Origin of the sequence: Achromobacter deleyi (assembly GCF_016127315.1) — a bacterium.
Lineage (GTDB): Bacteria > Pseudomonadota > Gammaproteobacteria > Burkholderiales > Burkholderiaceae_B > Achromobacter > Achromobacter insuavis_A.
The window spans coordinates 1591579-1646807 of sequence record NZ_CP065997.1; the positions used below are offsets into that span (position 1 = coordinate 1591579).

At 67.9% G+C, this 55229-nt stretch carries 53 protein-coding genes (2 of these 53 only partly in view); 13 read left to right on the plus strand and 40 right to left on the minus strand.

What is annotated here, in order from left to right:
• From I6I07_RS07090 to I6I07_RS07135, 10 genes are all read right to left on the minus strand, one after another.
• Positions 1–531: the start of a ShlB/FhaC/HecB family hemolysin secretion/activation protein gene (locus I6I07_RS07090; RefSeq protein WP_232625938.1), read on the minus strand. Its footprint begins 1128 nt before the window's first position; the window shows 531 of its 1659 coding nt (coding positions 1–531); the start codon lies at positions 529–531; the stop codon falls past the left edge of the window.
• A 383-nt stretch (positions 532–914) separates the two neighbouring features.
• On the minus strand, positions 915–1301 hold the full coding sequence (locus I6I07_RS07095) for a RidA family protein (RefSeq protein WP_198486136.1): 387 nt from the start codon (positions 1299–1301) through the stop codon (positions 915–917).
• Positions 1298–2461, minus strand: coding sequence for an NAD(P)/FAD-dependent oxidoreductase (locus tag I6I07_RS07100; protein ID WP_198486137.1), 1164 nt, complete (start codon positions 2459–2461; stop codon positions 1298–1300). The genes I6I07_RS07095 and I6I07_RS07100 overlap by 4 nt, the downstream gene beginning before the upstream one ends.
• 9 nt (positions 2462–2470) lie before the next feature.
• Positions 2471–3916 (minus strand): NAD(P)/FAD-dependent oxidoreductase, encoded by a 1446-nt coding sequence (locus tag I6I07_RS07105; RefSeq protein ID WP_198486138.1) that lies wholly within the window; start codon positions 3914–3916, stop codon positions 2471–2473.
• Positions 3913–4221, minus strand: a complete 309-nt coding sequence (locus tag I6I07_RS07110; protein WP_198486139.1) for a (2Fe-2S)-binding protein — start codon at positions 4219–4221, stop codon at positions 3913–3915. Before I6I07_RS07110 ends, I6I07_RS07105 begins: the two co-directional genes overlap by 4 nt.
• On the minus strand, positions 4205–5362 hold the full coding sequence (locus I6I07_RS07115; RefSeq protein WP_198486140.1) for an NAD(P)/FAD-dependent oxidoreductase: 1158 nt from the start codon (positions 5360–5362) through the stop codon (positions 4205–4207). The genes I6I07_RS07110 and I6I07_RS07115 overlap by 17 nt, the downstream gene beginning before the upstream one ends.
• Positions 5362–6162 carry an ABC transporter permease gene (locus I6I07_RS07120; RefSeq protein ID WP_006392172.1) on the minus strand — a complete coding sequence of 267 codons (801 nt, stop codon included), beginning with the start codon at positions 6160–6162 and terminating at the stop codon, positions 5362–5364. The genes I6I07_RS07115 and I6I07_RS07120 overlap by 1 nt, the downstream gene beginning before the upstream one ends.
• Before the next feature lies 1 nt (position 6163).
• Complete coding sequence (locus I6I07_RS07125; RefSeq protein ID WP_198486141.1) at positions 6164–7030, minus strand: ABC transporter permease; 867 nt, start codon at positions 7028–7030, stop codon at positions 6164–6166.
• Entirely contained in the window at positions 7027–8082 is a 1056-nt protein-coding gene (locus I6I07_RS07130) for an ABC transporter ATP-binding protein (RefSeq protein WP_198486142.1), read from the minus strand. The genes I6I07_RS07125 and I6I07_RS07130 overlap by 4 nt, the downstream gene beginning before the upstream one ends.
• 55 nt (positions 8083–8137) lie before the next feature.
• The gene (locus tag I6I07_RS07135) at positions 8138–9169 is read right to left on the minus strand and encodes an ABC transporter substrate-binding protein (RefSeq protein ID WP_006389500.1); all 1032 of its coding nucleotides are present in this window, start codon (positions 9167–9169) and stop codon (positions 8138–8140) included.
• A 232-nt stretch (positions 9170–9401) separates the two neighbouring features.
• Here I6I07_RS07135 and I6I07_RS07140 point away from each other — a divergent pair, with 232 nt between their 5' ends.
• Positions 9402–10199 (plus strand): GntR family transcriptional regulator, encoded by a 798-nt coding sequence (locus I6I07_RS07140; RefSeq protein WP_198486143.1) that lies wholly within the window; start codon positions 9402–9404, stop codon positions 10197–10199.
• Here I6I07_RS07140 and I6I07_RS07145 read toward each other — a convergent pair.
• The 3 genes from I6I07_RS07145 to I6I07_RS07155 are packed head-to-tail and all read right to left on the minus strand — an operon-like array spanning position 10186 to position 14993.
• The gene (locus I6I07_RS07145; RefSeq protein ID WP_198486144.1) at positions 10186–11922 is read right to left on the minus strand and encodes a hydantoinase B/oxoprolinase family protein; all 1737 of its coding nucleotides are present in this window, start codon (positions 11920–11922) and stop codon (positions 10186–10188) included. The genes I6I07_RS07140 and I6I07_RS07145 overlap by 14 nt on opposite strands.
• The gene (locus tag I6I07_RS07150) at positions 11915–13972 is read right to left on the minus strand and encodes a hydantoinase/oxoprolinase family protein (protein ID WP_198486145.1); all 2058 of its coding nucleotides are present in this window, start codon (positions 13970–13972) and stop codon (positions 11915–11917) included. The genes I6I07_RS07145 and I6I07_RS07150 overlap by 8 nt, the downstream gene beginning before the upstream one ends.
• Positions 13973–14012: 40 nt before the next feature.
• On the minus strand, positions 14013–14993 hold the full coding sequence (locus tag I6I07_RS07155) for a Bug family tripartite tricarboxylate transporter substrate binding protein (RefSeq protein ID WP_035359812.1): 981 nt from the start codon (positions 14991–14993) through the stop codon (positions 14013–14015).
• A gap of 169 nt (positions 14994–15162) precedes the next feature.
• Between I6I07_RS07155 and I6I07_RS07160 the strand changes: the two genes are divergently transcribed.
• Positions 15163–16059 carry a LysR family transcriptional regulator gene (locus tag I6I07_RS07160; protein ID WP_225856519.1) on the plus strand — a complete coding sequence of 299 codons (897 nt, stop codon included), beginning with the start codon at positions 15163–15165 and terminating at the stop codon, positions 16057–16059.
• A gap of 83 nt (positions 16060–16142) precedes the next feature.
• Here I6I07_RS07160 and I6I07_RS07165 read toward each other — a convergent pair whose 3' ends face one another.
• The 9 genes from I6I07_RS07165 to I6I07_RS07205 all read right to left on the minus strand — a co-directional run bounded on the left by I6I07_RS07165 (position 16143) and on the right by I6I07_RS07205 (position 25134).
• Complete coding sequence (locus I6I07_RS07165; protein WP_198486146.1) at positions 16143–16976, minus strand: AraC family transcriptional regulator; 834 nt, start codon at positions 16974–16976, stop codon at positions 16143–16145.
• A gap of 373 nt (positions 16977–17349) precedes the next feature.
• On the minus strand, positions 17350–18288 hold the full coding sequence (locus I6I07_RS07170) for a 2-hydroxyacid dehydrogenase (protein WP_198486147.1): 939 nt from the start codon (positions 18286–18288) through the stop codon (positions 17350–17352).
• A gap of 97 nt (positions 18289–18385) precedes the next feature.
• A complete protein-coding gene (locus I6I07_RS07175) occupies positions 18386–19453 on the minus strand; it encodes an ABC transporter substrate-binding protein (RefSeq protein ID WP_198486148.1) in 1068 nt (355 codons plus the stop codon).
• Positions 19450–20622, minus strand: coding sequence for an NAD(P)/FAD-dependent oxidoreductase (locus I6I07_RS07180; RefSeq protein ID WP_198486149.1), 1173 nt, complete (start codon positions 20620–20622; stop codon positions 19450–19452). The genes I6I07_RS07175 and I6I07_RS07180 overlap by 4 nt, the downstream gene beginning before the upstream one ends.
• Positions 20619–22004 carry an NAD(P)/FAD-dependent oxidoreductase gene (locus I6I07_RS07185; RefSeq protein WP_198486150.1) on the minus strand — a complete coding sequence of 462 codons (1386 nt, stop codon included), beginning with the start codon at positions 22002–22004 and terminating at the stop codon, positions 20619–20621. Before I6I07_RS07185 ends, I6I07_RS07180 begins: the two co-directional genes overlap by 4 nt.
• The gene (locus I6I07_RS07190; protein ID WP_054431058.1) at positions 22001–22330 is read right to left on the minus strand and encodes a (2Fe-2S)-binding protein; all 330 of its coding nucleotides are present in this window, start codon (positions 22328–22330) and stop codon (positions 22001–22003) included. Before I6I07_RS07190 ends, I6I07_RS07185 begins: the two co-directional genes overlap by 4 nt.
• 37 nt (positions 22331–22367) lie before the next feature.
• Complete coding sequence (locus I6I07_RS07195; protein ID WP_054491023.1) at positions 22368–23162, minus strand: ABC transporter permease; 795 nt, start codon at positions 23160–23162, stop codon at positions 22368–22370.
• A 15-nt stretch (positions 23163–23177) separates the two neighbouring features.
• Positions 23178–24065: an ABC transporter permease gene (locus I6I07_RS07200; RefSeq protein ID WP_198486151.1), complete on the minus strand. Its 888-nt coding sequence runs from the start codon at positions 24063–24065 to the stop codon at positions 23178–23180.
• Position 24066: 1 nt separating this feature from the next.
• Complete coding sequence (locus I6I07_RS07205; RefSeq protein ID WP_198486152.1) at positions 24067–25134, minus strand: ABC transporter ATP-binding protein; 1068 nt, start codon at positions 25132–25134, stop codon at positions 24067–24069.
• A gap of 199 nt (positions 25135–25333) precedes the next feature.
• Here I6I07_RS07205 and I6I07_RS07210 point away from each other — a divergent pair, with 199 nt between their 5' ends.
• Positions 25334–26176, plus strand: coding sequence for an IclR family transcriptional regulator (locus I6I07_RS07210; RefSeq protein ID WP_006392154.1), 843 nt, complete (start codon positions 25334–25336; stop codon positions 26174–26176).
• A 137-nt stretch (positions 26177–26313) separates the two neighbouring features.
• Here the strand turns inward: I6I07_RS07210 and I6I07_RS07215 are convergent, their stop codons facing one another.
• Both I6I07_RS07215 and I6I07_RS07220 read right to left on the minus strand, forming a co-directional pair.
• Positions 26314–27477 (minus strand): alpha-hydroxy acid oxidase, encoded by a 1164-nt coding sequence (locus I6I07_RS07215; RefSeq protein ID WP_198486153.1) that lies wholly within the window; start codon positions 27475–27477, stop codon positions 26314–26316.
• A 220-nt stretch (positions 27478–27697) separates the two neighbouring features.
• Entirely contained in the window at positions 27698–28594 is an 897-nt protein-coding gene (locus I6I07_RS07220; protein WP_198486154.1) for a phytanoyl-CoA dioxygenase family protein, read from the minus strand.
• A gap of 161 nt (positions 28595–28755) precedes the next feature.
• Between I6I07_RS07220 and I6I07_RS07225 the strand changes: the two genes are divergently transcribed.
• Positions 28756–29040, plus strand: coding sequence for an acylphosphatase (locus I6I07_RS07225; RefSeq protein ID WP_006392151.1), 285 nt, complete (start codon positions 28756–28758; stop codon positions 29038–29040).
• Positions 29041–29108: 68 nt separating this feature from the next.
• Here the strand turns inward: I6I07_RS07225 and I6I07_RS07230 are convergent, their stop codons facing one another.
• From I6I07_RS07230 to I6I07_RS07255, 6 genes are all read right to left on the minus strand, one after another.
• Positions 29109–30017 (minus strand): EamA family transporter, encoded by a 909-nt coding sequence (locus I6I07_RS07230; protein WP_198486155.1) that lies wholly within the window; start codon positions 30015–30017, stop codon positions 29109–29111.
• A 39-nt stretch (positions 30018–30056) separates the two neighbouring features.
• Positions 30057–31115 carry a threonine aldolase family protein gene (locus tag I6I07_RS07235; protein WP_006392149.1) on the minus strand — a complete coding sequence of 353 codons (1059 nt, stop codon included), beginning with the start codon at positions 31113–31115 and terminating at the stop codon, positions 30057–30059.
• 5 nt (positions 31116–31120) lie between these two features.
• Positions 31121–31855 carry an amino acid ABC transporter ATP-binding protein gene (locus tag I6I07_RS07240; RefSeq protein ID WP_061072866.1) on the minus strand — a complete coding sequence of 245 codons (735 nt, stop codon included), beginning with the start codon at positions 31853–31855 and terminating at the stop codon, positions 31121–31123.
• A gap of 51 nt (positions 31856–31906) precedes the next feature.
• Positions 31907–32596, minus strand: a complete 690-nt coding sequence (locus I6I07_RS07245) for an amino acid ABC transporter permease (RefSeq protein ID WP_006392147.1) — start codon at positions 32594–32596, stop codon at positions 31907–31909.
• An 8-nt stretch (positions 32597–32604) separates the two neighbouring features.
• Positions 32605–33357 (minus strand): amino acid ABC transporter permease, encoded by a 753-nt coding sequence (locus I6I07_RS07250; protein ID WP_198486156.1) that lies wholly within the window; start codon positions 33355–33357, stop codon positions 32605–32607.
• A 103-nt stretch (positions 33358–33460) separates the two neighbouring features.
• Complete coding sequence (locus tag I6I07_RS07255; RefSeq protein ID WP_006392145.1) at positions 33461–34369, minus strand: amino acid ABC transporter substrate-binding protein; 909 nt, start codon at positions 34367–34369, stop codon at positions 33461–33463.
• Between the two features lie 171 nt (positions 34370–34540).
• On the opposite strand from I6I07_RS07255, the gene I6I07_RS07260 reads away from it, so the two are divergent.
• Positions 34541–35473: a LysR substrate-binding domain-containing protein gene (locus I6I07_RS07260; protein ID WP_006389526.1), complete on the plus strand. Its 933-nt coding sequence runs from the start codon at positions 34541–34543 to the stop codon at positions 35471–35473.
• A gap of 75 nt (positions 35474–35548) precedes the next feature.
• Here I6I07_RS07260 and I6I07_RS07265 read toward each other — a convergent pair whose 3' ends face one another.
• The 6 genes from I6I07_RS07265 to I6I07_RS07290 form a co-directional block, all read right to left on the minus strand.
• Positions 35549–36004, minus strand: a complete 456-nt coding sequence (locus tag I6I07_RS07265) for a DoxX family protein (RefSeq protein WP_198486157.1) — start codon at positions 36002–36004, stop codon at positions 35549–35551.
• 11 nt (positions 36005–36015) lie between these two features.
• Positions 36016–37902, minus strand: coding sequence for an amidohydrolase (locus tag I6I07_RS07270; protein WP_198486158.1), 1887 nt, complete (start codon positions 37900–37902; stop codon positions 36016–36018).
• 128 nt (positions 37903–38030) lie between these two features.
• Positions 38031–38291: a XapX domain-containing protein gene (locus tag I6I07_RS07275; RefSeq protein WP_198486159.1), complete on the minus strand. Its 261-nt coding sequence runs from the start codon at positions 38289–38291 to the stop codon at positions 38031–38033.
• 20 nt (positions 38292–38311) lie between these two features.
• Positions 38312–39016 (minus strand): pirin family protein, encoded by a 705-nt coding sequence (locus I6I07_RS07280; RefSeq protein WP_198486160.1) that lies wholly within the window; start codon positions 39014–39016, stop codon positions 38312–38314.
• Between the two features lie 48 nt (positions 39017–39064).
• Positions 39065–40657 carry an MFS transporter gene (locus tag I6I07_RS07285; RefSeq protein ID WP_198486161.1) on the minus strand — a complete coding sequence of 531 codons (1593 nt, stop codon included), beginning with the start codon at positions 40655–40657 and terminating at the stop codon, positions 39065–39067.
• A gap of 104 nt (positions 40658–40761) precedes the next feature.
• Positions 40762–41448: a hydrolase gene (locus tag I6I07_RS07290; RefSeq protein WP_198486162.1), complete on the minus strand. Its 687-nt coding sequence runs from the start codon at positions 41446–41448 to the stop codon at positions 40762–40764.
• A gap of 315 nt (positions 41449–41763) precedes the next feature.
• Between I6I07_RS07290 and I6I07_RS07295 the strand changes: the two genes are divergently transcribed.
• Positions 41764–42687, plus strand: a complete 924-nt coding sequence (locus I6I07_RS07295; RefSeq protein WP_198486163.1) for a LysR family transcriptional regulator — start codon at positions 41764–41766, stop codon at positions 42685–42687.
• Positions 42688–42829: 142 nt separating this feature from the next.
• Entirely contained in the window at positions 42830–43300 is a 471-nt protein-coding gene (locus tag I6I07_RS07300) for a hypothetical protein (protein ID WP_198486164.1), read from the plus strand.
• Between the two features lie 109 nt (positions 43301–43409).
• Here I6I07_RS07300 and gyrB read toward each other — a convergent pair whose 3' ends face one another.
• The 3 genes from gyrB to dnaA all read right to left on the minus strand — a co-directional run bounded on the left by gyrB (position 43410) and on the right by dnaA (position 48525).
• Entirely contained in the window at positions 43410–45857 is a 2448-nt protein-coding gene (gene gyrB / locus I6I07_RS07305) for a DNA topoisomerase (ATP-hydrolyzing) subunit B (protein WP_198486165.1), read from the minus strand.
• Between the two features lie 95 nt (positions 45858–45952).
• A complete protein-coding gene (gene dnaN, locus I6I07_RS07310; RefSeq protein WP_198486166.1) occupies positions 45953–47062 on the minus strand; it encodes a DNA polymerase III subunit beta in 1110 nt (369 codons plus the stop codon).
• Positions 47063–47064: 2 nt separating this feature from the next.
• Positions 47065–48525 (minus strand): chromosomal replication initiator protein DnaA, encoded by a 1461-nt coding sequence (dnaA, locus tag I6I07_RS07315; protein WP_198486167.1) that lies wholly within the window; start codon positions 48523–48525, stop codon positions 47065–47067.
• Positions 48526–48940: 415 nt separating this feature from the next.
• Here dnaA and rpmH point away from each other — a divergent pair, with 415 nt between their 5' ends.
• The 5 genes from rpmH (at position 48941) to I6I07_RS07340 (ending at position 53265) form a co-directional block, all read left to right on the plus strand.
• Entirely contained in the window at positions 48941–49075 is a 135-nt protein-coding gene (gene rpmH, locus I6I07_RS07320; RefSeq protein ID WP_003816025.1) for a 50S ribosomal protein L34, read from the plus strand.
• A 45-nt stretch (positions 49076–49120) separates the two neighbouring features.
• Positions 49121–49492: a ribonuclease P protein component gene (locus I6I07_RS07325; RefSeq protein ID WP_006392133.1), complete on the plus strand. Its 372-nt coding sequence runs from the start codon at positions 49121–49123 to the stop codon at positions 49490–49492.
• The gene (gene yidD, locus I6I07_RS07330) at positions 49489–49812 is read left to right on the plus strand and encodes a membrane protein insertion efficiency factor YidD (RefSeq protein WP_081105109.1); all 324 of its coding nucleotides are present in this window, start codon (positions 49489–49491) and stop codon (positions 49810–49812) included. The genes I6I07_RS07325 and yidD overlap by 4 nt, the downstream gene beginning before the upstream one ends.
• A 48-nt stretch (positions 49813–49860) precedes the next feature.
• Positions 49861–51552, plus strand: a complete 1692-nt coding sequence (yidC, locus tag I6I07_RS07335) for a membrane protein insertase YidC (protein ID WP_198486168.1) — start codon at positions 49861–49863, stop codon at positions 51550–51552.
• Positions 51553–51819: 267 nt separating this feature from the next.
• Entirely contained in the window at positions 51820–53265 is a 1446-nt protein-coding gene (locus tag I6I07_RS07340; protein ID WP_198486169.1) for a catalase, read from the plus strand.
• Positions 53266–53554: 289 nt separating this feature from the next.
• On the opposite strand, the gene I6I07_RS07345 is transcribed toward I6I07_RS07340, so the two are convergent.
• A complete protein-coding gene (locus I6I07_RS07345) occupies positions 53555–54481 on the minus strand; it encodes a PLP-dependent cysteine synthase family protein (RefSeq protein WP_198486170.1) in 927 nt (308 codons plus the stop codon).
• 212 nt (positions 54482–54693) lie between these two features.
• Between I6I07_RS07345 and I6I07_RS07350 the strand changes: the two genes are divergently transcribed.
• Positions 54694–55229, plus strand: the 5' portion of a protein-coding gene (locus I6I07_RS07350) for a sigma-70 family RNA polymerase sigma factor (RefSeq protein WP_198486171.1). 19 nt of this gene lie beyond the right edge of the window; only the first 536 of its 555 coding nucleotides appear in the window; the start codon lies at positions 54694–54696; the stop codon falls past the right edge of the window.

Genomic DNA, 55229 nt, shown 5'->3' on the forward strand with positions numbered 1-55229 from the left:
GGCCTGGCCGGCCAGCCGGCGGATGTTCTCCAGCGCCTGATCCAGGTCGCGCTGGTTGACGTCGCCGCCGGGCCAGGTGGGCAGCGCGGTGCGCCACCAGCCGGGCGCGCCCTCGCTCTTGACGCCGGAGATACGTCCCGGCACATAACGCAGGGTCAGCGTGCCGGCGGCCAGCGATTGCTCCGGCACCAATACGCGGGCGGTGATCAGGCCACGGTCGATCAGGCGCGCCATCAGGTGCTCTTGCAGGACGCGCAGCCCTTGGCCGCCCACGCATTGGCCCAGCGCCGCCTCGCTGTCGCGGCGCAGCGCGACGGGTGGCGGTGAGCTGTCCCAGACCACCTTGTGCAGCGTGAAGCAGGGGGACTCGACCGGAAACACCAGCGGCCCTGCGCCCGCGGCGGGCGCCGACAGTACGTCCGGCCGCTCGGCGGCGCGAGCGCGCTGGGCGTCCAGCTCCTGCTCCTGACGGCGTTGGATGTCGTTGGCGCGCGTGGCGGCCTCCGCGGGCAGGGCTTGCGCGGCCAGCAATGGCGGGAAAGCCAACGCGGCGGTGACCCCAAGACACAGCGTCAGGCGGGCGCCGTTGCGCGCGGCGGCCCGCCTGCCACGCCGCCATCCGCGCCGCGAACCATGAGGGTCGCGGCAAGAGGCCTCGACATTGCGGATGAAAACCTGACCAGCTGGCACGCTACGAATTCCCGGAGGCCGTACTCGCCGGCCAATCCAAAACACTTCCTTGTCAACGCGCCGATTATCAACAGCGAGGAAGCGTAAAACCGGGAAAATGCATCGCGGGATAACGAAATAAGGCGTGTCCGAGGCGCGACGCCGCCTTCACCCGCCGCTGTCCGGGCAGCGACGGGGTGCCACTGCAAGGATCCGGCATCACGCCGCCGGATCGTCCGGGCCGATCAGGCTTCCGAGGTCGGCCCGCCAACGTATCCCGGCCGTTTCGCGGCCGTGACGATGATCTCCACCAGCAGATCGGGCGAGGCCAGCCTGGCCTCGCACGTCGCGCGCGTCGGCAGCGCGTTGGCCGGGGCCCACTCGGCCCATACCGCGTTCATGCCGGCGAAATCTCGTTCGATGTCCTTGAGCCAGATCTGCACCGACAGCAGGCGCGTCTTGTCAGTGTCGGCCTGCTTCAGGTAGCCGTCGATCTTGGCCAGCACGTCGCGCGTCTGCGCGGTGATGCCGCCCTCGGCCGACGAGGTCACGCCCGCCACGTACACGGTGTGGCCGTGCATCACGATGCGGCTGAGGCGCTCGTTGGAATCCTTGCGCACGATATCAGTCATGGGTGCTGCTCCTTGGTGGTGGAGGCCGGCGCGCCCGCGGCGCCGGTGAAACGATCAATGGCGAACGGCGCGATCGGCAGATCGGTCGCGCCGGTGGTGATCAGATCGGCCATGATACGGCCGACGATCGGGCCCAGTTCGAAGCCGTGGGCCGAGAAGCCGAAGGCATGGAAGGCGCTGTCGTAGCGCTGGCTGCGGCCGATCACCGGGATCTCGTCGGGCATGGCGGCCTCGATGCCGGCCCAGCCGCGATTCACGATCGCCTGCCGCATGTGTGGAAACAGGTCGCAGACGGTGCGCGCGCCCTCGGCCAGCGAATGGAAGTCCAGTTCGGTCCATTCCGCGTCGCGGTCGACCCAGGCGCGGCGGCCGCCGCCGATCAGTACGGTGCCGTTGGCGCGCTGCTTGAACGACAGCGGCCGGCCGGTGCCTAGCACCACCGCATCCAGGAAATGGTCCATGCGCAGCGTCACCAGCATCATCGGGCTGATGGCGGTCAGCGGCACCGGCTCGCCCCATTCCGCGGCGATGCGGTCGGCCCACGCGCCGGCGCAGTTGAGCACCTGTGGCGCGGTGTAGGCGCCGGCGTCGGTCTCGATCCGCCACTGTCCCTGCTCATGCGCGGTGCGCAGCACCCGCACGCCTTCCAGGAAGCGCGCGCCCAGGCTGGCGGCCTTGCGGCGGAACGCCAGCGTGGTGCGGTAGGGGTCGGCGGCCGCGTCCTCGCGCGCGATCAGGCCGCCCTGCACCGTGGGCGCCAGCGCGGGAATCATCGCCAGCAACGCATCGCGGTCGATCCATTGCTCATGCGTGTAGCCATGCTGTTGCATGGTGGCCAGGCGCGCGCGCAATGTCGCCACGTCGGCCTCGTTCTCGGCCACGCGCACCTGCCCGTGCTGCTCGAAGCCGCAGTCGTCATCGACCAGTTCGCCGATGCGATACCAGAGCTCGCGCGAGGCCAGCGCCAGCGGCACTTCGGCCAGGTGCCGCGCCAGCGTGCGCACGCCGCCGGCGTTCACGCCCGAGGCATGGCGGCCGACGTAGTTCTTCTCGATCACCAGCGCCGGCACGCCGGCGCGCGCCAGGTGCAGCGCCGCCGAACTGCCGTGCAGGCCGCCGCCGATGATGATGACGGCGGCCGAGCGGGAAGCGTCCGTCATGGCGGCCTCCTATTTCTTCAGGCGCACCACCGCCTGGCGCGACTCATCGGTCTGCGGCAGCGACGCCAGCTCGCCCAGCGTCAGCGGCTTGGTCGGGAAGCGCAGGCGGTAATAGCCCACCTCCGGCACCGGCACGCCGCGTTCCTCGGCGATGATCTCCGAGACCGTCAGGCCACAGAAGCGGCCCTGGCACGGCCCCATGCCGCAGCGCAGGAAGGCCTTCATCTGGTTCGGGCCGCTGCAACCGAGCTTGACGGTGTCACGCACCTGCGCGGCGGTCACTTCCTCGCAGCGGCAGACGATGGTGTCGCCGGTGGGGCGGCGGAAGTTCTCGGGCGCCTTGTACAGGACATCGAAGAACTCGCGTCCGCGCACCGCCCGCGCCAGCGCGGCGCGCGGCGCGGCGGCTTCGCTGTCGCGCCGCGCCGCGTCGATGCGGCCCAGCAGGTGCGCCGCCTGCAGCGCCGCCAGCCGGCCGCGCTGTTCGGCCGCCAGCGCGCCGGCGATGCCGGCGCCGTCGCCCGCCATGCCAACGCCGTCCACCGAAGTCAGGCCCCAGTCGTCCACATCCGGCTCCCAGCAATCCAGCGCCGCATTCCAGCGATGCTCGGCGCCGATGGCGCGCGACAGGTTGACGTTGGGCACCACGCCCTGGTGCAGCATCAGCTGCTGCGCCGGCAGGGTCCTGGTGTCTCCCGCCGCGGTGGTGTAGCGCACGCTTTCGAGCTTGTCCTGGCCCAATGCCTCCAGCGCCGTCACGCCCTTGACGATGGGTATCGCCGCCTTGACCGCGCGCAGCAGCGACAGCCCCTTGCCCAGATAGGGCGAGCGCAGGAAGTCCCAGACCTTGGGCAGGGCCTGGCGCAGGCGGTCGGGCGGGGTGGTTTCGAGCAGCGCGTCGATCTTGACGCCGGCATTCAGGTACTGCCAGGCCACCAGGTACAGCAGCGGGCCGCAGCCCGCCAGCACCGTGCGGTCGGCCGGCACCATGCCGGCGGATTTCAGCAGGATCTGCGCGGCGCCGGCGGTGATCACGCCGGGCAGGGTCCAGCCGGGAATCGGGAATGGCCGCTCCTGCGCGCCGGTGGCCAGCAGCAGGCGCCGCGCATGCAGGATGCGCGCTTCGCCGCCGACCGAATACGCCACCTCGAAGCCGCGCTGCGGCTCGGGCGCGGTGCGCTCGGCCACCGCCCATACGGTCGCGCCCGGCACATACAGCGCGCCCGATTGCCTGAACGGCTCGACCAGCGAGGCGCCGTGCCAATAGTCCGGCCCCAGCACGGCGCGGTCGATGACCGGCGTGGTGGTGATGGCGCGGTAGATCTGTCCGCCCGGCGCGGCCTGCTCATCCAGCAGCACCGTGTCCACGCCCAGGCGCGCGGCCGTGGTGGCCGCGGCCAGCCCGGCGGGACCCGCGCCCACCACCAGCAAATCGCATTGCGTCGTCTCGATCATGCCTGCACCTTGCGCGCGCCCAGCTGGCGCTCGATCTTCATGCCATCGCGCACGGCCGTCATGCAGCCCTGCTGGTTGGCCTGGCCGTCGATCGTGACCAGGCAGTCGTAGCACACGCCCATCATGCAATAGGGCCCGCGCGGCACCTCGCCCACCGCGGTATCGCGACAGGCCTGCATGCCACCGGCGAACAGCGCCGCAGCCACGCTGTCTCCGGCGCGGCACTGCAGCTCGGCGCCGTTCACCCTCACCCGCACCGGCGCGCCCTGCGCCTGGCGCTGCGCCTCGTCAAGCCTCTTGAACATGGAACCTCCGGGTCGAGAAGGGCGCCATGTCGCCGGCCAACTGGCCGGCGGCGATCATGGGCGCCAGTTTGAGCGCGTGCGCAGCGGCCAGGGTGACGCCACTGTGACAGGTGGCGACGAAGGCGCCGGGGCACGTCTCGGATTGTTGATAGATGGGGAAACCGTCCTTGGACATCACGCGCAGCGCCGCCCAACTGCGCACCACCCGCACCTCGCGCAAGGCGGGCAGGGTGCGCACGGCGCGGTCGGCCAGCGTGCCCAGGATCGGCAGGCCCACCTGGTTGTCCACATAGCCGGCCTCTTCCTGCGAGTCGCCGATCAGCCAGGTGCCTTCGTCGGTCTGGCGCAGCGTCGACAGCGGCGTTTCCAGCAGGCGGCGAGTGCGTTCCAGCACCACGATCTGGCCGCGCTGCGGCCGCACCGGCACCGCCAGGCCGACCTGTTCGCCCAGCGCCTTGTTCGACAGCCCGCCGGCCAGCACCAGCTTGCGCGCCCGCACCGTGCCGTCGGGCGTGGTGACCTCGAACACGCCGTCGCGCTGCCGGATCTGCTGCGCCGGACAGCGCGGCAGGTAATCCACCGCCCGCTGTGCAAAACTCATGTGCAGCGCCCGCAGCAACTTGAGCGGATTGGCGATGCCGTCCACCGGCGTCCAGGTGGCGCCGCGCACTTCCGGGCCGATGCCCGGCACCATGTCGGCCACCTCGTGGCGATCCAGCATTTTCCAGTCGTACTGCGCCATGCCGGGCTGCGCCAGCAGCGTGCGCATGAAGGTGGCGCGCGCTTCCATTTCCTCGTCGCTCAGGAGCGCGTGCAGGCCGCCGCGCTGCTCCAGGTGCACGTCCACACCGGTCTGTTCCAGCAGCTCGGCCGCCAGTTGCGGCCAGGCGCCGGCCGAAGTCATGGTCCACACGCCATAGCGCGGCAGGCCCATGCCCTTGCTCTGCACCCAGACCAGGCCGAAGTTGCCGCGCGAGGCGCGATAGGCCACGTCGCCTTCGTCCAGTACCGCGACGTGCTCCAGCTCGCGCCGCAGCCCGTAGGCCACGGCCGAGCCAACCAGGCCGCCGCCGATCACCACGGCGTCGTGGATGCCGCGATGCCTCGACACGCGCGGCGCCCCTTGTGTTTCGTCCGTCATTAGCGTCCCTTTCCGACAAACAGCTTTTCCAGGCCGACCAGGCGGTCCAGGATGAAGATGGCGATGATGGTCACGTAGATCAGCACGGCCGACACGGCCGTCACCAGCGGATCGATGGTGTCTTCGATGTGCAGGAAGATGCGCACCGGCAGCGTGGTGGTGGACGGCGAGGCGATGAAGATCGACATGGTCAGTTCGTCGAAGCTGGTGATGAAGGCGATCACCCAGCCGCTGACCACGCCCGGCAGCAGCAGCGGCAGCACCACGCGCCGGAACGCGGTCCAGTTGGACGCGCCCAGCGACTGCGCCGCGCGCTCCAGCGCCGGGTCGATGCCGGTGGCCGATGCCAGCACCAGCCGCAGCGCATACGGCATCACCAGGATCACGTGCGCCACCACCAACCCCACGTAAGTGCCGGCCAGGTCCACCGTGGTGAAGAACTTCAGGAACGCCAGCCCCAGCACCACGTGCGGAATCATCAGCGGCGACAGGAAGAACGCCACCAACGCCTCGCGGCCGCGAAAACGGTTGCGCGCCAGCGCCAGCGCGCTCGGCACCGCCAGCCCGATCGCCAGCGTCGCCGACAGCGTGCCCAGCCCCAGGCTGAACCAGAACGCCTCGATGAAGCGCGGGTTGTCCAGGATGGCGCGGAACCAGCGCAGCGACAGGCCGCCGCTGGGCAGCGAGATGAAGCCTTCCGAGGTGAACGCCACCGCGCACACCATGACGATGGGCGCCAGGATGAACAGGATGAAGAGCGTGTGGAACAGCAGGCCGATGGGGCCGTTGCGGAAGTTCATGTCAGGCCCCCGACGGATTGAAGACCGCGCCATAGCGGCGCTCGATCAACCGGTTGGCCGACAGCAGCACCACCACCGTCGCCAGCAGCAGCACCACCGCCAGCGCCGCGCCCAACGGCCAGTTCAGCGTGTTGAGGAACTCGTCGTAGGCGGCGGTGGCCACGTTCTTCAGGCGCCGGCCGCCGATGATGGCGGGCGTGGCGAAGGAACTGGCGGCCATCGCGAACACCATGATCGAGCCCGACAGGATGCCCGGCATGACCTGCGGCACGATCACGCGCCGGATCACGGTGAACTGGCTGGCGCCCAGCGACAGCGCGGCGGCCTCGGTCGACGGATTGATCCGCTGCAGCGACGCCCACACCGAGATCACCATGAACGGCACCAGCACGTGCGTCAACGCGATTCCCACGCCCAGGTTGCTGTACATCAGGTCGATCGACGAGGACACCAGGCCGATGCCCATCAGCACCTTGTTGATGAGGCCGGTGGACCCGAACAGCAGCGCCCAGCCCAGCGTGCGCACCACCACCGAGATCAGCAGCGGCCCCAGCACCACCATCAGGAACAGGCCCTTCCACGGATTGGCCATGCGCGACAGCACGTAGGCCTCGGCCGTGCCCAGCACCAGGCAGGCCAGCGTCACCAGCGCCGCCACGCCGAAGGTGCGGGCGTAGATCTCGTAGTAATAGCCGTCGCCCAGGATCTCGAGGTAGTTCTTCCAGGTGAAGGTGGCCTGCATGCCGCCGTAGAACTGGAAGTCGAAGAAACTGATCAGCAGCACCAGCGCCATCGGCACCACCAGGAAGGTGGCGTAGACGGCCAGCGCCGGCGCGCTCAGCAGCCAGGGGTTGGCGCGCGCGCTCATTTGCCCGGCTCCTGGCCGGCCACCGCGCACATGTCCTGCGCGCGCCAGCGCAGGTGCACCGTGGCGCCCTCGGCGGGCACCGGCACGCCGTCGTTCTGGCGGATCACCATGACTTCGCCGACCGAGGTCTCGACCTGGCACAGCCAGTGGTTGCCCTGGAACACGCGCGTCTTCATACGGCCGGGCAGGGCACAGGCGCCGGCCTCGGCGAACAGGATCTTTTCGGGCCGCACGATCACCGCGCCTTGCGGCACCGGCTGGCCGTCCATCGGGATATGCGCCTCGCCGACGCATGCGCGCACCTCGCCCGCATACGGCTGCGGCGTAGGCGTGAACACATTGGCCTTGCCCAGGAAGCCGCCAACGAAGCGGTTGGACGGCCCCTCATACGCGGCGAACGGCTCGGCCACCTGCTCGACCCGCCCCTGGTTCATCACCACGATGCGATCGGACAGCGCCAGCGCCTCGGACTGGTCGTGCGTCACCAGGATGGTGGTGGTGCCGACGGTGCGCTGGATGCTGCGCAGTTCCAGCTGCATTTCCTCGCGCAGCTTGGCGTCCAGGTTCGACAGCGGTTCGTCCAGCAGCAGCACGCTGGGGCGGATGACCAGCGCCCGCGCCAGCGCCACGCGCTGCTGCTGGCCGCCCGACATGCGCGCCGGGTGGCGGTCGGCCAGGTGCGACAGGCCCACCAGCTTGAGCGCATCGGCCACCCGCGCCTGCCGTTCCTCCTTGCCGACCCGCTGCATCTCCAGGCCGAACGACACGTTCTCGGCCGCGGTCATGTGCGGGAACAACGCGTAGTTCTGGAACACCATGCCCAGCCCGCGTTTGTTGGCGGGCGTGCGGCTGACGTCCCTGCCGTCCAGCACGATGCTGCCGCCGCTGGGCTCGACGAAGCCGGCGATCATCTGCAGCGTGGTGGTCTTGCCGCAGCCCGACGGCCCCAGCAGCGAAATGAACTCGCCGCGTTCGACCGACAGGCTCAGGTCCTCGACCGCCGTCAGGTCGCCGTAGCGCTTGGACAAGCGGTTCAGTACGAGATAACTCATGGATGCTCCCGCTGGCGGCGCGCCCGCGCCGCCGTTGCGTGCTGGTGTACGAACCTCAGCGCTCGATTTCACGCGTCCAGCGCTTGTTCCAGTCGTCCCGGTTCTGGTTGACGGTGTCCCAGTCGATCACGATCAGGTCGGCGGCGCGCTTGCCGATCGGCAGCGGCACGCGCGGATCGTCGGCCACCTTGGCCTGCTTGTTGACCGGGCCGTAGCCATAGGCGGTGGCCAGCTGCTCCTGCACCTTGGGGCTGACCAGGTAGTTGACGAAGGCCTGCGCCAGCGGATTGGCGTTGGCCTTGGCCACCGGACACACCGACGACAGCAGCGCGTAGGCGCCCTCCTGCGGATAGACGAAACCCACCGGGAAGCCGGTGTCGGCGAAGGCCTTGACGCGGCCGCTGCCCCACACCGCGATGGTGGCCTGGCCGCTGGAGAACAGTTCGGTCATCTTGCCGGGCGACGGCTCGTAGACCAGCACGTTGGGGCCGACCTCGTCCTTGAAGGTCTTGAAGCCGGCGTCGATCTTCTTCTCGCCGCCGCCGCCCTCGCGGGCGTACTCGACCAGCGCGTGCAGGCCGTAGGTGTTGTTCAGCGGCGGCACCACCAGCTGCTTCTTGTACTTGGGATCCTTCAGGTCCTTCCAGGAGGTGGGCGCGGCCCACTTGCGCTCGTCGAAGACCTTCTTGTTGTACATGATGCCGGTGGCGACGATGCCGATGGCCACCGCCTTGTCGTCCTTGTAGCGCGCGGTGCCGTAGATGTCGTCGGCCGGCAGGCCCTGGATCGGCGCGCAGAAACCCAGCGCGATGGCCTGGTACATCGGGCCGTCGTCGATGATGGCGACGTCGATCTGCTGATTGCTTTTCTGCGCCTGCAACCGCGCCACCGTGTTGGTGGAGTTGCCGGCCACGTAATCCAGCTCGACGCCGTGCTGCTTGGCGAAGGGCGGGAAGATGTCCTTGCGCATGATGTCTTCGAACGAGCCGCCGTAGCCGGCCACCACCAATTTCTGCTGCGCCTGCGCCGTGGCGCACACACCGACGGCCACTGTGGCCGCCGCCAGGACTGCGAGTACCTTGCCCATGAAAACCCCCGTTTATTGGAAGAGAACTGCAAGAACTGCCGGTGCTGCCTGAATCCGGGGGTGGACCCGCCGCTGCGAAAAAAACACGGCCCCGCTTGCCCCGCGACCTCATGTCCGCCGTACAATTTGTCCGTACATGAATGTCCGGACAAATAATGGCGCTGCGAAGACGGCCTTGTCAATCGGTTATTGTCCGTACAAACCCCGATAGAACGAGAAAAGGAGCCACCCCATGACCCGATCCTCCGAACGCGCGCCCGACCCGGCCGCCGCGCGCGAGGCCCGCGGCCAGGCCACGGGGCCGGACGACGAGGCCGGCGGCCCGCGCTACAAAAGCATCTACCAGCAGCTGGCGCGGGACATCGGCGCCGGCCGCTATCCGGTCATGACCTTGCTGCCGACCGAGCACGCGCTGTGCGACCAGTTCGGCGCCAGCCGCCACACCATCCGCGAAGCCATCCGCATGCTGACGGTGGCCGGCATGGTGTCGCGCCGCCCGGGGGTGGGCACGCGCGTCGAAACCGCCCACGCCAGCACGCGCTTCACGCAACGCATCTCGCAGTTTCCGGACCTGCTGCAGTACGCGCGCAATGCCGCGCTGCTGGTACAGGACGTGCGCACGGTCAAGCTCACCAGGCGGCTGGCCGAGACCCTGGGCGCCGAGCCCGGCCAGCCGTGGCTGCACATCAACTCCATCAAGACGCTGGGCGACCAGGACACGCCGGTGGCGTGCACGCTGATCTACGCCGATCCGGCGCATTCCGACCTGCGCGCCGACATCCAGCCGCGCATCTCGCTGCTGCGGCTGATCGAGGACCACTTCGGCAACCGCATCCACGAGGTCAACCAGGAGTTCTCGGCCACGCCCATCGCGGCCGCCATCGCCAGGCAGCTCCAGGTCGAGCCGCAGACGGCGGGCTTTGTCATCACCCGCCGCTACTACGGCGGCGGCGGGGTGCTGCTGCTGGCCACCATCACCACCTTCCCGCACGACAAGATGAAGTACTCGATGTCGCTCAACGTGGCGTAGCGGCCTCGTAGCCGTAGGCGGCGCGCGCCGCCGCGGCGCTGATCTTGCCGTCGGCCAGGTCGCGCTCGATGCGGGCGCGCGAACGCTCGGCCGGCGCGCCATAGCCGCCGGCGCCCGGGGTTTCGATGCGCACGCTCTCGCCCGGCGCCAGCGCGATGTTGGCAGTCTTGGAGAACAGCTCTTCCTCGGCCGGGGTGCCGAAGTTGCGCACCAGCCGCGCGCGCCGGCCATCGGCGCCGCCATCGACGCCGGCGGCCACGCCCACGGTGTGGCTGTCCGAGCGCGCCGAGAACACGATGCCCGGTCCGACCGCGCGGATCTGCTTGGCGATGCCCATGCCGCCGCGGGTGCGGCCGGCGCCGCCGGAGTCCTGGATCATGGCGTACTCGTCCATCAGCAGCGGGTACTCGTTCTCCAGCGCTTCCACCGGCAGGTTGGAGGTATTGGTCATGTGCACGTGCACCGCGTCCATGCCGTCGCTGTCATGGCGCGCGCCGGCGCCGCCGCCCAGCGTTTCCAGGTAGACGAAGTGGCCGGCGCGCTCGCGCCAGCGGCCCGAGAACACGATGGCCGGGCAGCAGTCGTTGCTGGACGCCATGGTCTTTTCCGCCGGCAGCAGGCCGCGGAACGCGCCGAAGATGGCGCCCGCCACTTTCTGCGCGGTGATCGAGCGCGCGCCCACCGCCGCCGGATGTTCGGGGTTGGTGATGGTGCCCACCGGCGCCGATACACTGATCGGGTCGAACAGGCCGGCGTTGGGCGCCAGGTCCGGATCCAGCAGCGCCTTGACCGCGTAGTACACGCAGGCCCGCAGTGCGTTGAACGGCAGGTTCATGGCTCCGCGCGCCTGCTTGCCGGAGCCCTCGAAATCGAAATGCAGCCGGTCGCGGCTGACCGTCAGCGTCACCTGGATCGGCACCGGATCACCGCCCATGCCGTCATCGTCCAGATCGCTGCGGAAGGTGTAGCTGCCCTGCGCCAGTTCGCCGATGCGGTTGAGCAGGCGGCGGCGGGTATAGGTGATGACGTCGTCCGCCGAGCGCAGCACCGCGGCCAGGCCCATCTGCCGGATCAGGCCCTGCACCGCGGCCGCGCCGCGGCGGTTGGTGGCCATCTGCACGCGCAGGTCCAGCACCCGTTCCTCCGGGTCGCGGGTGTTGGCGCAGATCAGGCGCAGCATGTCCTCGTCCACTTCGCCGGCGCGCGCGATGCGGCAGGCGGGGATGCGGATGCCTTCCTCGAAGATCGACTTCAGGCCGCCGGCGATCGAGCCGGGCACCGCGCCGCCCACATCCGAATGGTGGGCGATGTTGGCGGCGAAGAAACGCAACGTGCCTTCCCAGAACACCGGCGTGACGATGTTGATGTCGGGCAGGTGGCTGCCGTCGGCCAGGTAGGGGTCATTGCAGATGAACACGTCGCCGTCGCGGATCTCGTCGGCCGCGAACGTGCGCAGGATCGCGCCCATGGCGCCGTCCAGCGAGCCCAGGTGCAGCGGAATCTGCGTGCCCTGCGCCACCAGCCGGCCGGCGGCGTCGAACAGCGCCACCGAGCAGTCCTTGCGTTCCTTGATGTTGGTGGAGAACGAGGCCCGCACCAGCGTGTTGTTCATGTCTTCGGTGATCGACAGCAGGCGGTTGCAGAACACCTCCATGCCGACCGGGTCGGCCAGCGCCACGCCGGTGTCTTGCTGGGCTTGACGGGATTGTTGGGCTTCACGCATGGGAGCCTCCTTGCAAACGGATGATCAGGTTGCCGTACGCGTCGACCTCGACGTCCTGGCCCGCGCCGACCACGGTGGTCGAGCTCATTTCCTCCAGCAGCGCCGGGCCCCTGAAGCGCACGCCGGTGGGCACGCGGTCACGGTCATAGACCGGCGTGTCGAGCCAGCCGTGGCGCTCGCCGAAATAGGCGCGGCGCTCGCCGATGCGGGCGCCGTCCAGCGTGCCATCGACCTGGCGCGGCGCCAGCGGCGCCTTCACCACCTGGCCCACGGCCTGCGTGCGGCAGTTGATGATCTGCACCTTGCGGTCGTCGACGGTGTAGCCGTATTCGCGCTCGTGCGCCTCGGCGAAACGGCGCGCGAATTCGGCGTAGCCGGTCGCGCCGGTGTCGTCCAGCGCCACCTGCACCTCGAAGTTCTGGCCTTCGTAGCGCGCGTCGATGGCGCTGCGGTACAGGCGCAGCGTCGGCTCGACCCGTTCCTCTTCCAGCCAGCGTTCGGCCTGCTCGCGCAGGCTCTCGAAGATGCGCGACACACCGCTCCAGGTGTCGGCGCCGGCCAGCGAAATCTCGCTGCGCACGAAGTCGAACGAGATGTCGCTGAGCAGGATGCCGCGCGCGCACATGGTGCCCGGCTCCTGCGGCACGATCACCGTGGGGATGCCACATTCCTCGGCCACCTCGACCGCGTGCAGCGGCCCCGCGCCGCCGTAGGCATACAGGGCGAACTGCGACAGGTCGTAGCCGCGCTCGGTCGACACGGCGCGGATGGCGCGGCTCATGTTGGCCGCCGCGATGCGCAGGATGCCCTCGGCCGCCGCCTCGCGCGTCAGGCCCAGCGGCCGCGCCACGCGTTCATCGATCACCTGGCGCGCGGCCTCGGCGTGCACCGGCATGCGGCCGTTGAGCAGCGCCACTGGATTCAGGCGCTGCAACGCGATCTCGGCATCGGTGATGGTCGGCTCGGTGCCGCCGCGGCCATAGCCCACCGGCCCCGGCACCGCGCCGGCGCTGTGCGGCCCGACCTTCAGCGCGCCCGCGTCATCGAGCCAGGCGATGCTGCCGCCGCCCGCGCCGATCACGTGGATGTCCACCATCGGCGTCTTCACCGGATAGCCCGCCACCTGGCGATGCGAGGTGAACAGCGGCCGGCCATCGCAGATCAGCGACACGTCGGTGCTGGTGCCGCCGACGTCGAACGTCACCAGGTTCAGGCTGCCGATGGCGCGGCCCACCGCGGCCGCGCCCACCACGCCGGCGGCCGGCCCGGACAGGCAGGTGCGCACCGGATACTGGCGCACGGTGGCGATCGACATCAGGCCGCCGTTGGAATGGATGGTGTGCGGTTCGTGGCCGATATCCAGTTCGCGCACGCGCTGCAGGAAACGTTCCAGGTAGCGCGCCATCTTCGGGCCCACCGCCGCGTTCAGCACGGTGGTCGACAGGCGCTCGTATTCGCGGAATTCCGGCAGCACCTCCGACGACAGGCTGATGTAGGCGTCCGGCATTTCCTCGGCCACGATGCGCGCGGCCTGCTGCTCGTGCGCCGGGTTGCGGTAGGCATGCAGGAAGCAGACCGTGACCGCGTCGATGCCGGCCGCGGCAAAGCGCCGCGCCGCCGCGCGCACCGCGTCCGCATCCAGCGGTGTCAGCACCTCGCCCTGCGCATTGACGCGCTCGCCCACCTCGGCGCGGAACTCGCGCGGCACCGCCACCGGCGGCTTGCCGACGCTGTAGTCGTACAGGTGCGGCCGCGTCTGCCGGCCGATCTCCAGCACGTCGCGAAAGCCCTGCGTGGTGATCAGGCCGACGCGCGCGCCCTTGCGCTCGATGATGAGGTTGGTCGCCACCGTGGTGCCATGGCCCACGTGCGACACCTGCGACGGCGACACGCCATGGTCCCTGAGCATCTGCCCGATGCCGGTGGCGATGGCCTCCGATGGATCCGACGGTGTCGACGGCACCTTGTGAAAATGCACGATGCCTTGATCTTCGTCGATCATCGTGAAGTCGGTAAACGTGCCTCCGACGTCTATCCCTATGCGATACATGCTTGTGCTTCCCTGAAAGAAAAGAAGGGCGCGGCCGCGCTCAGTCCAGCTTGATGCCGGCCTGCTTGACCACGCCGCACCATTTGTCGATTTCGCTCTTGATCATGGTGCCGAAGGCCGGGCCGGCCACGTCCGAGACCTGCGCGCCCTGTTGCTCCAGATAGGTCTTCATGGCGGGCGCGTGCAGCGTCTGCACCAGCGCGTCGGTGAGCTTGGCGCGCAGCGGCTCGGGCAGCTTGGCGGGCGCCAGCATGCCGAACCACACCATGGCCTCGTAGCCCGGATAGCCGGACTCGGCCACCGTCGGCACGTCGGGCAGCATCGGCGAGCGCTGCGGCGAGGTCACCGCCAGCGCCTTGATCTTGCCGTCCTTGATGTAGGGATAGGACGTCATCACCACGTCCATCATCATGTTGATCTGGCCGCCCACCAGGTCAATCAGCGCCGGGCCCGAGCCGCGGTAGGGCACGTGCACCATGGACACGCCGGCCGTGCTCTTGAACAGCTCGGCGGCCAGGTGGTTGGAGGTGCCCTGGCCGTTGGAAGCGAACGAATATTTCTCGGGCTCCTTCTTGAGCAGCGCCACGAACTCCTGCAGGTTGTTGGCCGGCACCGACTTGTTCACCGACATGACGTTGGGAATGGTGGCGACCACGGTCAGCGGCGTGAAATCCTTGAGCGCGTCATAGGGCAGCTTGGTGTATACACAGGGCGCGCTGCCGTGCGTGCTGACCGAGCCCATCAGGATGGTGTAGCCGTCGGCCGGCTGGCGCGCCACGTACTCGGTGCCGACGGTGCCGCCCGCGCCGGGGCGGTTCTCGACGATGACGTTGGCCGACAGGCGCTGGCCCAGGCCCTCGGCGATCTTGCGCGCGATCAGGTCGGTCGAGCCGCCCGCCGCGAACGGCACCACGATGCGAATCACTTTATCCGGCCACTCGGCGCGGGCCGGTAGCGCGGCGGCGGCCAGCGCGGCCGCCCCGAATGCAAGACAGCAACTGCGAATGAACGCTGCGTTCATGACTTCCCCTTGTTGATAGAACTTCCTTGCGGCCCGATCATGGATGTCGGACCTGAGAGGCTTTGCCTCGGGTTCACTGCAACAACGGGAACATCCTAGGCCCGGCGGGCGCGCGCCAGCAGTCCTGGCGGTTTATATTGGTATAGATGCCATTTATAGGTGGGCGGCGGTGAAGAATCCGGACCTGAATCTGCTTCTGCATTTCGACGCGCTGATGGGCTGCCGCAACGTGTCGCGCGCGGCCGAACAGCTGGGCATCAGCCAGCCCGCCATGAGCGCCGCGATGAACCGCCTGCGGCAACTGTTCGGCGATCCGCTGCTGGTGCGCGAGGGCGGCGCGTGGCAGCCGACGCAGCGCGCGCACGAGCTGCACCAGGGCTTTCTGCCGCTGCTGGAAAGCTGGCGCCGCGCCACCCGCACGCGCGAGGTGTTCGACCCGGCGCACTCGGCCCGCAGCCTGTCGTTCTACGCCACCGACTACGTGCAGTACACGCTGCTGCCCAAGCTGATCCCGCGCCTGGCGGTGGACGCGCCGCACTTCCAGCTGCTGATCGTGCCGGCGCGGCCGCAGCACGGCCTGAGCATGCTGGACACCAATCATGTGGAACTGATCGCCGGCTACTTCCCGGACCCGGCGCCGGACCTGCGCACGCGTTTCCTGTACCAGGAACCGGCGGTGTGCATCGTGCGCGAAGGACATCCCTGTCTGCGCAAGCGCTGGAACCTGGATGCCTACCTGAGCTACGGGCACCTGGACCTGGCGGCCCACACGCGCTATTTCAGCAAGGCCATCGACCGCATCCTGATGGGGCAGAACCGCAGCCGCCGCATCGTCGCGACGCTGTCGAGCTACATGGTCTGTCCGTTCATTGTGGAAGCCTCGGACCTGATCGCGACGATGCCCGTTAGCATCGCCAAGGCCATGTCGGGCAGCGCGCGCATCGTGACGCTGAAGGCGCCGCTGAGCCTGCCGGCGATCACGGTGTCGCTGTACTGGCACGAGCGCTACCAGGACGACCCGGCGCACGCGTGGCTGCGACAATACCTGGCGGGCGTGCTGGGGTAGCGGCGGCCCTCGATACCAGGGCCGCCGCGCTCATGCCGCGCACGACGGCGCCGCATTGCGGGCCGTCGCGCGGCATCCGACGCTTATTTCAATGGCATGCAGATGCGCGTCAGCAATTGCGCCGGCGGCGTGGTGCGCGGGTCATTGAGGTACTGCTCGAACATGGGGAAGTCGGCGGGCACCATGCCGCTGCCGGGCAACCATTCCGAGAACATCCAGTTGTAGGGCTTGTCCATCTCGTTGTACGGGCCGGTGTAGGTCAGGATGGCGCAGCGGATGGCGGGAATCTCGAAGCGTTCCAGGTCGTCGCCCAGCTCGGCGTCGGGCGCGACCGACATGCCGGCCATCGAGCGCAGCTGGGCCGGCGCCACCTGCTCGGGATCGTCGAAGTAGACGCCGAAGCCGATGGCCTCGGGACGCGCCAGGCCGCGGCTGGCGGCGAGCATGAAGGCGCGGGTGAAGACCGGGCCGATTTCCTGGTAGCTGCCGTGATGCGGCAGGGCGGCCAGCACGGCGCCGGGAAAGGTTTCGATGGTGATGGGATACATGCCTAGCTCCTTGGGGTCGAAGGGTCGGGAGCGGGTCGCGCGGTAGCGCCCCGGCGAAATGCCGAAGGTCGCGCCGAACGCGCGGTTGAAGGCAGCGTCCGACTCATAGCCGGCGCGCTGCGCGACCTCACGCAAGGAATCCCCGGTGCTGCCCAGCGAAACGGCCGCGCGGTGCATGCGGATGCGTTGCACGGTGGCGTTCACGGTTTCGCCCATCACGGCGCGGTAGACGCGGTGGAAGTGATAGGGCGAGAGGCAAGCCAGGTCGGCCAACCGGTACAGGTCGGGGTCGGCGTCGGGGTGGCTTGCCAGCCAGCGCAGGACGGGGTCCAGGCGCTGGGCGTAGGTGGTGCGCGTTTGGGGTTTCAAGTGCGTGGCTCCTTGGGGAGCAATGTAGGCGGAGGGGGTTTGCAGATTTTGCGGTTTTTTGAGTTGGACCGTTTGATGTTTTGCTGGTGGGGAGTGGGGTTCTTTAGACGCCCGGCACGCCGGGGCGAGGGGATGCGGGGCTACGATTGCGGTCCGGAGCGTCCGCTCCGGACTGCCCCATCCTCATCCTCGTCCGCCTGCGGCTCCCTACGGATTCCGTCGGGCGCATCTACACGCCCCGCATCCCCTCGCCCCGGCGTGCCGGGCTCTTGTTGATTTCACTTCAAGGGCGCTGGCGGGGAAAGCGAGTTTTCCACAGCCCTTGGTTTTTCTGCGCAACGCGCGGGCTGTGGATAAGTACTTTGCTTGGTGCTCAGTAGCCGCGGGCGGGGTCGTAGATGTTGGGCAGCGCCTCGCCGCGTTCGTTGGCGGTGATGAGCCAGGCGGTGTGGCGGGCGCGTTCCTGGCGGTCGGGGATGGCGGCGCAGTGGGGGGTGATGATGATTTGGGGGTGGGTCCAGAGGGGGGACTCGGGGGGCAGGGGCTCGGGGTCGAAGACGTCCAGCAAGGCCTGGTGCAGGTGGCCGCTGTCGAGGGCGTCGAGGACGTCCTGGGTGACCATGTGGGTGCCGCGGCCGGCGTTGATGAGGCTGGCGCCGCGGGGGAGGCGGGCGAAGGTGTCGCGGTTGAGGATGCCGCGGGTGGCTTCGGTGGCGGGGAGCAGGCAGACCAGCAGGTCGGTCCGGGACAGGAATGAGGGGAACTGGTCGGGGCCGGCGTAGGAGGGCAGGCCGTCGGGGAGGGTGCTGGCGCCGCGTGACCAGCCGCTGACGGGGAAGCCGACCTTGGCCAGCAGGCGGGCGGCGGCGATGCCGAGGTGGCCCAGGCCCATGATGCCGACGCGCACGTCGGCGGCCACGCGCAGCGAGTCGTACAGCTCCCAGTGGCGGCGGGCCTGCTGGTCGATGGCGCGCTTGAGGTCGCGGGTCAGCATCAGCGCGCTGGTCAGCACGAACTCGGCCATCTCGGTCTCGGTGCGCGGCGTGACCATGCGGGCGATGCGCAGGTGGCGCGGCCAGGCGGGGTCCGAGACGATGTGGTCGACGCCAGCGCCGGCGCTGATGATCAGTTTCAGGTTGGAGAAGGTGGCCAGGCGGCCGGGGTCGGGCGCCCACACCAGGGCGTAGTCGATCGAGGCGGGGTCGACGTCGTCGTACCAGCTCACGATCTCCAGATCGGGCGCGTGGATTTTGAAGTGGTCGCGCCATTCCTGCATGGCCGATGCGCCGCCAGACCTGATGATGAGCCGCATGCCTCGTTTCCTGCGTTGCGGGCGCGCGCGCCCTGGTGGGATCGGCGCCGCGCCGTCCGCGACGTGTCAGGTCGCGGACGGCGCGGCGCGCCTGTCGTCAGCGTTCGACCGTGCGGTTCCAGCGCGCGTTGAAGGCGGGACGGGTGGCGTTGATCTGGTCCCAGTCCAGGATCTTGGCGTTGGCCATGTAGCCCTGGAAGCGCTTGAGCGCCTCTTCGCTGCCGGCCGGCGGTTGAACGTTCTTATTGGACGGGAAATGGCCGCCCATTTCCAGTGCCTTGGCCTGTGCCTGCGGCGACAGCAGGTATAGCGCCAGCTTCTGCGCCAGTTCCGGCTCGCTGTTCTTGGCGATGACGCACTCGGCCACCATCAGGATCACCGAGCCTTCCTTGGGCTGGGCGTATTCCACCGGAATGTCGCGCTTCTTCAGGCGGGCGATGGCGGTGGGGGTCAGCGGGAAGATGGCGGCTTCGTTGGACTGGATCATCTCGGCCAGCTTGGCCGAGTTGGGGATGTATTCCAGCACGTTGGGGCCGATGGTCGACGGCCATTGCTTGAAGCCGGGCTCGGTGTTCTGGTCGTTGCCGCCCTGGATGCGGTTGAACATCAGGAAGCCGTGCAGGCCGAAGGTGCTGCCCGAGGCCGACTGGAACACCACCTTGCCCTTGAACTTGGGATCGGCCAGGTCCATCCACGAGGTCGGCGGCGCCCAGCCCTTGTCCTTGAACAGGCGGGTGTTGTAGCCCAGGCCGGTCATGCCGATGTCGATGCCGGCGGCCATGCGATCCTTCATGACGGCGGTGGGGTACAGGTCCTTGAGCACCGGATCGTCGTTGAGCGGCTCGCACAGGCCCATGGAGATGGCCCGCGCCATGATGCCGTCGTCCAGGAACATGACGTGCATCTGCGGCTTGTCCTTGAACGCCTGGGCCTTGGCCAGCACGTCGGTGGAGGTGCCCGGCACCACCACGACCTTGACGTTGTTGGCCTTCTCGAAATCCGGGAACACGTACTGCGTGAAGGCGCGTTCCATGTCGCCGCCGTTCATGCCGACGTACAGCGTCTTCTGCTGCGCCATGGCGCCCGCCGACAGCGCGGCCAGCGCCAGGCCCAGCAGCCACTTCCCCTTGGACGGGCGGCGAACGCCCTGTTTGTTGTGCTTCATGGTGACTCCAGCGTTTGCTCACGAACAGGCCCCAACCGAGCCACGGCGCCGTGAGCGGCCCCCGTGTATCGTCCGATGCCGAAGGCGTCGATGGGAATGGAAGACCGGCCGTTCACGACCAGTTCGGAAAGCACTTCGCCCACGGCGGGGCCGATCTGGAAGCCCGCGCCCGACAGGCCGAAGGCATGGAACAGGCCCGGCACGGTGGCGCTGGGGCCCAGCACGGGATTGTGGTCGGGCATGTTGCCCTCCACCCCGGTCCAGAAACGGATGACCTGCGCGCCGCGCAGCGGCGGCAGCAGGCGTTCGGCGTTGGCCATCAACGTGCCCAGCGCCTCGCGGCCGGGCCGGGCATAGTCGGGGCCGGACGACACGGCGCGGCCGCCGCCGATGACGCAGTTGCCGCGCGCCACCTGGCGCGCGTAGATGCCGCCGCCCTGCATGCCCAGGCTGACGTCCATGAACAACGGCAGCGGCTCGGTCACCATCATCAGCGGATGGATCGAGGTCTCGGGCACCACTTCGCCGAACCCCGCGGCGAAGCGGCCAGCCCAGGCGCCGGCGCAATTGAGCAGGAAGCGCGCGCGCACTTCGAGCGCGTCGCCGGCGCGCAGCACGAAGCGCTCGCCGTCGTGGATGGCCTGCGTGACGGTAGTGCCTTCGCGCACGTCGGCGCCCAGCGCGCGCGCCGCGCGGCCGAAGGCGGGCGACACCAGGCGCGGGTTGGCGTGGCCGTCCTCGGGACAGAACGAGCCTCCCACCACCTGCGCGCCGAGCCAGCCGAAACGCCGCGCCAGCGCGGCCCGGTCCAGCATTTCCAGGTTCATGCCGAAGCCGCGGGTCTGCGCGCGATACGCATGCAGGGCCTGCAGATCCGCGTCGGAACACGCCAGCTTCAGGTGGCCCGAACGCACGTACTCGCCGTCGATGCCGATCAGCTGCGGCAGCTGGCCCCACAGTTCGTGCGCGCGGCGCGCCAGCGGCATCTGCTCCAGGCCGCGGCCCTGGCGGCGCACGCCGCCGTAGTTGACGCCGCTGGCGCGGGCGCCGCACAGCGCGGCTTCCAGCAGCACCACCGGCACGCCCTGGCGCCGCAGGAACAGCGCGGCGCTGCCGCCGACGATGCCGCCGCCGAGAATGGCGACTTCGGTTTCGATGCGTTCGGTCATGGCGCGGGCGTTCCGGAACGGTCCAGGCAGACGATATCCACGGGGATGGGCTTGACCGGCGGCTGGCCGCGCAGGCGGCCGACCGCGTCGGGTCCGGCGCCGCATGCATGTGCCAGCACCTCGGCCGCGCCCGCGCCGCACATGCGGCCCTGGCAGCGGCCCATGCCGACGCGCGTCAACGCCTTCAGGCGGTTCAGTTCGTGCGCGCCGGTGCCGTGGACCACGGTGCGCAGCGTGCCCGCGGTGACTTCCTCGCACCGGCACACCACGGTATCGTCGGCGATGTCGGCGGCCCAATCCTGGGGAAACGGAAAGGCGCGCTCCAGCGCGTCGCGCACCCGGCCGTTGGCGGCCAGGCGCGATTCGAGTTCGCGCGCCCGCGCCGCCGGCACGGCATGCCCTGCATCCTCCAGCAAGGCCAGCGCGGCGCGCTCGCCGGCCAGCTCGGCCGCGTCCGCGCCCCCGATGCCGGCGCCATCGCCCGCCACGTACACGCCGGCCACGCTGCTGCGTCCGGCCGCATCCAGGCGCGGCGTCCAGCCACGGTCGCGGACATTGAAGGCGAACTGGCAGCCCACCAGGCTGGCCAGCTGCGTTTCGGAACGCAGCGACAGGCCGTAGCCCAACGCATCGCAATCCACCCGCCGCTGCCGCGATCCCTGGCGGTAGAGCAGCCCGGTGACGCGCGCTTCGCCCTCGACCCGCACCGGCCGCACGCCGCTGGCCATGGGCACGCCATGCGCGCGCAGCCAGGCCATGTAGTACAGCCCCTTGGCCAGCAGGCCCGGCGCGCGCAGCATGCCGGGCAACGCCGCCAGGCGGTCGGCGAAGCGCGAGGTATCCAGCACCGCCACAACGCGGGCGCCGGCCTTGGCGTACTGGTAGGCGACCAGATAGAGCAGGGGACCAGTGCCCATGAACGCGACGCGCTCGCCGATGGCGCAGCCCTGGTGCTTCAACGCCACCTGCGAACCGCCCAGGGTGTACACGCCCGGCGTCAGCCAGCCCGGGAACGGCAGCACGCGGTCGGTGGCGCCGGTGGCCAGGATCAGGTGGGTGTAGGGCACGGGCGCGCTCTTGCCGTCGCGCAGCACGTCCAGCGTCTTGCCCTCGGCGTTCCACACCAGGCTGCCGGGACGGTAGTCCAGCCTCGGCGCCAGTTCATCCATCTTGCGGTGCAGCGCGTCGGCCTTGCGATGCTCGAAGCCGTACAGCGCCGCCTTGGTCCGCGCGAAGCCGGGCGGCGGCTGGCGGTAGATCTGGCCGCCAGCGCGCGGCGCCTCGTCCAGCACCACCGGCCGCAGGCCCTGGGCCGCCAGCGTCTGCGCGGCGCGAATGCCGGCGGGGCCGGCGCCCACGATCACGGGCAGGATCAGGTTCATGATGCGTCGCCCTCCGCCGCCAGCGTGCCCGGCACCTGCTCGGCGCGCAGCGGCGCGCTGCGCAGGCGCATGCCCGCTTCGATGTAGGTGGAACAGGCGCGCAGACGCGTGCCATCCTCGCGCTGCATCCAGCAGTCCTGGCAGGCGCCCATCATGCAGAAGCCGGCGCGCGGCCCGCCGCCGAATTCCGACAGGCGCAGGCGCTCGGCCTGCGTCAGCACCGCCGTCAGCACGGTATCGCCGGCCAGCGCGGTGCACGGCTTGCCGTCGAGCGTGAAGGCGACGGCGGGCCGGGCCGTTTCGGCCAGGCGTTTCAGTATTGCCATGATGGCGGGGTCTCCCGTTGCGTACCCGGCTTGCGCTTCATTTCTGTCCCACCAGCACGCGGTCCAGCCCGTAGACGCGATCCAGCAGCAGCATGGTCGCCGCGGTCAGGCCGATCACCAGCGCCGACACGGCGGCCATCATCGGGTCGATCGACTCGGTGGCGTACATGTACATGCGCACCGGCAGCGTGATGGTCGACGGCGCGGTGATGAACACCGACATGGTCAGCTCGTCGAAACTGTTGATGAAGGCCAGCAGCCAGCCGCCCGACACGCCCGGAATGATGAGCGGCAGCGTCACCTGGAAGAACACCGTGGCGCGGCTCGCGCCCAGCGACAGCGCGGCATGCTCGACCGAGCGGTCAAAGCCCACCAGCGCGCCGATCACCAGCCGCATCACGTAGGGCGTGATCACCACCACGTGGCTGAACACCAGCCAGCCGAAGCTGCCGGTGGTGCCCATCAGCGCGAAAAAGCGCAGCAGCGCCACGCCCAGCACCAGGTGCGGAATCATCAGCGGCGACAGGAACAGGCCGTTGAGCGCATCGCGCCCGGGGAAGCGGTAGCGGGTGATGGCGATGGCCGCCGGCACCGCCAGGCACACGGCGATGCTGGCCGACAGGAACGCCAACCACAGGCTGTTCTTGAACGCCTGCATGAAGTTGGGATGCTCGAACACCGCGTGGAACCAGCGCAGCGAGAACTGCGTGGTCGGCACCGTCAGCGTCGACTCGGGCGTGAAAGCCACCAGGCACACGATGGCCAGCGGCGCCAGCACGAACATCACCACCAGGGCATTGAAGGCCAGGGCGAAGGGACCGTTTTTCTGCATGATCGCTGTCCTCGCTCAACCCAGGCTGCGCCGGTAGGAACGTTCCACCACGCGGTTGTAGGCCATCATGATGACGACATTGACCACCAGCAGCACGATGGCGATGGCCGCGCCCAGCGGCCAGTTCAGTTCGGTCAGGAACTCGTCGTAGACCACCGTGGCCACCATCTTCAGGCGCCGTCCGCCCAGCAGCGCGGGAATCGCGAACGAGCTGGCCGACAGCCCGAACACGATCAGACTGCCCGACAGGATGCCCGGCATGGCCTGCGGCAGCACGATGCGCAGCAGCGTCTGGAAACGCGAGGCGTTGAGCGACAGCGCGGCGTGCTCCACCGTCGGATCCAGCTTCTGCAGCGAGGTCCACACCGGAATCACCATGAACGGCAGCATCACGTGCACCAGGCCGATGATGACCGCGGTGGGCGTGTACAGCAGCGGCCCCAGGCCCAGCGCCGCGGCCGCGCGGCCGATGGCGCCGCCCGGCCCCAGCAGCATGCTCCAGCCGAAGGCGCGCACCACCAGCGAGATCAGCAGCGGCGACAGCACCACCAGCAGGAAGATCGAGCGCCACGGCTTGCCCATGCGCGACAGGATGTAGGCCTCGGGCGCGCCGATCAGCACGCAGATCAGCGTGGTCACGCCCGCGATCCAGAACGTGCGCCAGAAGATCTCCAGGAAATAGCCGTCGGTCACCACCGCCAGGTAGTGTTCGAAGGTGTGCCCCGGCAGGATGCCGGCGCTGTAATCGAACGGCCGGAACGACAGCACCAGCGTCAATGCCAGCGGCGTCAGCACCAGCGTCAGGAACACGATCGCCAGCGGGATCGAGCCCAGGATGGCCAGCAGGCCGTCGGTGCGCGGCTTGGGCGCGCTGGCGGCGCCGGGTTGGGTCAGCGTCGTCATGTCAGGCCTCTTCGGCGGCGGCCGTGGGCAGCACGCGCAGCACGCCCTCGGCCCAGTCCAGCCCGATCGCGTCGCCATCGTCGTGCGGCCGGCGGCCGTCGTTGGGCGTGAGCACCGTCAGCGCCCCCACCGGCGAATCCAGCCCGTACATCCACTGGCTGCCCAGGAAATAGCGCGTGCTGACCACACAGGACAGCTTGCCCTGGCCGGCCGGCACCGGCACCAGCTTTTCCGGGCGCAGCGACAGCTGCACGCTGTCGCCATGGCGCAGGCCCGCGCCATCGACCAGCACGCGCAGCGCGCCGGTCTCCACCTCCGCCTGCGCGCCGCAACGCGTCACGCGGCCCGGCAGCAGGTTGGTCTTGCCGACGAAGCGCGAAATGAACTCGCTCTGCGGATGCTCGTACATGCGATAGGGCGCATCCACCTGCGTGGCGCGGCCGTCCTGCATCACCACCACGCGGTCACTGATCGACAGCGCCTCGGCCTGGTCGTGCGTCACCATCACGGTGGTGGTGCCGATCTGCTTCTGAATGCTGCGCAGCTCGAACTGCATGTCCTCGCGCAGCTTGGCGTCCAGGTTCGACAGCGGCTCGTCCAGCAACAGCACCGGCGGCCGGATCACCAGCGCGCGCGCCAGCGCCACCCGTTGCCGCTGGCCGCCCGACAATTCGCGCGGAAAGCGGTCGGCGTGCTTGTCCAGCTTGACCAGCGCCAGCGCCTCGCGCACCCGCGCCTGGCGCTCGGTGCGCTCGACCTTGCGCATCTTCAGGCCGAAGGCGACGTTGTCCGCCACCGTCAGGTGCGGGAACAGCGCATAGCTCTGGAACACGATGCCCAGCCCGCGCGTGTTCGGCTTGGCATGGGTGATGTCGCGGCCATCGAGCGTGATGCTGCCGCGCGTGACGTCGGCAAAGCCCGCGATCATCTGCAGCGTGGTGGTCTTGCCGCAGCCCGACGGCCCCAGCAAGGACACGAATTCCCCTTTCTCGACCGCCAGGTTCAGGTCCGAGACGACCCGCAGGTCGCCGTAATTCTTGGAGACGTTGTCCAACCGCAGAAATGACATATTCCAAACCCCGTGCCCGGTGAGGAGCGGTGCGCGAGGCAGACCCCGCGAAGCAATCGATGCAGGGCAGTCTAGGAGTCGCCGAAAAGGCCGGTCAATTAGGGTTTCCCGAAGAATCGAATTTTCTACTTATTATTTCCGTATAGCTGAATTTCCTGATAAAAACACAGACATATATTTTGATTATCGGAATTGAACAATGAAGAAATCAGAACCCGCCGACGACGCCGGCGCCCAGGGCGTGCTGCAACGCGCCTTCGCCGTGCTGCGCGTCCTGTCCGACGCCAAGGGCGAAAAACTGCGCCTGACCGACATCGCCGCCCGCACCGGCCAGGCCCAGGCCACCGTCCACCGCGTGCTGCAGGGCCTGGTGCAGGAAGGCATGGTCGAGCAGCCCGCCCAGAGCAAGGGCTACCAGCTCAGCGTCGCCTTCTTCTCCCTGGCCGCCGCCGCCGGCAACCACCAGTCCACCCTGCGCTCGATCTACCGCCCCGTCATGCTGCGCCTGAGCGGCATGCTCAACGACACCATCTTCCTGCTGGTGCGCAGCGGCTTCGACGCCGTCTGCCTGGACCGCATCGACGGCGCCTTCCCGGTGCGCTCGCACACCGGCGACATCGGCGGCCGCGTCCCGCTCGGCCTGGGCCAGGGCGGCCTGCTGCTGCTCGCCAACCTGCCCGAAGCCGAACGCGAGGAAGTCCTGCGCTTCAACATCCCGCGCCTGCACCACCTGGGCTTCGTCGACGAAATCTCGATGCGCGCCGGCATCAAGGAATGCCAGGAACTCCAATACGCCCGCAGCAAGGGCCAGGGCATCTTCCCCAACATCGCCGGCCTGGCCGTCCCCGTCCACGACCCCAACGGCGTCACCGTCGCCGCCCTCAGCATCGCCGCCCCCGTCGAACGCATCAGCGACGAACGCCTCCCCCTAATCGTGGAAATCCTGCGCCGCGAAGCCGCCGGCATCAGCGCCCAACTCAACCCGTTCGACCCCGCGCTAAGGCGCCCCAGCCAATTCCTCGGCACGGGCAACCGAGAATAAACCCGCAGCGCCACAACCCTCGCCGCGCCGGCCGACCTACGAAGAAAGACTCGCGAGCAAAAACCCGCAAGCAAAAAACAAAAAAGCCGGCAAGCCGCCACAGCGACCCACCGGCTTCCAGCCGATCAGAGAAACCTTCAGACCGGATAAGTCCCCGGCAACAAAATACTCCGATCCCCGACGTCGATATTGCGCCGCCCGCAAAGCGCCATCGTCGTATCCATTTCCTTGTAAAGGATCTCCAACACGCGAGTCACGCCCGCCTGCCCATATGCCCCCAACCCGTACAGGAAGGCCCGCCCGATCATCGCTCCGCGCGCGCCCAGCGCCACCGCCTTGAGGATGTCCTGCCCCGAGCGCACGCCGCCATCCATCCACACTTCGATCTTCGACCCCACCGCGTCCGCGATCGAAGGCAGCGCCGCGATCGACGACATCGCCCCATCCAGCTGGCGCCCGCCATGGTTGCTGACGATCAGCGCATCCGCGCCGCTGTTGGCCGCCAGCTGCGCATCCTCGACGTCCAGGATGCCCTTGATGATCAGCTTGCCGCCCCAACGCTGCTTGATCCATTCCACATCGTCCCAGCTCAGGCGCGGATCGAACTGCTCGGCCGTCCACGACGACAGCGACGACAGGTCGCTCACGCCCTTGGCGTGGCCGACGATGTTGCCAAACGTGCGGCGCCTGGTGCCCAGCATGCCCATGCACCAGCGCGGCTTGGTCGCCAGGTTGATGAGATTGCGGAGGGTCGGCTTGGGCGGCGTCGACAGCCCGTTCTTGATGTCCTTGTGGCGCTGGCCCAGGATCTGCAGGTCCAGCGTCAGCACCAGCGCCGAGCAGCCGGCCGCCTTGGCGCGGTCGATCAGGTCGCCGACGAATTCGCGGTCGCGCATCACGTACAGCTGGAACCAGAACGGCTTGCCGGTGGCCGCCGCCACGTCTTCCAGCGAGCAGATGCTCATGGTCGACAGCGTGAACGGCACGCCGAAGTCGGCCGCCGCCTTTGCCGCCAGGATCTCGCCATCGGCATGCTGCATGCCGGTCAGGCCCGTCGGCGAAATCGCCAACGGCATCACCGCGTCCTGGCCCACCAGCGTCGTGCGCAACGAACGGCCTTCCATGTTCACCGCCACGCGCTGGCGCAGCTTGATCTTCTGGAAATCGCTTTCGTTGGCGCGGTACGTGCCTTCCGTCCAGGCGCCCGAATCGGCGTAGTCGTAGAACATGCGCGGCACGCGCTTGCGCGCGATCGCGCGCAGGTCTTCGATGCAGGTGATCGTGGAGAGGTTAGCGGTCATGGTTATTTTTCTGGGGAAAGTGGGACGCGACCCCGCGGCGCCCGGCCCCGCGCGAACCCGCACGCGTCGTCCCGACGCCTGCCGTTCACGCCGGGCGGCAAGGCCCCGCGGCGCCGCCCAGTATACGCGCCGGGGCCGGCAAGCGCCCCTTGCCGGCCCCGGCTCCCCCTTCATCGCGACCGCTTTCGCGCCGCTGCCGACGCGGCCGCTGACCCCGCCGCTAGCGCGGCCAGACCTTGGTCACCGCCCGGATCGTGGCCCATGCCACCCAGCGCGGGCTGGTCAGGCGCGCCCCCGGCAGGCGCCGCAGCACGTCCACCGCCAGGCCGCCGCGGCGATGCCATTCCTTCTTGCGGGTCTGGCTGTCGGTCCAGCGGCCTTCGAGCCACGGAAACTCGCGCCGTCCCGGCTTGTAGACCGGCGGCGTGTTGTAGATCAGGATGTACGCCAGCCGCGGCTGCGGCGACGTATTGGCGCCCGTGAAATGCAGCGTGCGCGCATCGTGCACGGTGCAGCCGCCGGGTTGCAGCGGCTCGGCCACCGCCTGGTCGCGCGGAAAATCGGCGCAGCATTCGAGCGGATGCAGCGTCTTGTCGCCGCCTGGCGAGCGATGCTCCAGCACCTCGTTCTTGTTCGAGCCCGGAATGAACTGCATGCAGCCGTTCTCCAGCGTGGCCGGCTGCAGCGCCAGCCAGATGCTCAGCTCGTTGTAGACGAAGTCGGGCGAGCGGAACGCCTCGTCCTGGTGCCACGGCGTCTCGGGCCCGACCAGCGCCGGCTTGAGCAGCGCATGCTCGCCGTACAGCGCGGCGTCCTCGCCCAGCAGCTGGCGCGCCAGCTCCAGCGTGCGCTCGTGATAGGCGGTCTTCAGCAGGCCCGGGGCATAATGGCGCGGATCGTGCAAACTGGGAAACTTGGCCGGCTTGGACGGGTCGTCGCGACTGATGAAGTCGTATTGCGCCCCCTCGTTGTAGCCCGTCTTGTTCGCGAACAGTTCCAGCAGCGTGCGCCGGATGTAGCCCACCTCGTCCTGCGGACACATGTCCGGCAGGGCCAGGTAGCCCTGGTCCCGATAGCGCGCTGTTTCTGCTTCCGACAACAAACTGGTCTCTTCCATAATGGCTTCTCCAAGCTTTGCTTGCGGGTGTTCCCGTTGGCACGTTTTGACATGTGCTCTAACGTATCGCTTCGATGCCCGAGGGGCCTATCGACCATCCGCTGTAGTCGGAACCGCCTAGGTCACCGGCGCGCTGCGGTGCATCATCCGAAGGAAAACCAATGCAAGACACCCATATCGAGACCGTCCACGTCACCGTCAGCGGCACCGTGCAGGGCGTGGGCTACCGCCATGCGGCGGTGCGGCGCGCGCATCTGCTGGGCGCCAAGGGCTGGGTGCAGAACATGCTGGACGGCACGGTCGAGGCCCTGGTGCAGGGCACGCCCGACCAGGTCGATCACATGCTGGAATGGCTGCGGCGCGGCCCGCCCGGGGCCGAGGTCATCGAGATGGTCACGCGCCGGGAGTACACCGACAAGCGTTATGCCCATTTCGAACAGCTGTAGGCGGCGCGCCACGGCCTGCGCCGCTCATCCAAAAGCGGGTAGGAGACGCGGCGGAAAGAAGGATGAGGTCAGCGGTTGCGCAGCCAGCGCCCGCCGACCTGGTTGATGATCAGGCCCGCCAGGACGCAGCCCGCGCCCAGCCATTGCAGCGGCTGCAGCCGCTCGCCGAAAGCCGCCGATGCCGCCCACAGGCCCACCACCGGCACCAGCAGCGAGAACGGCGCGATCTTGGCCGCCGGATGGCGCGTCAGCAGCTGCGTCCACAGCGTATAGGCCAGCAGCGTGGCCAGCACCGCCAGGTACAGCACCGACAGCGCCTCGGCCCAGCCGATGCCCAGGATCATGCCCGCCACCGCGTCCCAGCCGTCGGCCAGCACCGCCAGCCCCAGGAACGGCAGCACCGGCGCGGCGCTGCTCCAGGCGATGAACGCGAACGGGTCGTAGCCGGGCGCCTTGCGGCTGGCCAGGCGCACGATGATGTTCGAGACCGCCCACATCGAGGCGGCGCCGAGCGTCAGGACGAACCCCAGCATGGTCATCTGGCCCGGCCCCTCGCCACGGCCGGCGGCGATCACCGCCAACCCCAGCGCGGCCACGCCCAGCCCCAGCCAGTGATGCGGACGCGCGCGTTCACGCAATACCGGCGCGGCCAGCAGCAGGGTGAAAAAGGCTTGGGTCTGGATCACCAGCGAGGCCATGCCCGCCGGCATGCCGAATTTGAGGGCCGTGAACAGCAGGCCGAACTGGCCCAGCCCCTGCACCAGCCCGTAAGCGGCGATCCACTGCCACGGCAGGCGCGGCGGCCGCACGAACAGCACCAGGGGAAAGGCGGCCAGGGCGAATCGCAGGGCGCCCAGCGTCATGGGCGACAGGCCCTTGAGGCCGATCTTCATGATGACGAAGTTCAGGCCCCAGATCACCACCACCGTCAGGGCGCAGAGATAGTCTTTCCTGGAAAGTTGGGTAGCGGCGGACATCCCGCATTATCGCATCGCCCGCCCCCGCGAAACGCCGGATCAGCGGCTGGCCAGCACTTTTTTGAAGGCCTCGATGGCGCGGTCGATGTCCTCGTCGCCGATGTGGCGGTGGGTCACGCAGCGCAGCCGCGTGCGGCCCCACGGACGCGTCAGCAGGCCCGCCGCTTCCAGCGCCGTGACCCAGTGCGCGTTGGTCATGCCGGTGTCGGCGGTCTCGACCTGCACGATGTTGGTCTGCGGCACCGTGGCCGACAGCACCGGGTCCAGGCGGTTCAGGCCGTCACTCAGGCGGCGGGCGCGCGCATGGTCCTCGACCAGCCGGTCGCCCATGGTCTGCACGCCTTCCAGCCCGGCCGCGGCCATGATGCCGGCCTGGCGCTGGGTGCCGCCAAGCATGCGGCGCAGCACCCGCGCCCGCGCCATCACCTGGCGCGGACCGGTCAGCACCGCGCCCACCGGCGCGCTCAGGCCCTTGGACAGGCACAGCGACACGGTATCGGCATGGCGGGTGATCTCGGCCGGCGCCACGCCCAGCGCCACCGCGGCGTTGAACAGGCGCGCGCCATCCAGGTGCACGGGCACGCCGCAGGCCTGCGCCATGCCGTATACCGCCTGCATGTGGTCCAGCGGCAGCACCGCGCCACCGGCGTTGTTGTGCGAGGTCTCCATCGCCACCAGCGAGGTCTTGAGCTTGTGGCCGCCGGACTGCATCGCGTCTTCCAGGCGGTTCAGGTCCATCGCGCCGTCGGTGCCGGGCACGCCCTGGTAGAACAGGCCGGTGAACGTGGCGGCGCCGCGCTCGGACGTGTACATGTGCGCGGCCGACTCCAGCACCACCTGCTCGTTGCGCTGGGTCTGCGCCAGCACCGCCAGCAGGTTGGCCATGGTGCAGCTGGGCACGAACAGCCCGGCTTCCTTGCCCAGGCGGGTGGCCACGTGCGCTTCCAGCGCCCGCACGCTGGGGTCGCCATCGAGCCCGTCGTCGCCGATGGGCGCCGTGCGCATGCGCTCGTACATGGCCTCGGTAGGGTGGGTGACCGTGTCGCTGCGCAGGTCGACGAGCGGGTGGGAGGGGTCGACGGAGATCCGCTGGCTCATGGCTATCAGTGCTGCAAAATTTTGGAAAGGAACTGGCGCGTGCGCGGGGCGCGCGCCTCTACATCGCCGAAGAACGCATCCTTCGGGCAGTCTTCGACGATCTTGCCGCCGTCCATGAAGATCACGCGGTCGGCGACGCGGCGGGCGAACCCCATTTCATGGGTCACCACCATCATCGTCATGCCTTCTCCGGCCAGGTCGGTCATCACGTCCAGCACCTCGTTGACCATCTCCGGGTCCAGCGCCGAGGTCGGTTCGTCGAACAGCATCACCACCGGATCCATCGACAGGGCGCGGGCGATCGCCACGCGCTGCTGCTGGCCGCCGGACAGCTCGCCCGGGTGTTTGTCCTTGTGCGCCGACAGGCCGACCCGCTCCAGCAACGCCAGCGCGCGGGCGCGGGCCTCGTCCTTGCCGCGCTTGAGCACTTTCATCTGGCCCAGGCACAGGTTCTCGGTCACCGACAGGTGCGGGAACAGCTCGAAATGCTGGAACACCATGCCGGCCACCGAACGCAGCTTGGGCAGGTTGGTGCGCGGATCGCCCACCTCGATGCCGTTGACCACGATGTTGCCCTTCTGGAAGGGCTCCAGCGCATTCACGGTCTTGATCAGCGTCGACTTGCCCGAGCCGGAGGGGCCGCACACCACCACCACCTCGCCGCGGCCAACGGTGGTGCTGCAATCATCCAGTACCTGGAAATCGCCATACCACTTGCTGACCTGCTTGATCTCGATCATCGGGGGTTTCGAAGAGAGTTGCATCGTTGGACCTGTGGATAACCTGGGCGCCTAGCGCAGCACCCGGACGCGCTTTTCCAGCCGTTTGACCAGACGGGATGCCGTGAAGCAGATCACGAAATACACCACCGCCACGAAGAGATAGAGTTCCACCAGCCGGCCGTCGCGCTGGCCGATCTTGGACGCCGCGCCCAGGAAGTCGGTCAGCGACAGCACGTACACCAGCGAGGTGTCCTGGAACAGGATGATGACCCGCGTCAGCAACGCCGGCACCATGTTGCGGATCGCCTGCGGCAGGATCACGTAGCGCATGCCCTGCCAGTGGTTCAGGCCCAGCGCCATGCTGGCCGAGACCTGGCCGCGCGCGATCGACTGGATACCGGCGCGCATGATCTCGCAGAAGTACGCGGCCTCGAACAGCGTGAACGTGACCACCGCCGAGTTGAACGCTCCCACCCGCAGCGGCGTGGGCGAACCCACGATCCAGGCGGCGATGTAGGGCACCAGGAAGTAGAACCAGAAGATCACCAGCAGCAGCGGCACGGAACGCATCACGTTCACGTAGATGCCCGCCGGCACCGACAGGATCCGGTAGCGCGACAGGCGCATCATCGCCAGCAGCGTGCCCAGCACCAGCCCCATCACCGCCGCCAGCAGCGTCAGGGTCAGCGTGAACGTCATGCCGGTCTGGAACAGGTACGGCAGCGCGCTGCCGATGACGTCGAAATCGAATTTGCCCATGTCGATTCCTAGCGTCCGTTCTTGGTCGCCGCGCCGATCAGGCCGGGAACCGCCACATGGCGTTCAAGCAGGCGCATGCCAAGCACGACCATGCCGTTCAGGATCAGGTAGATCACGGTCGCCGCCGAGAACGCCTCGAAGATATGGAAGCTGAACTCCGCCATCGAGCGGGTCTGGCCGGTCAGTTCCAGCAGGCCGATGGTCAGCGCCACCGACGAATACTTGATGGTGCCCATGAACTCGGAGGTCAGGGGCGGCAGCACGATGCGGTAGGCCTCGGGCAGGATGATGTAGCGGTAGACCTGCGTCTCGGTCAGGCCGAGCGCCGTGCCCGCCTGGAACTGGCCGCGCGGCAGCGACTGGATGCCGGCGCGCAACTGCTCGGCCACGCGCGCCGAGCCGTAGAAGCCCAGACAAAGCACCGCCGGCAGGAATTGCCCCCAGGGCTGCGGCATCTGCTTCATGGCCAGGCCCCAGGCGTGCGGCAGCAACTCGGGCAGCACGAAATACCACAGGAACATCTGCACCAGCAGCGGCACGTTGCGGAAAATCTCGACGTAGGTCGCGCCAACCGCGTTGGCCAGGCGCGACGAGGCGGTGCGCATCACGCCCAGGCACGAGCCCAGCAGCAGCGAGAACACCCACGCCGTCAGGGCCAGCGCCAGGGTCCAGCCCACGCCGATCAGGATGGTCTGCAGGAAGGTATGCACGCCGTCGGGCGACATCTCCAGGAAGACGCTCCAGCTCCAGTTGTAATTCATGCTTTGAGGACCTGTGGACAACTAAAGAAACGGGCGCCGGCGGCCGGCGCCCGGTTTAGTGCGTCGCCGCGCGGCCCGCGAGGGGCCGCGGCGGCGGACCGGCTTACTCGTAGGCCTTGGGGTCGCCGGAGTCGGTCGGATGGGCCAGGGCGCGCTTGAGCGCGTCGCTCATCGGGTACTTCAGGTTGATCTGCTTGGGCGGGATCGGGGAATTGAAGTACTTGTCGTAGATCGCCGCGACGCGGCCGCTCTTCATCAGGTCCAGCACGGCGTCGTCCACCACCTTCTTGAAGGCCGGGTCGTCCTTGGGCTGCATGATGCCGTAGGGCGCCAGTTCCAGGCCCTTGGTGCCGATCACGAAGGCGTCGGGGTTCTTGGACGAGGCCACCACGCCGTAGGCGATGCCGTCGTCGTTGGCCGAACCCGCGGCGCGGCCCGATTCAACCATCAGCAGCGTTTCCGCCGTATCCTTGGTGGGTGCCATGGTGATGCCCAGGTTGCCTTCGGCGTTCAAGCGCGAAATCAGCTTGAAGGTCTGGCCGCCGGCCTGCGCCGCGATCGACTTGCCGCGGAACGAGGCCAGGTTGTTGGGATCGACGCCGCCGTCCTTGCGCGCCACCAGCACCACCTGCGCCACGAACGTGGTCGGCGCGAACGACACCAGCTTGTGGCGTTCCAGGTTGTTGGTGGTGTTGCCGCACTCCAGGTCGATGGTGCCGTTGGCCAGCAACGGGATACGCGTGGCGGAGGTGGTCGGGTTGTAACGCACGTCCAGCTTGGGCAGCTTGAGCGCGGTCTTGATGTGCTGGGCGATTTCCTGGCAGATCTCGACGGTGTAGCCGATCGGCTTCTGGTTGCCGTCCAGGTAGGCGAACGGCACGGAGGTCTCGGGATGGCCGATGGTGATCACGCCGGTGTCGCGGATCTTGTCCAGGCGGCTGGGGCCTTCGGCGTGGGCGGCGGCGCTGCCGAACAGGGCGGCGGCGACCGAAATCGCGGCAAATGCTTTCATCTTATTCCCTTGGCGCCGGTCGAGCGGCGCGTGCTTATGTTCACGAACAGCGGTGCCGGATTGCATACGACCCGCCGCGTCCCGCGATGAGCCCCGCGGCTGGCAAAAAGTATCAACTAGCGTTATGGTTTTATCCAGTTCCAATCGGGTATTCCTCTATACGGATTTGATATGGCCATTACACGAATGGGCTTGCGACACATCGAGGCTTTCCGAGCCGTCATGATGACCGGATCCATGACCGCCGCGGCACGCAGAGTGCATACCTCGCAGCCGCACGTTAGCCGCTTAATAGCGCAATTGGAAGCAATCACCCAATTTCCCCTGTTCGACCGCAACGGCAGCCGCCTGACCCCCACCCAGGACGGTTCGCGCTTCTTCCAGGAGGTCGAAAAGACCTTCATCGGCCTGGCCGGCCTGGAATCGGCGGCGGCCAGCATCCGCTCCTTCAGCGCCAGCCGCCTGAGCGTGGCCGCCATGCCGCGCCTGGCCGGCGGCCTGCTGGCCCGCATCGTGGCCGCCTTCAAGACCGAATACCCCGACGTCATGGTGTCGATCCATTCCGGCAACGCCAGCGCGGTGCACAACTGGATCAGTTCGGGCTTCTGCGACACCGGCCTGGCCATGCTGTCGGGCGACAGCCCCGGCATCCAGGTCGAGCCGGTGCTGACCATGAACTGCGTGGCGGTGCTGCCCAAAGGCCATCGGCTGACCAAGCTGAAAAAGCTCAAGCCCGCCGATTTCGCCGGCGAACCCTTCATCGCCTTCCCCAGCGCCACGCCGCTGCGGGAAAAGATCGACGCGGTCTTCAAGGCCGCCAAGGTCGAGCGCCAGACCGTGGCCGAGGCCGGCCTGGGCTCGTCGGTCTGTGCGCTGGTCGGCGCCGGCCTGGGGGTGGCGCTGATCAACCCGCTGGCCGCGCGCGAGGAATACGAGGCCAACGGCGTCGAGGTGCGTCCGTTCAGCCCGGCGGTGCCGGTCACGGTGGCGCTGCTGTACCCGCCGTACCATACCCGTACCCGGCTGGTCAGCGTGTTCTCGCGCTACGCGCACCAGCTGATGCAGGAAGAGATGGCGGACCTGAAGGCGCGGCCGGGGCGATGATGGCAACTCCCCCCGCCGCGCGGAAACGACAAGGCCCCGACATCGGGGCCTTTTTTTGCCCGCGGCCGCCCGCCGTCAGGCGGTCGCGCCATCCGGGCGCGGCTCGCGCAGGTCCAGCCACGCCACCAGCAGCAATCCCCCCACCAGCCCCAGGTGCTCGTAGAACGCATTGGCCGCCATGAAGCGTTCCTGCCCCGGCGCCATCTCCCAGTAGCGCAGCGCGATGCCCGTGGCCACCAGCGTGAAACCGGCCAGCGCCAGCGCCCCCAGCCAGCGCAGGCGGCCGGCCAGGATCATGGCCGACGCCGCCAGTTCCAGCACGATCACCAGCACCGCGAACAGCGGCCCGGGCGCCAGCCCGAAATGCGCCATCTCCGCCAGCGCGCCGGGAAAGTCGGTCAGCTTGACCAGCCCGCCCTGCAGATAGGCGGCGCACAGGCCCAGGTAGGCCAGGAACCGCACCGCGGGCGATCCGAACAGCGGCCGCGCCAGGCCGGCCAGCCGCTGCTCCCATTGAGAGGTCGCGTTCATGGCCGGCCTCCTCAAACTGCCCAGCAGGAGCAACCCAGGGCGCCGAAGAAGCCCTGGAGGTCGGAACTGGGCGCCTTCGAGGCCCAGGCCTTGGCATGGTCATGCCCGTGCAGCCCGCAGTTGCTGGCGCACGCGCAGGCCGCCATGTTGCGGTAGCCCAGCGAATTGCGGCCGGCGCCGTCGGGATCGCCCCAGGCGGCATAGCCGCCGAACAGGCGCGTGGGCGACCAGTCCGGCATGGCGGGCGGCAGCGCGTTGTCGTCCAGCGGGCCGAATTCCCCCGCGCCATAGACCACCCGGCCGCCAACCACGGTCAGCTCCGAGGTCAGGAACGAGATCTCGTCCTCGCTGCAGCGGAAGTAGTCCTTGCTCGGCACGATGAAGTCGGCCAGCTGGCCCGGCTGGATGCGGCCGCGCTTGCCTTCCTCGTTGGCGAACCAGGCCACGTTCTCCGTCCACATGCGCAGCGCGGTCTCGCGGTCCAGGCAGTTGCGCGCCGGATAGAGGCGGGTGCCGCCCACGGTCTTGCCGGTCACCATCCACGACAGCGATACCCACGGGTTGTAGGACGCGACCCGGGTGGCGTCGGTGCCCGCGGACACCTTCACGCCGCGGTCCAGCATCCTGGCGATGGGCGGGGTGGCCTCGGCCGCGGCCGCGCCGTAGCGCTCGATGAAGTATTCGCCCTGGTAGGCCATGCGGTGCTGCACGGCGATGCCGCCGCCCAGCGCGGCGATGCGGTCGATCGACTTGTCGGAAATGGTCTCGGCGTGGTCGAAGAACCAGTTCAGGCCGGTCAGCGGCGTGTCCTGGTGCACCTTCTCGAACACGTCCAGCGCGCGCGAGATGGTCTCGTCATAGGTGGCGTGCAGGCGCCACGGCCACTTGTTCTGCACCAGCACGCGCACCACTTCCTCCAGCTCGCCTTCCATCTCCGGCGGCATGTCCGGCCGTTCGACGCGGAAGTCCTCGAAGTCGGCGGCCGAGAACACCAGCATCTCGCCGGCGCCGTTATGGCGGAAGTAGTCGGTGCCCTGCTTGTACTTCACGCTCGAGGTCCACTTGAGGAAGTCTTCCTTTTCCTGCTTGGGCTTCTGCGTGAACAGGTTGTAGGCCAGCCGCACCGTCATCTGGTCTTCGTCGGCCAGCTTCTGGATCACGGCGTAGTCGTCGGGATAGTTCTGGAAGCCGCCGCCCGCGTCGATCACGCCGGTCACGCCCAGACGGTTCAGCTCGCGCATGAAATGGCGCGTGGAATTGACCTGGTAGTCGAACGGCAGCTTGGGGCCCTTGGCCAGCGTGGCGTAGAGGATGGTGGCGTTCGGCTTGGCCAGCAGCAGCCCGGTCGGGTTGCCCTGCGCGTCGCGGATGATCTCGCCGCCCGGCGGGTTGGGCGTGGTCTTGGTGTAGCCCACCGCGCGCAGCGCGGCGCCGTTGAGCAGGGCGCGATCGTACAGGTGCAAGAGGAACACCGGCGTGTCGGGCGCGATGGCGTTGATCTCGTCGATCGTCGGCAGGCGCTTCTCGGCGAACTGGTGCTCGGTGAAGCCGCCCACCACGCGCACCCATTGCGGCGCCGGCGTGATGGCGACCTGGCGCTTGAGCATGGCCATGGCGTCGGCCAGCGAGCGCACGCCGTCCCAGCGCAGCTCCATGTTGTAGTTCAGGCCGCCACGCACCACGTGGGTGTGGTTGTCGAACAGCCCCGGCAGCACGCCGCGGCCCTTCAGGTCCACCAGCCGGGTGCCGGCGCCGGCCAGGGCCATAACCTCGGCATCGTCGCCGACGGCCACGAACCTGCCATCCTTGACCGCCACGGCGCTGGCCAGCGGCCTGGCGCGGTCCAGCGTGGTGATGCGGCCATGGTGATAGATGACGTCGGGGGCGGGGTTTGACATGGAGGATTCTCCTTGGGAACGAGCGAGGGCGGATCCGCCCAGCAGGCTGTTGAGCGCCAATGTGGAAGCAACACCGATGAGGTCGCGGCGGGTAGGCATACGATTATCTCCCTGGGCGTGGAAAGAATTCAGCTTTGGTCTTTATCGTGGGGATGCTTGCCGGGCAGTTGCCCGAACACGTGGCTCACCGTCTTCTGTTTGTCGCACGCGGTGGCGAAGGCGGTGCCGCTGAGCATGTGTTTGCCCACCGGCACGATCTGTTCGCCGAGCAGGATGCCCAGCAGGCCGATCAGCGCCACCAGCGGCGGCGCCGGCGAACGCACCTGCAGCAGGCTGTAGACGACGCCGACCAGCAGGCCGGCGCCAAGGGAAAGCAGATAGATCTTCATGGATGTCCTCATCATTGGAATCAGGCGTGGGTGTCGGCCAGCAGCAGCTCGGCGTCATCGAGCGCGGTGATGCGCACATCGGTCTCGTCCTCGATGGCGGCGCCATCGCCCAGGCCGATCTCGACGTCATTGATCGTCAACCGGCCCTTGGACGCGACCAGGTAGCCGCGGCGCCGGCCGCGTGCAAAGCGATAGGTGGCGGCTTCGCCGGCCTTGAGCGCCACCGCCAGCACGCGGGCGTCGCTGCGGATCGGCAGCGCGTCTTCGTCGCCCTCGATGCCGCTGGCGAGCGTGATGAACCGTCCGTTGCAGGCCTCGCGCGCAAACGACTTGCGGCCCCAGCTCGGCGGCGCGCCACGTCGGTCCGGCTCGATCCAGATCTGGAACACGCGGGCCGGACCGCCTTCCCTGTTGAACTCGGCATGCGTCACGCCGCTGCCCGCGCTCATCACCTGCACGTCGCCGGCGCGGGTGCGGCCGCCGTTGCCCAGGTCGTCCTCGTGGGTCAACACGCCTTCCTGCACGCAGGTGATGATTTCCACGTTGGTATGCAGCAGCGCGGGAAAGCCGGCGCCCGGTGCGATGGTCTCGTCGTTCCAGGCCCGCAACGCGCCCCAGTTCATGCGTTGCGGGTCCAGGTAGTTGGCGAACGAGAAATGGTGTTTCACATCGAGCCAGCCGCGGCGGGCATGGCCCAGGGTTCTCAAGGGTCGGCGCTCAATCATGGCGAGCCTCCAGGTTGATCGGAAAACAAGACCTCATGCGCGGCGCCTTCAGCGCTTCAGCGCCAGGAAGTGGTGCACCTCGGGCGCGCCGGGGCCGATATGGAAATGCAGCGCCTCGGCCTGCAGGTCGGCATCGGCATGCGAGACCCGATGGTGCTGGCGCAGATGCTCGGCCCACGACTCCACGAAGAACCACTCCACCACGCGCTCCGGATCGCTCGTGTGCTCGGCCACGCCCCAGGCGTAAGCGCCGTCGCGCAGGCGCTCCTGCGACAGGCGTTGCATCGCTTCCAGGAAGGCCGGGCGGTCCTGCTGCGCGATGCGGTACTCGACCTGGATCAGCACCGGCCCGCGGTCGTGCGCCACCGATTCGGACACCAGCGGCTCCGGCCAGTGGTTCGACGCCTGCAGGTCGGCTTCGCCCACCGGCAGCCGCGCCCGGTGGAACAGCAGCGCCACGATCACCAGGCCCGCGCCGCTCACCACCAGCGCATACGGCACGCCGATTTCACGCGCCACCAGGCCCCAGCCCAGGCTGCCGGCCGCCATCGCGCCGTTGAACACCATCAAGTACACCGCCAGGCCGCGGCCGCGCACCCAGTTGGGCAGGATCGCCTGGGCCACGCCGTTGAAGGTGGTCAGCGCCGTGATCCAGCCCATGCCCAGCAGCACCAGCATCACCACCGCCAGCCACTTGGGCGGGGCGAACACCAGCACGCCCATCACCACCGCGCTGACCAGCGAGGCCAGCAGCACCAGCCCGTCCGCATTCAGCTTGGCGCCGAGCTTCGGCATCACCAGCGCGCCGAGGATCGCCCCCGCGCCCACCGCGCCCAGCAGCATGCCGTAGAAGCCCGACGTGCCGCCCAGCATCTGCCGCGCCACCAGCGGCAGCAAGGCCCACACCGCGCTGGCGAACAGGAAGAACACGGCGGCGCGCAACAATACGCGATGCAGTTCCTTGCTGGCCCGCGTGTAACGCAGGCCGGCCCGGAACGCGCCCAGGAAGTTCTCCGACAGCGCGCTGTCGGTGGCCGCCGGACGCTTCCACCACAACAGGGCGGCGATCACGAACACATAGCTCAGCACGTCCATGCCGTAGGTCACCGCCGCGCCGAAGCTGGCCAGGATCAGGCCGCCCGCGGCCGGGCCGATGGCGCGCGCGATGTTGATGCCCAGCGAGTTGAGCGCCACCGCGCCCTTGAGGCTCTCGCGCGGCACCAGCTCGGGCACGATCGACTGCCAGGTCGGCCCCATCAGCGCCGCGCCGATGCCGCCGACAAACGTCAACGCGATCAGGTAGTCCACGGTCAGCGCGCCGAAATGCGACAGCAGCAGCAACGTGCCGCTGACCGAGGCCAGCAATATCTGCACGAAGATGAGGAAGCGCCGGCGGTCCAGGATGTCGGACAGCACGCCAGCCGGAATCGCCAGCAGGAAGATCGGCAGCGTCGCCGCGGTCTGGATCAGCGCCACCGCGGCCGGGCTGGCCGACAGGTCCGTCACCAGCCACGAGCTGGCGACGTCGCGCATGAAACTGCCCACGTTGCCGAGCACCGCGGCCGCCCACAGGACGGCAAACACGGGCTGGCGCAGAGGCGCAAAGTTGCCTCCCGCGGCAGGGGAAGAGGGGTTCGGCATGGAATGCTCCGGATCGCGCTGGGTCGCCAGGGGCCGTTCGCCATGCCGCCTGCCGTATTCGGAAAAGGAAACGGCCCGGACCGTTGCCGGCCCGGGCGCGGGGCTTACTTGGCCGGGTTGGGGCCGATGCGCTCGCCGTGCGCCACGCGCTCGGCCAGCTTGTGCACGTGGGTGACGGCGTAGTCGATGCCCATGCCGTAGGCGCCCGAGTGTTCCTTGGCGATGCCGGTCACGGCGTCGTAGGTTTCCTGGCGGGCCCAGTCGCGCTGCCATTCCAGCATCACCTGCTGCCAGGTCACCGGCACCACGCCGGCCTGGATCATGCGGTCCATCGCGTACTTGTGCGCATCGGCCGAGGTGCCGCCCGACGCGTCGGCCACCATGTAGATCTCGTAGTCCCCTTCGAGCATGGCGCACAGGGCGAAGGTGGTGTTGCAGACCTCGGTCCACAGGCCGGCCACGACGATCTTCTTGCGGCCGTTGGCGGCCAGCGCGTCGCGCACGTTCTGGTCGTCCCACGAGTTCATCGAGGTGCGCTCGAGGATCTTGTTATCGGGAAACACGGCCAGCAGTTCAGGGTAGGTGTTGCCCGAGAAACCATCGGTTTCGACAGTGGTGATGGTGGTCGGGATGTTGAAGGTGCGCGCGGCCTTGGCCAGGCCCACCACGTTGTTCTTGAGCGTCTGGCGGTCGATCGACTGCACGCCGAAGGCCATCTGCGGCTGCTGGTCGATGAAGATGATCTGGCTGTTCTGCGGGGTCAGGACTTCGAGGTATTTGTTGGCGGACATGGTGGCGCTCTCTTTCAAGGAATCGTTCAGGGGAATGCGGCAAGGTGAATTCGGGCACTGCGCAAACCGTTCCGGCTTGCCCCGCTGTCGTCGTGCCCGAATGCCGCTTGAGGGGTTTCGTTCACGTCGTCTGTCGGTATGTGCATAGTAGGGATCGGCCCCCCGCCTGAGAATCCGCAACGGGGAATTGCATCCTTTCCATTTTTTGCATGATCCCCGTGACACGGGCATTTCCCGCCCGGTCCGCCCCGGGCGTTCTTGTTCGTCACATAGTCCGCCGCTATCATCGACGCGACTTTCTTTGCGAGAACCACCATGAACAAACTGCCGGATCTGGAGGGCTGGGCGATCTTCGCCAAGGTCGCCGACACGGGCTCGTTCGCCAAGGCCGCGGCCGAACTGTCCCTGTCCCAGGCCACGGTGTCCAAGACCATCACGCGTCTGGAGACCAAGATGAAGACCATGCTGTTCCACCGCACCTCGCGCAGCATGTCGTTGACGGAGTCCGGCTACGCGGCGCTGGAACGCGCCGCACGCATCCTGGAAGAGGGCGAGGCGGTCGAGGCCGAGGTCACCGAGAAGTCCACCAGCCTGCGCGGCAAGATCCGGCTGGCCGCGCCCATGTCCTTCGGCGTCACGCACCTGGCGCCGATGCTGCCGCCCTTCATGCAGGCGCATCCCGACGTGGACCTGGAGATCGAATTCAACGACAAGCAGGCCGACCTGGTGTCGGAACGCTTCGACCTGGCCCTGCGCATCTCCAACCTGGTGGACTCCACGCTGCTGGCGCGGCGCCTGTGCTCGGTGCGCATCCTGCTGGTGGGCGCGCCCAGCTACTTCAAGCGCGCCGGCAAGCCCAGGCATCCGCGCGACCTGGCGCAGCACACCGCGCTGCAGTACATGTACGCGCGCAACGGCTCGAGCTGGCGCTTTCGCCACGAAAAGCACGGCGAGTTTTCGCAATCGCTGCCGGTGCAGTTGAACGTCAACAACGCCGAGGCGCTGTCACCCGCGCTGCAGGCCGGCCTGGGCCTGGCGCTGCAACCAGAGTTCCTGGCCTGGGAAGACCTGCAGTCGGGCGCGCTGGAGACCGCCATGGACGACTGGCAGATCGACCCGATCGCGCTGCACATCGTCACGCCGCCGGGCCGCCGGCGGCCGGCGCGGGTGCAGGCGCTGATCGAGTACCTGGCGGAACGGTTGACGGCGGAGCCGTGGGCCAGCGACGTGCAGGGGTAGGGCGCAGGCATCCGCTGACGGTTCGACGCCGCGGCGCGCGCCGCTTAAGTTTCCCGGCGCGCCGCCGTCATTTGGTGATCGTCTCGTCGAACCGCCCTGCGTGGCAGCGGACGCGCTTCTCGCAATCACCGTCGGCACACTCATGGGTATCCTCGGCCTCATCGGCTTCGTCATCGTTCTGGGATGCTTCGGCGTCATGTCCCGCACCAGCCGCATCCTGCTCTCGCTGCTGCTGGGCGCCAGCCTGTACTACTGGTATTCGATCTCGGCCGTGTTCCACGGCGGCAGCGGGCCCGACATGGGCGAGCTGAAGGTCGCGCTGACGCTGCTCAGCGCCAACATCGGCGGCTTCGCCGTCGCCGCCGCGCTGGGCATGATGCGAAAGAGCAGCGCCAGCCCGGCCCACTACGCCGCGCGCAAGAAGGCCTTCTTCACGTTCCTGGCCAAATGGGGCCTCATCTACGGCGTGTACGCCTTCGTCGGCGGCAAGCTGATCGACCTGGCGCTGGGCGAGGACGGCGTGGGCTGGTTCTTCATGCGTGTATGGGGCCTGTACGGCTTCATCGCATTGCTGCTGCTGTGGTTCTTCTTCAAGCCGAAGAAAGCCGCCTGAGCGTGCGCTACGGGCCGGCAGGCCGCATCAAAACAAAAGGGGCTGCGCAGGCAGCCCCTTCTTCATGCACGCCGCGAAGCCCTGGCGGGCTTGCGGCCAGTCGTGCCGATCAGACGTCGATGTTCCCCGCCGACAGCGCATGCGCCTCGATGAAGTTGCGGCGCGGTTCGACGTCGTCGCCCATCAGCGTGGTGAAGACCTCGTCGGCCGCGATGGCGTCCTCGATCTGCACGCGCAACAGGCGGCGCACCTTCGGGTCCATGGTGGTTTCCCACAGCTGTTCCGGGTTCATTTCGCCCAGGCCCTTGTAGCGCTGCTTGGAGATGCCGCGGTCGGCTTCGCTGCGCAGCCACTGCATCGCTTCGCGGAAGTCGGAGACGTTCTGTTCCTTGCGCTTTTCGCCTTCGCCACGCGCGGCCAGCGAACGCGGGCCGACCTTGCCGGAGAAGCTCTTGGCGGCGCGCGACAGGATCGCGTAGTCGGAACCGCCGACGAAGTCGGCGTCGATGATGCTGACGCGCACGTTGCCGTGGTGCATGCGCTGGATCGACAGGCGATGGCGTTCGGTGGCTTCGTCGAACTCGGGCACCACTTCCACGCCGTTGCCGCTGACCGGATCGCGCATGGCGTCGGCCAGGCGCCTGGCCGAATCGGCGGTGCTCTCGGTGGACTCCAGGTTGATCTCCACGCCTTCGGCCATGGCCGACAGCGCGGCCACGTCGAACACGCGCGACAGGCGCGCGATGACGCCGTCAGCCGCCACGTACTGACGCGCCAGTTCACTCAGCTCGTCACCCCGGATGATGTTGCCGCCGGAGATGATCTCGGCGTCCTTCAGGGCCAGCTGCAGCATGAACTGCGCTTCTTCCTGGTCATCCTTCAGGTAGCGCTCTTCGCGGCCGACCTTGACCTTGTACAGCGGCGGCTGGGCGATGTAGACGTAGCCGCGCTGCACCAGCTCGGGCATCTGACGGTACAGCAGCGTCAGCAGCAGCGTGCGGATGTGCGCGCCGTCGACGTCCGCGTCGGTCATGATGATGAGGCGGTGGTAGCGCAGCTTGTCGACGTTGAAGTCCGGGCCGATGCTGGTGCCCAGCGCGGTGATCAGCGTGGCGATCTGCTCGCTGGCGATCAGGCGGTCAAAACGCGCCTTCTCGACGTTCAGCACCTTGCCGCGCAGCGGCAGGATGGCCTGGAACTTGCGGTCGCGGCCTTGCTTGGCCGAGCCGCCTGCGGAGTCACCCTCGACGATGTACAGCTCGCACAGCGCCGGATCCTTTTCCTGGCAGTCGGCCAGCTTGCCGGGCAGGCCGGCGCCTTCCAGCACGCTCTTGCGACGCGTCATTTCGCGCGCCTTGCGGGCGGCTTCGCGCGCGCGGGCGGCTTCGACGATCTTGGCGCACAGCGCCTTGGCGTCGTTCGGATGCTCCAGCAGCCAGGTTTCCAGCGTGCGGGCCACGGCTTCTTCGACGGCCGGGCGCACTTCGCTCGAGACCAGCTTGTCCTTGGTCTGGCTGCTGAACTTGGGTTCCGGCACCTTCACCGACAGCACGCAGGCCAGGCCTTCGCGCATGTCGTCGCCCGAGGTCTCGACCTTGGCCTTCTTGGCCAGTTCGTTGTCGGTGATGTACTTGTTGATGATGCGGGTCATCGCCGCGCGCAGGCCGGTCAGGTGCGAGCCGCCGTCGCGCTGCGGGATGTTGTTGGTGAAGCACAGCACGCTTTCGCTATAGCTGTCGTTCCACTGCATCGCCACTTCCACGCCCACCGGCACGCCGCCCGCGGCCGACTCGGTGGTGACCGAGAACACGTTCGGATGCAGCACCGTCTTGGCGCGGTTGATGTATTCGACGAAACCCTTCACGCCGCCCGAGAAGGCGAAGTTCTCTTCCTTGCCCTGGCGCTGGTCGATCAGGCGGATCTTGACGCCGTTGTTCAGGAAAGAGAGCTCGCGCAGGCGCTTGGAGAGGATCTCGTAGTGGTACTCGATGTTGTTGAAGATGATCGGGTCGGCCAGGAAGCGCACTTCGGTGCCGCGCTTGTCGGTCGTGCCGGTCACGGCCAGGGGCGCGACGCGCTCGCCCTGGCGGAATTCCATCTGGTGCACTTCGCCATTGCGGCGGATGGTCAGGCGCAGCCACTCGGACAGCGCGTTCACGCACGACACGCCCACGCCGTGCAGGCCGCCGGACACCTTGTACGAGTTCTGGTCGAACTTGCCGCCGGCGTGCAGTTCGGTCATGACGATTTCGGCCGCGCTGCGGTGGAATTCGTCGTCCTTGTGGATGTCCGTGGGGATGCCGCGGCCATTGTCGGTGACCGAGATCGAGTTGTCGGTGTGGATCGTGACGACGATGTCGTCGCACCAGCCGGCCAGCGCTTCGTCAATGGCGTTGTCGACGACTTCGAACACCATGTGGTGCAGCCCGGTGCCGTCCGACGTGTCGCCGATGTACATGCCGGGGCGCTTGCGCACGGCCTCCAGCCCCTTGAGCATCTTGATCGAGTCGGCGCCGTAGCCGCCGTTCTCGGGAGTGGTGTTCTGCTGATCTGACATGTCTGTATCGATAACGCTTTAAAGAACGGCCTGGCGGCCGGACCGCCGGCGGGCCATCGGGCCCGCGGGCGGCACAAACCCACGTCTGCGCGGACTTAGATCCGCATGGGCATGACGACGTACTTGAACTGGTCGTCGTCGGGCAGGGTGATGAGCGCCGACGCGTTGGCATCGGGCATGACCGACCACTGGATGTTGTCGACCTTGACGTTGGCCAGCACGTCGAGCAGGTAGCCGACGTTGAAGCCGACGTCCAGCGGCTCGAAGCCGTAGTCGATGTCGATTTCTTCCTGCGCCTCTTCCTGCTCGGCGTTGGAGGACGAGATCTTCATCTGGTTCTGCGCCAGTTGCAGGCGCACGCCCTTGAACTTGTCGGTGGTCAGGATGGCGGCGCGCTGCAGGCTGCCCTGCAGGGCTTCGCGGCCCACCAGGAAGTGGCGCGAGTAGTTGGTCGGGATGACGCGGGTGAAATCGGGGAACTTGCCTTCGACCAGCTTGGACACCAGCTCGACGTCGCCGAAGCGGAAACGGATCTGGCCCGGCGCCACGTCGATCGAGACGAGTTCGTCGGAGTCTTCCAGCAGGCGCTGCATTTCCAGCACGGTCTTGCGCGGCACGATGACTTCGTGACGCTCGCTGATGCCGTCGGCTTCGGTTGAGCAGTGCGCCAGGCGGTGGCCGTCGGTGGCGACCGCGCGCACGCGGCCCGGTTCGAACACCAGCAGCATGCCGTTCAGGTAGTAGCGGATGTCCTGTTGCGCCATGGCGAAGTGCACCATGTTGAACAGGTGGCGCAGCGTGCGTTGCGGCATGCTCAGCGATACGTCCCACTGCTCGGGCTGGGCCACGGTGGGGAATTCGCTGGCGGCCAGCGTCTGCAGCGCGAAGCGGCTCTTGGCCGACTGCACCGACAGCTTGTTGCTGGCCAGCGCCAGGCGCACGTCGCCGGTGTCCGGCAGGGCTTTCAGGATGTCCAGCAACTTGCGCGCCGCGACCGTGGTGGACTCGTTGTCGTGGCCCACACCGAAGTCGGCGTGCGTGGTGATCTGCACTTCCAGGTCGGTCGCGATGAAGGCAACCTTGTTGCCTTCCTTGCGCATCAGGATGTTCGCCAGGATGGGCAGGGTATGGCGTCTTTCGACGATGCCCGCCACGGTCGACAGCGGTTTCAGCAATGCATCGCGTGTGGTTTGTACGAGTTGCATGGTCATCCTTTTAGAGTTTGTTCCAACACGTGCAGGGTATGGTTGAGCTCCGCTTGCTTGGCGCGGGCGTCGGAAATCTTGCGTACGGCGTGCAGTACGGTGGTGTGATCACGGCCACCGAACAGATCGCCGATTTCCGGCAGGCTTTTCTGGGTCAGCTCCTTCGCCAGGTACATGGCGACCTGGCGCGGCAACGCGATATTGGCCGGCCGGCGTTTCGAATACATGTCGGCCACCTTGATCTTGTAGAAATCCGCCACCGTCTTCTGGATGTTCTCGACGGTGATCTGGCCGTTGGACACGGATAGCAGATCCTTCAAGGCTTCCTTGCAGACGTCCACGGTGAGCACGTCGCGGCCGTGGAAACGGGCGTAGGCCAGCACCTTGCGCAACGCGCCTTCGAGCTCGCGCACGTTGCTGCGCAGGTGCTTGGCGATGAAGAACGCCACTTCCTCGGGCATCGGCACGCCTTCGGACTCGGCCTTGCGCAGCAGGATCGCCACGCGCATCTCGAGTTCGGGCGGCTCGATCGCGACCGTCAGGCCGGAATCGAAGCGCGAGATCAGGCGGCTGTCGATGCCCGACAGTTCCTTCGGATACGTATCGCTGGTGATGATGATCTGCTTGCGCTGGGCCACCATCGCCTCGAACGCATAGAAGAATTCTTCCTGCGTGCGGTTCTTGCCGGAGAAGAACTGGATATCGTCGATCAGCAGCAGGTCGAGCGAATGGTAGTAGCGCTTGAAGTCATCGAACGCCTTGCGCTGGTACGCCTTGACCACGTCGGACACGTACTGGTCGGCATGCACGTAGCGCACGCGCACCCCGGTGCCCGCCGCCACCATGGCGTTGCCGATGGCGTGGATCAGGTGGGTCTTGCCCAGGCCCACGCCGCCGTACAGGAACAGCGGGTTGTACGAGGTGCCCGGGTTCTCGGCCACCTGCAGCGCGGCGGCGCGCGCCAGCTGGTTGGCCTTGCCCGTGACGAAATTCTCGAACGTCAGGTCGGTGTTCAGGCGCGAGCGCTCGTACACGATGTTGGCGGCGTCCGCGTTCACGGCCGCGGCCGCCGCGGTGGTCGCGACGGGAGCGGGCGCGGCGGGCTGCGCCGGCATGCCTGGCGGCGGCGCGCCGCCCAGGGGCGCGGCGGCCGAAGGCGCGGTCGGCACGGGCGGCTGCGCGCGCACGGGCGCCACCGGCATGCGCGGCGTCGCGCCCTGCGAGGGCAATTCGAACAGGACCTGTACCGGACGCTCGAACCACTCCGCGGCCAACGCTTCGATCTGGTGGGAGAAGTTCTTGCGCACCCAGTCCAGCTTGAACCGGTTGGGGGCGGCAACGCGCAGCACCGCCTGCGTTTCGTCATACGCAAGCGGGACCAGCGGTCGTATCCACGCGCTGATTTGTTGGGGGGGGAGTTCCTGCTCAAGACGACTGACGCAGGTCTGCCAGAATTCTTTCATGTCGCTCTTATTCAAACCTCGATTCTACCTTGCCTGGGCATGGGTTATCCACAGGGTAGGGCATGGGCGTGCACAACCTGCCCCCTTAACTGTTTGACAAGACAGGGAAAACTTGCTGAAATGGTGGGCTTTTCCGAATTCTGTCTGTCAGAAGGTTTCGCAGAAGGCCCAGGTTCACACGGGTAATAGGGTAATGGTTACACTTACCCCCGCCCCCGGAACTGTGCCTTGCTGAATAGGTCGCCCGGGGTTACCCCGGACCAGAGCCCCGTCTACAAGCCTGCCTTTGCCAGTGAATCCGCATGTCATGTGCGAATTCGCAGCGAGGCGCTTACTAGATACCCGCTACCGGATTTGCGACCAGGAACCCTCCGGGCAGGTCCCTTCTGACTTTTGTTCTTTTTGTGGATCGTCCATGAAACGCACCTACCAACCTTCCGTTACCCGCCGCAAGCGCACCCATGGTTTCCGCGTGCGCATGAAGACCCGCGCTGGCCGCGCCATCCTGAACGCTCGCCGCGCCAAGGGCCGCAAGCGTCTGGCTGTCTAAGTCTCGCTTCTTGCGCAGACACCTGACCCGCTGACCCCGCAGTCCATGCCGCGCGCCACGCTTCCGCCGGAGGCGCGGCTGCATCGCCCCTCCGAGTTCGCCGCCGCCCTCAAAGGCCGGCGTCTGGCCCGAGGGGCGTTTTTCGTTGTGAGCGCCGCTTCCAACGATCTGCCCCCCGGCCAGGATGCCTGTGCCCGGCTGGGCCTGGTGATCGCCAAGCGCTTCGCCGCCCACGCCACCACGCGCAACGCGCTCAAGCGGGTCATCCGCGAAGCGTTCCGCCACCGGCGGCTGGGGTTGCCGGCGAAAGACTACGTCGTCCGGCTGCACAGCAAGGTCACGCCCGCCACGCTCACCGCGCTGAAACAGGCGGCCCGGGCCGAAGCGGACGCTCACTTCGAGCGGATCGCGCGATGAACGGGTCATCCCCCCGGCAGGCAGGCCGTCCGCGACGCGGGCGTTCCGTGGGGGCCGCAATACTCATTGCCCCGATCCGGTTCTACAGGTTTTTCCTGAGCCCCTGGATCGGCCGGCAATGCCGCTTCACCCCGACCTGCTCGGCGTATGCGATCGAGGCGATCGAACGCCACGGTCCCTGGCGCGGCTTCTGGCTGATGCTGCGACGCATCGGCCGCTGCCACCCCTGGTCGCCCGGCGGCTGGGACCCGGTTCCGCCGTCCAAGGGAACCAACCGCGGGGCCTGCTGCTCCCATGGCCACCGCACCGAGCATGATTGACGCTAAACTGGCGGGCTTTGCTGGCCCGTATTCACTTCAGTAGGCACCATGGATATCCGACGAACCGTCCTCTGGATGATTTTCTCCTTCTCGCTGTTGCTCCTTTGGAACAACTGGCAGATCCATAACGGCAAACCGTCGCTGTTCGGGGGCCCCACGCCCGCGGCCAGCACGCCCGCCAACGGCACGCCGGCAGCCGACGCGAACAGCGCGACGCCGTCGGTGCCCAATGCGCCGCCCGCGACCGCCAGCACCGCGCCCTCGGCCGTGCCTGGCGCCGCCGCGCCGGTGCCGACGCGCTCGGAAGAAGTCGTCATCACCACCGACGTGCTGCGCCTGACCTTCGACACGCTGGGCGCCCAACTGGTGCGCGCCGAGCTGCTGAAGTACCCGGCCACCGGCCAGCCCGACAAGCCCACCGTGCTGCTCGACCGCACCGCGGGCCTGAACTACGTTGCCCAGACCGGCGTCGTCGGCGCCGCCAACGGCCAGAACTTCCCCACCCACCAGACGCCGTTCCGCGTGGTCTCGACCGACCGCCAGATGACCGGCGACAGCCTGGTGGTGGCGTTCGAAGCCGAATCGGGTGGCGTGAAAGTCACCAAGACCTTCACGCTGCATCGCGGCCGCTATGACATCGACGTGCGCCACGACCTGGCCAACGTCGGCGCCGCCCCCGTGACGCCCGCGCTGTACCTGCAGCTCGAGCGCGACGGCAACGATCCGGCCGATACGTCCAGCTTCTATCACACGTTCACCGGCATGGCCGTCTACTCGGAACAGGACAAGTTCCAGAAGATGACTTTCGCCGACATCGAGAAGAAGAAGGCCAACTACATCAAGCAGGCCGACAACGGCTGGATCGCCGTGGTGCAGCACTACTTCGCCACCGCCTGGGTGCCGCCGCAAGGCAAGCCGCGCAACAACGAAGTGCTGGAAGTGCAGAAGAACCTGTACGCCGCGCGCACCATCGAAGCCGTCGGCGAGATCGCCCCGGGCGCAGCCGCCCGCGTCGATTCGCACCTGTGGGTCGGTCCGCAGGACCAGAAGGCCATGGCGGCGCTCGCCCCCGGCCTGGAACTGGTGGTCGACTACGGCTGGCTGACCATCATCGCCAAGCCGCTGTTCACGCTGATGACCTGGCTGCATTCCATCCTGGGCAACTGGGGCTGGACCATCGTCGCCCTGACCGTGCTGATCAAGGCCCTGTTCTACCCCCTGGCCGCCGCCAGCTACCGCTCCATGGCCCGCATGAAGCAGGTTGCTCCGCGCCTGCAGGCCCTGAAGGAAAAGTACGGCGACGACAAGCAGAAGCTCAACGCGGCCATGATGGAGATGTACCGCACCGAGAAGATCAACCCGCTGGGCGGCTGCCTGCCGATGGTGGTGCAGATCCCGGTGTTCATCTCGCTGTACTGGGTGCTGCTGGCCAGCGTCGAAATGCGCGGCGCGCCGTGGATCCTGTGGGTGCACGACCTGTCGATCCGCGACCCGTTCTTCATTCTGCCCGCCATCATGATGGCCACCATGTTCCTGCAGATCAAACTGAACCCGACGCCCCCGGACCCCGTCCAGGCCAAGGTCATGATGATCATGCCGCTGGTGTTCGGCGGGATGATGTTCTTCTTCCCGGCCGGCCTGGTGCTCTACTGGTGCGTCAACAACACCCTGTCGATCGCGCAGCAGTGGTCCATCACCCGCGCCATGCAGCGCAAGACGGAAGCCGCGGCCAACCGCTGATTCCGGCTCGCGCCATGAAAAACCGGCCTCCAGGGGCCGGTTTTTTTTCGTCCGCGTCGCCGCGGCGTTTGGGGATGATGCGCGTCAGGGAAATTGCTTGATAGTTATTTTCAATCAAATTTGGTAGATCAATCAACTTCACAACGAAAAAATTGACCCCTATGATGTGTCGGAGATATCCCCCGGCCGGCAATGTCCGGGACGGTGTCCGATCACGCAGCGCGGCCCAGGCGCCGCGCATTCCAGGAATTTCGTAGGGAGTGTGCCATGACCGATAAGAAGCATCTGACCACCGCCTCTGGCGCGCCGGTGGCCGACAACAACAACACCTTGACCGCCGGCCCGCGCGGTCCGGCGTTGTTGCAGGACTTCTGGCTGATAGAGAAACTCGCCCATTTCGACCGTGAACGCATCCCCGAACGCGTGGTGCATGCCAAGGGCTCGGGCGCCTATGGCACCTTCACCGTCACTCACGACATCAGCAAGTACACCCGCGCCAGCATCTTCTCCAAGGTCGGCAAGCAGACCCCGCTGTTCCTGCGCTTCTCGACCGTGGCCGGCGAGCGCGGCGCGGCCGACGCCGAACGCGACGTGCGCGGCTTCGCCATCAAGTTCTACACCGACGAAGGCAACTGGGACCTGGTGGGCAACAACACCCCGGTGTTCTTCATCCGCGACCCGCTCAAGTTCCCCGACTTCATCCACACCCAGAAGCGCGACCCCAAGACCAACCTGCGCAGCGCTACCGCCGCCTGGGATTTCTGGTCGCTCAGCCCCGAATCGCTGCACCAGGTCACCATCCTGATGAGCGACCGCGGCATTCCCGCCAACCTGCGCCAGCAGCATGGTTTCGGCTCGCACACCTTCAGCTTCGTCAACGCCGGCGGTGAACGCTTCTACGTGAAGTTCCACTTCAAGTCACAGCAGGGCATCGCCTGTCTGAGCGACGAAGACGCCGCCCAGGTGGTGGCCCACGACCGCGAAAGCTCGCAGCGCGACCTGTTCGAGAACATCGAGCAGGGCAACTTCCCGAAGTGGACGCTGAAGGTGCAGATCATGCCGGCGGCCGAGGCCGAGACCTATCACATCAACCCGTTCGACCTGACCAAGGTGTGGCCGCACGGCGACTATCCGCTGATCGAAGTGGGCGTGCTGGAACTGAACAAGAACCCGGAGAACTACTTCGCCGAGGTCGAGCAGGCCGCCTTCACGCCCGCCAACGTGGTGCCCGGCATCGACTTCTCGCCGGACAAGATGCTGCAGGGCCGGCTGTTCTCGTATGGCGACACGCACCGCTACCGCCTGGGCATCAACCACCACCAGATCCCGGTGAACGCACCGCGCTGCCCGTTCCACAGCTACCACCGCGATGGCGCGGCGCGCGTGGACGGCAACGCCGGCGGCACGCTCAACTACGAGCCCAACAGCGCCGGTGAATGGAAGGAAACCCCGTCGGCCGGCGAACCGCCGCTGCCGCTGGACGGCCAGGCCGCCGCGCGCTGGAACCACCGCGTCGATGACGACTACTACTCGCAGCCGGGCGCCTTGTTCCGCCTGATGACGCCGGCGCAGCAGGAGCTGCTGTTCGGCAACATCGGCCGCCACATGGCGAGCGTGCCCGAGGAAATCCAGCGTCGCCAGCTGGAACACTTCCGCAAGGCCGATCCGGCCTACGCGGCGGGCGTGGCCAAGGCGCTGGGGTTGAAGCTGTAGGCACGGCATTCGCACGCGGCAGGCGCCGCGCGGCGCACATCGGGCGGCCCCACGGGGCCGCCCGTTTTCTTTCTGCTGCTATTTTTTGGCCGCGTGTATGGCTGGTTTTCTGCCCAAACCTGCTTGTTTCGCCCGCTTTTTGCTCCGAAAACCACCGCAAGCGACTTTTCCACAACAAGGCCGAAAAAAGTTATCCCCATTCGTCCACAGCCAATTCACAGGCAATCCACAGGAATTCCACAGGCGCTGTGGATAGTGTTATCCGCGGAAGCTGTGGAAAACCCGCTTGCTAGTATTTCAGGCCCGTATCGCACAGCACCGTGGCCACCGTCGCGTCCGCGGGCAGCCGGCCCGAACGCAACAGCTTGGCGGCCGCGCACGCGTTGGCGGCGGCGGAATAGCCCACGTACAGCCCCTCGCGCACGGCCAGCAGGCGCCGCCATTCCTGCGCCTCGTCGTCGGTGACCGCGATGCTCAGGTCCATCAGGGACGGATCCCAGTGCGGCGGCACGGCGCCGTAGCTGGTGCCCTGGATCAGGTGGCGCGCCTTGGTCACCGGTTCCCCCGCCAGCACTTCGCAGCCCAGCGGCTCGACCGCCGCGCACAACGTGGCGGCGCTCGCCGCCTTGAGCGCGCGCGCCACGCCCATGAAGGTGCAGCCGGTGCCGACGGCCGCGACCCAGCCGTCCACGGGAGCGCCGGCCTGTTCCAGGATTTCGCGGCCAGTACCGGTTTCGTGCGCGGCGATGCATTCGACGGCATTGAACTGGTCGACGTAGAAGCCGCCGCGTTCGCCCGCCAGCGCGGCCGCCACCCGGGCCGCCGCCTCGACGTCGGCGCCGGTGACCTGCCCGGGGGCGCCATCGACCTGCGGCACCAGCACCACTTCGGCGCCCAGTCCTTCCAGCATGCGGGCGCGGGCGGGGCTGTTGCCCGCCGACATGGTGACCACCAGCGGATGCCCCAGCGCGGCGCAGGCCACGGCCAGGCCCGCCCCCATGTTGCCGCTGGTCATCTCGATCACCGGCATGCCGGGCGCCAGGCGGCCGTCGGCGCGCGCGGCCAGCAGGATGGCCTTGGCGGCGCGATCCTTGACGCTGCCGCCCGGTTGCAGGAATTCGGCCTTGGCCACGATGCGGCCGGGGCCGTCGTGCACGCGGCTCAGCGCGATCAGGGGGGTGTTGCCGATGAGTTCGATCGAGGAAGCGGCCAGCATAGGGATTCCGGTGGGCAGATCCGCGGCGCCGCGGACGCCGGGACGGGAAAGGCAAGGGCTATCCATTGTAGAGAGGGGGCCATGGCCGGCGCGCCGCACCGCGGCGGTGCATCGACAAATTTCTTTCCACGCGATATCAATAATGATTACTATTTATCGCCAATCGCGCCTGCCGGGCGTGTGACCCAGCTCCAACGCCACCAAATCGAACCGTGAATCCGCAGGGATATCTCTCCACGCCCTCCATCGAGACCCTCTACCACGACCATCATGGCTGGTTGCGGGGATGGTTGCAGCGGCGCCTGGGCAATGCGGCCGATGCCGCGGACCTGGCGCACGATGCCTTCCTGCGGCTTATCCACAAGCCGGCGCCACGCGGCTTTGGCAGTCCGGGCGAGGCCCGCGCCTATCTGCGCAGCATGGCGCAGGGCATGTGCATCAACCTGTGGCACCGGCGCGAGATCGAGCAGGCCTGGCTCGACACGCTGGCGGCGCGTCCCGAAGCGTGCGCGCCGTCCGCCGAACGCCAGGCGATCGTGCTGGAAGCGCTGCAGGAGATCGGCGCGCTGCTGCGCGACCTGCCGCCCAAGGCCGCCCAGGCCTTCCTGATGGCCGCGGTGTGCGAGGTCCCGAGCGCCGACGTCGCCGCGGAACTTCACATCTCGCCGCGCATGGTGCGCAAATACGTGGCCCAGGTGATGCTGCGCTGCATGCTGACCGAGGCCGGCGCCACCGCCCGGGCGCTGCG

What these genes read in the sequence shown, in the direction of transcription:
- yidC (WP_198486168.1), top strand. Translation starts at nt 49,861, where the DNA reads ATGGATATCCGACGAACCGTCCTCTGGATGATTTTCTCCTTCTCGCTG.
- I6I07_RS07340 (WP_198486169.1), top strand. Translation starts at nt 51,820, where the DNA reads ATGACCGATAAGAAGCATCTGACCACCGCCTCTGGCGCGCCGGTGGCC.
- I6I07_RS07265 (WP_198486157.1), bottom strand. Translation starts at nt 36,004, where the DNA reads ATGAACGCGACCTCTCAATGGGAGCAGCGGCTGGCCGGCCTGGCGCGG.
- I6I07_RS07260 (WP_006389526.1), top strand. Translation starts at nt 34,541, where the DNA reads ATGGCCATTACACGAATGGGCTTGCGACACATCGAGGCTTTCCGAGCC.
- gyrB (WP_198486165.1), bottom strand. Translation starts at nt 45,857, where the DNA reads ATGTCAGATCAGCAGAACACCACTCCCGAGAACGGCGGCTACGGCGCC.
- I6I07_RS07245 (WP_006392147.1), bottom strand. Translation starts at nt 32,596, where the DNA reads ATGGGCAAATTCGATTTCGACGTCATCGGCAGCGCGCTGCCGTACCTG.
- I6I07_RS07110 (WP_198486139.1), bottom strand. Translation starts at nt 4,221, where the DNA reads ATGTTCAAGAGGCTTGACGAGGCGCAGCGCCAGGCGCAGGGCGCGCCG.
- I6I07_RS07100 (WP_198486137.1), bottom strand. Translation starts at nt 2,461, where the DNA reads ATGACGGACGCTTCCCGCTCGGCCGCCGTCATCATCATCGGCGGCGGC.
- dnaN (WP_198486166.1), bottom strand. Translation starts at nt 47,062, where the DNA reads ATGCAACTCGTACAAACCACACGCGATGCATTGCTGAAACCGCTGTCG.
- I6I07_RS07230 (WP_198486155.1), bottom strand. Translation starts at nt 30,017, where the DNA reads ATGTCCGCCGCTACCCAACTTTCCAGGAAAGACTATCTCTGCGCCCTG.
- I6I07_RS07095 (WP_198486136.1), bottom strand. Translation starts at nt 1,301, where the DNA reads ATGACTGATATCGTGCGCAAGGATTCCAACGAGCGCCTCAGCCGCATC.
- I6I07_RS07240 (WP_061072866.1), bottom strand. Translation starts at nt 31,855, where the DNA reads ATGATCGAGATCAAGCAGGTCAGCAAGTGGTATGGCGATTTCCAGGTA.
- I6I07_RS07210 (WP_006392154.1), top strand. Translation starts at nt 25,334, where the DNA reads ATGAAGAAATCAGAACCCGCCGACGACGCCGGCGCCCAGGGCGTGCTG.
- I6I07_RS07345 (WP_198486170.1), bottom strand. Translation starts at nt 54,481, where the DNA reads ATGCTGGCCGCTTCCTCGATCGAACTCATCGGCAACACCCCCCTGATC.
- I6I07_RS07205 (WP_198486152.1), bottom strand. Translation starts at nt 25,134, where the DNA reads ATGTCATTTCTGCGGTTGGACAACGTCTCCAAGAATTACGGCGACCTG.
- I6I07_RS07200 (WP_198486151.1), bottom strand. Translation starts at nt 24,065, where the DNA reads ATGACGACGCTGACCCAACCCGGCGCCGCCAGCGCGCCCAAGCCGCGC.
- I6I07_RS07125 (WP_198486141.1), bottom strand. Translation starts at nt 7,030, where the DNA reads ATGAGCGCGCGCGCCAACCCCTGGCTGCTGAGCGCGCCGGCGCTGGCC.
- rpmH (WP_003816025.1), top strand. Translation starts at nt 48,941, where the DNA reads ATGAAACGCACCTACCAACCTTCCGTTACCCGCCGCAAGCGCACCCAT.
- I6I07_RS07185 (WP_198486150.1), bottom strand. Translation starts at nt 22,004, where the DNA reads ATGAACCTGATCCTGCCCGTGATCGTGGGCGCCGGCCCCGCCGGCATT.
- I6I07_RS07225 (WP_006392151.1), top strand. Translation starts at nt 28,756, where the DNA reads ATGCAAGACACCCATATCGAGACCGTCCACGTCACCGTCAGCGGCACC.
- I6I07_RS07120 (WP_006392172.1), bottom strand. Translation starts at nt 6,162, where the DNA reads ATGAACTTCCGCAACGGCCCCATCGGCCTGCTGTTCCACACGCTCTTC.
- I6I07_RS07150 (WP_198486145.1), bottom strand. Translation starts at nt 13,972, where the DNA reads ATGTATCGCATAGGGATAGACGTCGGAGGCACGTTTACCGACTTCACG.
- I6I07_RS07145 (WP_198486144.1), bottom strand. Translation starts at nt 11,922, where the DNA reads ATGCGTGAAGCCCAACAATCCCGTCAAGCCCAGCAAGACACCGGCGTG.
- I6I07_RS07300 (WP_198486164.1), top strand. Translation starts at nt 42,830, where the DNA reads ATGGGTATCCTCGGCCTCATCGGCTTCGTCATCGTTCTGGGATGCTTC.
- I6I07_RS07325 (WP_006392133.1), top strand. Translation starts at nt 49,121, where the DNA reads ATGCCGCGCGCCACGCTTCCGCCGGAGGCGCGGCTGCATCGCCCCTCC.
- I6I07_RS07130 (WP_198486142.1), bottom strand. Translation starts at nt 8,082, where the DNA reads ATGAGTTATCTCGTACTGAACCGCTTGTCCAAGCGCTACGGCGACCTG.
- I6I07_RS07280 (WP_198486160.1), bottom strand. Translation starts at nt 39,016, where the DNA reads ATGATTGAGCGCCGACCCTTGAGAACCCTGGGCCATGCCCGCCGCGGC.
- I6I07_RS07215 (WP_198486153.1), bottom strand. Translation starts at nt 27,477, where the DNA reads ATGACCGCTAACCTCTCCACGATCACCTGCATCGAAGACCTGCGCGCG.
- I6I07_RS07105 (WP_198486138.1), bottom strand. Translation starts at nt 3,916, where the DNA reads ATGATCGAGACGACGCAATGCGATTTGCTGGTGGTGGGCGCGGGTCCC.
- I6I07_RS07190 (WP_054431058.1), bottom strand. Translation starts at nt 22,330, where the DNA reads ATGGCAATACTGAAACGCCTGGCCGAAACGGCCCGGCCCGCCGTCGCC.
- I6I07_RS07295 (WP_198486163.1), top strand. Translation starts at nt 41,764, where the DNA reads ATGAACAAACTGCCGGATCTGGAGGGCTGGGCGATCTTCGCCAAGGTC.
- I6I07_RS07255 (WP_006392145.1), bottom strand. Translation starts at nt 34,369, where the DNA reads ATGAAAGCATTTGCCGCGATTTCGGTCGCCGCCGCCCTGTTCGGCAGC.
- I6I07_RS07175 (WP_198486148.1), bottom strand. Translation starts at nt 19,453, where the DNA reads ATGAAGCACAACAAACAGGGCGTTCGCCGCCCGTCCAAGGGGAAGTGG.
- I6I07_RS07250 (WP_198486156.1), bottom strand. Translation starts at nt 33,357, where the DNA reads ATGAATTACAACTGGAGCTGGAGCGTCTTCCTGGAGATGTCGCCCGAC.
- I6I07_RS07170 (WP_198486147.1), bottom strand. Translation starts at nt 18,288, where the DNA reads ATGCGGCTCATCATCAGGTCTGGCGGCGCATCGGCCATGCAGGAATGG.
- I6I07_RS07285 (WP_198486161.1), bottom strand. Translation starts at nt 40,657, where the DNA reads ATGCCGAACCCCTCTTCCCCTGCCGCGGGAGGCAACTTTGCGCCTCTG.
- I6I07_RS07195 (WP_054491023.1), bottom strand. Translation starts at nt 23,162, where the DNA reads ATGCAGAAAAACGGTCCCTTCGCCCTGGCCTTCAATGCCCTGGTGGTG.
- I6I07_RS07140 (WP_198486143.1), top strand. Translation starts at nt 9,402, where the DNA reads ATGACCCGATCCTCCGAACGCGCGCCCGACCCGGCCGCCGCGCGCGAG.
- I6I07_RS07235 (WP_006392149.1), bottom strand. Translation starts at nt 31,115, where the DNA reads ATGAGCCAGCGGATCTCCGTCGACCCCTCCCACCCGCTCGTCGACCTG.
- I6I07_RS07180 (WP_198486149.1), bottom strand. Translation starts at nt 20,622, where the DNA reads ATGACCGAACGCATCGAAACCGAAGTCGCCATTCTCGGCGGCGGCATC.
- I6I07_RS07220 (WP_198486154.1), bottom strand. Translation starts at nt 28,594, where the DNA reads ATGGAAGAGACCAGTTTGTTGTCGGAAGCAGAAACAGCGCGCTATCGG.
- I6I07_RS07290 (WP_198486162.1), bottom strand. Translation starts at nt 41,448, where the DNA reads ATGTCCGCCAACAAATACCTCGAAGTCCTGACCCCGCAGAACAGCCAG.
- I6I07_RS07275 (WP_198486159.1), bottom strand. Translation starts at nt 38,291, where the DNA reads ATGAAGATCTATCTGCTTTCCCTTGGCGCCGGCCTGCTGGTCGGCGTC.
- I6I07_RS07135 (WP_006389500.1), bottom strand. Translation starts at nt 9,169, where the DNA reads ATGGGCAAGGTACTCGCAGTCCTGGCGGCGGCCACAGTGGCCGTCGGT.
- yidD (WP_081105109.1), top strand. Translation starts at nt 49,489, where the DNA reads ATGAACGGGTCATCCCCCCGGCAGGCAGGCCGTCCGCGACGCGGGCGT.
- I6I07_RS07270 (WP_198486158.1), bottom strand. Translation starts at nt 37,902, where the DNA reads ATGTCAAACCCCGCCCCCGACGTCATCTATCACCATGGCCGCATCACC.
- I6I07_RS07115 (WP_198486140.1), bottom strand. Translation starts at nt 5,362, where the DNA reads ATGACGGACGAAACACAAGGGGCGCCGCGCGTGTCGAGGCATCGCGGC.
- I6I07_RS07155 (WP_035359812.1), bottom strand. Translation starts at nt 14,993, where the DNA reads ATGAACGCAGCGTTCATTCGCAGTTGCTGTCTTGCATTCGGGGCGGCC.
- dnaA (WP_198486167.1), bottom strand. Translation starts at nt 48,525, where the DNA reads ATGAAAGAATTCTGGCAGACCTGCGTCAGTCGTCTTGAGCAGGAACTC.